The sequence below is a fragment of the Agromyces atrinae genome (assembly GCF_013407835.1).
GTDB classification, from domain to species: Bacteria; Actinomycetota; Actinomycetes; order Actinomycetales; family Microbacteriaceae; genus Agromyces; species Agromyces atrinae.
The window spans coordinates 2,913,291-2,970,517 of record NZ_JACCBI010000001.1 but is presented as its reverse complement, the minus strand read 5'-3'; the positions used below and the strand labels follow the sequence as shown (position 1 = coordinate 2,970,517).

Here is a 57,227-nt window from a genome sequence, read left to right as displayed (position 1 = left end):
CTCGACGCTGCCGCGGGAGTCGAGGGCGTGCACATCGCTCACGCCGCGACGAGCCAGTCGGAGGATTCCCTCGTCGCGACGGGCGGCCGCGTGCTGAACGTCGTCGCCGTCGGGCCCGACTTCGCCGGAGCGCGGGCGCGTGCCTACGAGGCACTCGAGCGCATCGAACTCGAGGGCGGGCAGTTCCGCACCGACATCGCGGCGCGCGTCGCCGACTGAGGCGCACAACGTCACGCCGATACGCCACGTCGTGCGGTTCGCGCCAGCCGCGCTGGCGCAATCGACACGAAACGGCGCATACCGCGCGCACGCGTCATCCGTAGACTGATGCCCGTGAGTGAATCCCTCGGCGGCTGGACCCACGTCTACTCGGGCAAGGTCCGCGACCTGTACGTTCCGACCGACTCGATGACCGACGACGACTCGTGGACGGGCGACCCGTTCCTCACGGCCCCCGCCGTGCTCGTCGTCGCGAGCGATCGCGTGAGCGCGTTCGACCACGTGCTCGAGCCCGGCATCCCCGGCAAGGGCGAACTGCTGACCGAGCTGAGCCTCTGGTGGTTCTCGCAGCTGTCGACCGTGCCGAACCACCTCGATCACGACGCCACCGGCGTGCCCGAGGTCCCGGCACCGTTCGTCGGCCGCTCGATGCTCGTGCGCCCCCTCGACATGTTCCCCGTCGAGTGTGTCGTGCGCGGCTACCTCACCGGATCGGGCTGGAAGGAGTACCGCCAGTCGCAGACCGTGTGCGGCATTCCGCTGCCCGCCGGCCTGCAGGACGGCGACCGCCTGCCCGAGCCGCTCTACACGCCCGCGTGGAAAGCGCCGATGGGCGAGCACGACGAGAACATCTCGTACGAGCGCACCGTGGAGCTCGTCGGAGAGGTCGTCGCCGAGCAGCTGCGCACCCTCTCGCTCGACATCTTCGCGCAGGCCTCGGCGATCGCTGCGGCGCGCGGCGTGATCCTCGCCGACACCAAGTTCGAGTTCGGCGCCGATCGCGAGACCGGCATCGTCACCCTCGGCGACGAGGTGCTCACGAGCGACTCGAGCCGCTTCTGGGATGCCCACGCCTACGCCGCGGGCGGCCCCGACCGGCTCGCGAGCTTCGACAAGCAGATCGTGCGCGACTGGCTCTCGGCCAACTGGGACGGCGACATCGAGCCGCCGACCCTGCCGAGCGAGATCGTCGAGAAGACGGCCGGCCGCTACCGCGAGCTCATCACGCGCCTCACGACGGGCGTCTGAGCCCGCGGGTCTCGCCCGCTCGCGTCATCCCCTCCCTTTCCCCCACGCAACCTCCCCTTTCGCGCGCCCTCTGTCCGCGCGCGACGGATAAGGAGAACGCGGGTGACGCGCCGCGTCGAGGCGTATGACACGCCGCAGGTGAGGCGGAATCTCCTTATCCGCCGACACGCCGGCGGGTGGCGAGTGGGGAAAAGGTGGGCGGATGACGCGGGCGCGGCGCACGGGAATATCGCGCGTCATCCGTGGTTATATTAGTTGTGACTACAACCAATGCGCCCCGTAACGACCTGCTGGCCGCCGACACCGGCATGGGTGCGGTGACCCTGCGCGTCGGCGACCTCGACCGCATGATCGCCTACTACCGCGACGGCGTCACCCTCGACGTGCTCAGCCACACCGGCCCCGTCGCAGTGCTCGGCCGCGGAACGACCCCCGTCGTCATCCTCGAGCACGCCCCCGAGCTGCGGAGCGCCGAACCGCGCAGCGCCGGGCTGTACCACACGGCCGTCCTGTTCCACTCGCAGGCCGCTCTCGCGACGGCGCTCTACTCGGTCGCGTCGCACTACCCCGGAACCTTCACGGGCAGCGCCGATCACCTCGTGAGCGAGGCGTTCTACTTCACCGACCCCGAGGGCAACGGCGTCGAGCTCTACGTCGACCGCGAGCGCTCGGCGTGGAGCTGGACCCACGGCCAGATCGACATGACGACGATCTTCCTCGACCCCAACGAGTACCTGCGCACGCACCTCGCGGGCGGAGCCGTGTCGGGCGATGCCGTCGTCGGTCACGTGCACCTCTCGGTGGGCGACATTGCGAGCGCGAAGCAGTTCTACGTCGATCGCCTCGGCTTCGAGACGACGTTCGCGATGGGCGACTCGGCGCTCTTCGTCTCGGCGGGCGGGTACCACCACCACATGGCGATGAACACGTGGGAGAGCCGGGGCGCCGGCCGCCGCGGACTCGCCCTCGGACTCGGCCGCGTCGAGATCGTCGTGCCGGGCAATGACGACCTCGGAGAACTCGGCGAGCGGATGACGCACTTCGGCGTTCCCGCCCGCGACGACGGCCGCACGCTCACGTTCGACGACCCGTGGGCCAACCAGGTGCTCGTCCGCGCAGCGGAGCAGGTGAGCACAGTCGCGTAGCGGAGCAGGCAGGCTCAGTCGCGTAGCGGAGTAGCCCCTACTCGGGCTGATGCACCATCGCGTGGTACCCGTCCATGTCCTGCCCGGGGCCGGGCAGTTCGGTCGCCCGCCCGGGCTCGGCGCGCAGTCCGTCGAGCACGATGCCGAGCTGGCGGCGCCAGAACGGCAGGTACGCCCCGCCGAACTGGGCGAGCGAGCCGATCATGCCGACGATGACGGTCAGGTCGACGCCGTCGACGTCGGTGCGCAGGGTGCCTTCGCGGTGGGCGCGCTCGACGAGTTCGGCGATCGGCTTCTCGAAGCGCGCCGCAGGACGGTAGTCGGGATCGATCTGCCCCATGCGCCGAAGGAGCGCGGGGATGCCGGGATCGGAGATCACCCACTGCGACAGTCGCTCGACGTAGACCTCGACTCCCCGCCATCCGCTGGGGGCGGCGAGGATCTCGTCGGCGAGGTCGTCGAGAGACTCGATCGCGCGGTCGTAGAGCTCGCGAACGAGATCGTCGCGGGAGGGAAAATGCCGGTACACGGTGCCGGCCCCGACGCCGGCACGAGTGGCAAGTTCATCGAGGGAGGCCTCGATGCCCTGTTCGGCGAAGAGAGTTTTCGCTTCGACGAGCAGTCGTTCATGATTTCGGCGGGCGTCGCGTCGGGTCGCGCCTCCTGCGGAGTGCATTCCCTTAGGGTACCTGACGGCGTATGATACGGACTGGCATCTCCGCTTTACCCGAAAGTACGGCGATGCTCGCATCGAGTCGCCCTGCCGTCCCATACGACCCCCAACCCGGGGGCGGCAGGGCGCCTCGCATTTCACAGGTGAAAGGTCAGACGCCCCGTAGGCTGAACGGGTGAGTGTCGATGAGAACACGCGGGATATCGAAGAGGGCGTCGTCACCGACCTGAGCGGTCGAATGAGTTACGGGGGCTACCTCGATCTCGACACGCTGCTGTCGGCTCAGAAGCCCGTCAGCGCGCCCGAGCACCATGACGAGCTGCTCTTCATCGTGCAGCACCAGACCACTGAGCTGTGGTTGAAGCTCGTGCTCCACGAGCTCGAGAGCGCGTGCGCTCTGCTGCGTTCCGATCAGCTCGCTCCCGCGCTCAAGCGCATCGCGCGGGTCAAGCACATCCAGCGCACGCTGACCGAGCAGTGGTCGGTGCTCGCGACCCTGACCCCCACCGAGTACGCCGAGTTCCGCGGTTACCTCGGCTCGTCGAGCGGCTTCCAGTCGTATCAGTACCGCGCCGTCGAGTTCCTCCTCGGCAACAAGAACGAGCGCATGCTGACGGTCTTCGAGAGCGAGCCCGGCGCGCACGAGCTGCTCTCGAATCTGCTCGCGGCCCCCACCATCTATGACGAGTTCCTGCGCTACCTCGCTCGCGCGGGCTACCCGATCCCGACCGAGGTGCTCGAGCGCGACGTCACGCGGGCCTGGACCTTCCGCGAGGACCTCGTGCCCGTCTTCACGGCGATCTACGCCGACGCCGACGCGAACTGGTCGGCGTACGAGACGTGCGAAGAGCTCGTCGACCTCGAGGACAACTTCCAGCTCTGGCGGTTCCGTCACCTGAAGACGGTCGCGCGCATCATCGGCCACAAGCCGGGCACGGGCGGCTCGAGCGGCGTGCCGTTCCTGCAGCGCGCCCTCGATCTCACGTTCTTCCCCGAGCTCTTCGCGGTGCGCACCGAGATCGGACGATGACGTCGTGAATCGGGTCGACCTCGGCGACGAAGCCCGGAGCGTGCGTCGTTCGCTCGCCGGTGAACACGCGGGCGAGACGGGCACCCGGTTGCCGCCGTTCATCGACCACCACGTGCACCTCGCGCTCGTCGATCCGTCGGGTCTCGGCGCGCACGGCATCGCGGGCGTCGTCGATCTCGGCGCGAACCCGGCGACGATCAGCCGCTTCGCGGAGTCCGCGGGGCGCGCTCGCGTCGCTTACGCGGGCGCCTTCCTCACCGCACCGGGCGGGTACCCCGTGGGGCGATCCTGGCTGCCCGAGGGAGCCGCCCGCGAGATCACGCCCACGACGTCATCCCCCGCCGACGCGCTTCCCGACGCGGCGCGCATCGCGGTCGACGAGCAGGCGGCCTTCGGGGCGAGCGTCATCAAGGTCACGCTGAACTCCGACGGGCCCGTCCTCGACCTCGACACGCTCCGAGCGATCGTCGCTGCGGCGCGCATCCACGACCTGCCGGTCGCCGCCCACGTCGAGGGCGAGGGGATGACGCGGCTCGCGCTCGACGCCGAGATCGACGCCCTCGTCCACACGCCGTGGACCGAACACGTGCCGTCGAGCCTCATCGCCCGCGCCGCCGCACGCCAGGTCTGGATCTCGACCCTCGCGATCCACGAGGGCGCAGGCCGCGACACCGCCCTCGACAATCTGAGCCGCTTCCGCGAGGCGGGCGGCCGCGTCGTCTACGGCACCGACCTCGGCAACGGCGACTTGCCCGTCGGCGTGAACGCCGTCGAGATCGCGGCGCTCCAGGATGCCGGTTTCGGCGCCCGCGGCATCCTCGCCGCCCTCGTCGACCCGTGGCCCGCCGCCGCCCAGCCCGACGACGGCATCGCCACGTTCGTACCCGGGCCGCGACCCACCGCACCCACCGATCTGCCCGCGTGGCTCGCGCGCTCCTGCGTCGTGCCCGTCGAAGACCTCGAGGAGATCCGATGACCGACACCTCTCGCGACCACGCCGCCCGACTCGATGCGGCCGACCCGCTCGCCTCGCACCGCTCGCGCTTCTTCGGCGCCGACGGCGCGGGCGCCGCGCTCGACGCACCTGCGGGCACCCCGCTCGCCTACTTCGACGGCAACTCCCTCGGGCGACCGCTCAGTGCGAGCATCACCCGCATCGAGCTCTTCCTCCGCGAGCAGTGGGGCACGCGCCTCATCCGCGGCTGGGACGAGCAGTGGATGGAGCTGCCGTTCGTCATCGGCGACGACCTGGGCCGCGCAGCCCTCGGTGCGGCCGCCGGTCAGACCGTCATCGGCGACTCGACGACGGTTCTGCTCTACAAGCTGTGCCGCGCGGCCGTCGACGCGGCCGGCCCCGATCGCCGCGTGATCGTCGTCGACCGCGACAACTTCCCGACCGATCGCTACGTGCTCGAGGGCATCGCGGCCGAGCGCGGCATGACGCTCCGCTGGATCGACGTCGACACGTCGGCCGGCGTCACGGCCGAGCAGGTCGAGGCCGCGGTGGGCGACGACACCGCCCTCGTCGTGCTGAGCCAGGTGGCGTACCGTTCGGGCCACCTCGCCGACGTGCCGCGCATCACCGAGATCGTGCACGCGGCCGGAGCCCTCGTGCTGTGGGACCTCTGCCACTCGGCCGGCGCCGTGCCGGTCGACCTCGATGCCTGGAACGTCGACCTCGCCGTCGGCTGCACCTACAAGTACCTCAACGGCGGCCCGGGCTCCCCCGCATTCGCCTACGTGCGCCGCGACCTGCAGCAGACGTTGGCCCAGCCGATCCAGGGCTGGATGGGCACCGCCGACGTGTTCGCCATGGGTCCCGAGTACACGCCCGCCGCCGGGATCCGTCGATTCATCAGCGGTACTCCGCCGGTCGTCGGCATGCTCGCCATGCGCGACACCATCGCGCTCATCGAGGAGGTCGGCATCACCGCGATCCGCGAGAAGTCGATCGCCCTCACCGAGTACGCGCTCGCCCTCTCGGCCGAGTGGCTCGCCCCGCTCGGCGTCGAGGTCGCGTCGCCGACGGATGCCGCCGAGCGCGGTGGTCACGTGACGCTGAGCCACCCGGCGATGCGCGAGGTGACCGCGCGGCTCTGGGCCGACGACGTCATCCCCGACTACCGCGACCCGCACGGGCTGCGCATCGGACTGTCGCCCCTGTCGACGAGTTTCGACGAGGTCTGGCTCGGCATGCGCGCCGTGCGCGACACGCTCACCGCGCTCTGAGCCCTACCCCTCGGCGGCGACCGGAGCCGCGGGCGTCGGGGCACCCCACGCGACGGTCTGCTTCGGCTTCGCGAAGAACAGCACGACGAGGGCTCCGACGACGAAGGCGATGATCGGCAGGATGAGCGACTGACCCATCGCGGCGCTGAAGCCCGCGGCGGCTTCGGCCGGGAGCGCCCCGCCCTGCTCGGCGGCACCCGTGTCGAAGCCGGGAAGCTCGGCGGCGAGGCGCGAGTTGAGGAGCGCGGCGATCGCGGCCGAGCCGAACACCGAACCGACCTGGCGGGTCATGTTGTAGACGCCGGAGCCGGCACCCGCGAGGGCGGGCGGCAGGTTGCGGGTCGCCGTCGTCGCGAGCGGCGCCCAGAGCCCCGACATCCCGAGACCGAGGAAGGCGGCCGGGATGAGGAGCAGCCAGAACGGCGAGTCGGGCGTGAGGAGCGTCGCCATCCACGAGAGGGATGCCGCGACGACGAGGAACCCCGTGAACGCGATCCAGCGCGGGTTGACGCGGTCGGCGAGCTTGCCGACGAGCGGCGAGGCGATACCGGTGACGACCGCCATCGGCGCGAGCATGAGGGCCGCCTGGGTCGGCTCGAGGCCACGGCCGACCTGGTAGTAGAACGCGAGCGGGAGCGGCATGGCGACGATCGCGAGGCCGAGCACCGTGATCGCGGCGTTCGAGAGGGCGAAGTTACGGTCACGGAAGAGGCCGAGCGGCAGGAGCGGCTCGGCGCGGTTGAAGCGCTGCCACACGACGAAGCCGACGAGCACGACGAGACCCGTGATGATGAGGCCCCACACCGAGATCGGGCCGACGATCGTGCCCCATTCGAACGTCTCGCCCTCCTGGATCCCGAAGATCACGAGGAAGAGGCCGACGGCGCTCAGCACGACGCCGAGCCAGTCGAAGCGGTGCGCGTGCGTCGTGAGGTTCGGCACGAGACGCACCGCGAGGATGAACGCGACGATGCCGACGGGCACGTTCACGAAGAAGATCCACTCCCACCCGAGCGAGTCGACGAGCAGTCCGCCGAGGATCGGGCCGACGAGCGTCGCGACACCCGCGACGGCACCCCAGAGACCCATCGCCGCGCCGCGCTTGTCGGGCGGGAAGATGCGCGTGATGACCGACATCGTCTGCGGCGTCATGAGCGCGGCGCCGAGGCCCTGCACGGCGCGAGCCGCGATGAGCATGCCGATGTCACCGGCGAAGCCGCACCACAGCGACGCGAGCGTGAAGATGACGAGGCCGACGAGGTACACGCGCTTCGGGCCGAAACGGTCGCCGAGACGGCCCGTGATGAGCAGCGGCACGGCGTAGGCGAGCAGGTACGCACTTGTCACCCAGATGACGGCCGTGATGTCGGTGTCGAGGTCGCGCAGGATCGCGGGGTTCGCGATCGACACGATCGTCGAGTCGACGAGGATCATGAAGAAGCCGATGACGAGCGCCCAGAGGGCGGGCCAGGGGCGGGTGACGTTCTCCATCGTTACTTCTCTCTTCCGGCGAGCAGGTCGCCGTCGGTACGCCACGGGATGTCGCCCGAGGAGATCTGGTCACGCGTCGTCCTGACCCACGCCGCTTCGGCGAGGAGCATGGTGCGCGTGTAGTCGACGTTGAGGATCCAGCGTCGTTCGACGCCGGACTCCTCGAGGGGGCCCGGAAGGTGCGCGTCGATGTACGACACGACCTCGTCGAGCGAACGGAGTCGCGCGGTGAGGAGATCGATGACCTCGGCGCGCGGCAGATTGTGGGCCTCGCCGATCGCGAGGGAGAACTGCGGGAACTCGTTGACGTGCTCGCCGAGCATCGCGGCGATCCTCGCCCGGAGCGCATCGTGACCCGCGGCGGTGATCGCGTAGAGCGTGCGTTCGGGACGGTTGCCCTCGCGCTCGGTGCCCTCGGCGACGATGAGACCGTCGGCATCGAGGCGCTCGATGGCGCGGTAGAGCGTGCCGGCGCTGAGCTTCACGACCTTGTCCTCGTGGCGCTTGATCAACAGTTGGTACATCTCGTAGGGGTGCATCGCGCGCTCGGCGAGGAGCGCGAGGGCTGCGACGGCGAGGGGGGCGATGGTACGAGGGGGCATGCGGCTTTCACGACGTGACGGGGAGGGTGTGGTTATTCCGGTCGGAATATTACGCCGGGAATACCTGGGATGCAAGGCGGTCGGGGCGGCGCCGCACCCGCGCGAACCGCGCGGGCTCCCGTGACCGGTAGAATCGGCGTCATCCCCTTGCCCCGTACCGGACGGAGAAACTCGGTGCCCACGATCACGGTCGACGTCATGCCCAAGGCCGAACTGCTCGACCCGCAGGGGAAGGCCGTCGCCGGCGCCCTCGCGCGCACCGGCCACACTGCCATCAGCGGCGTGCGTATCGGCAAGCGCTTCGAACTCACGGTCGACGGACCGATCGACGACGCCGTGCGCGCCGAGGTCGAGAAGCTCGCCGACGAGGTGCTGTCGAACTCCGTCATCGAAGACGTCGTGGGCATCCACTACGAGACCGCCGCAGGCGAGACCCACTGATGCGCATCGGCGTCATCACCTTCCCGGGCTCGCTCGACGATCGCGACGCCCAGCGCGCCGTTCGTCTCGCCGGCGCCGAGCCCGTCGCCCTGTGGCACGGCTCGCACGACCTCGAAGGCGTCGACGCCCTCGTGCTGCCCGGAGGGTTCAGCTACGGCGACTACCTCCGCGCGGGCGCGATCGCGAGCCTGTCGCCGATCATGACCGAGGTCGTGGATGCCGCGAACAAGGGCCTTCCCGTGCTCGGAATCTGCAACGGGTTCCAGATGCTCGCCGAAGCGCACCTTGTCGAGGGTGGCCTCGTGCGCAACGACCACGGCTCGTTCGTCTGCCGCGATCAGGTGCTGCGCGTCGAGAACACGTCGACCGACTGGACCAATGCGTTCGACGACGGCCAGGAGATCACGATCCCGCTGAAGAACGGCGAGGGCGGATTCATCGCGTCCGCCGAGACGCTCGATCGACTCGAGGGCGAGGGCCTCGTCGCCTTCCGCTACGTCGGCGTGAACCCGAACGGGTCGCTCCGCGACATCGCGGGCGTGACGAACGCGCGCGGAAACGTCGTGGGCCTCATGCCGCACCCCGAGCACGCGGTCGAGCCGGGCTTCGGCCCCGACACCGACGTCGCCATGCGTTCGGGCGTCGACGGCCTCGGGTTCTTCTCGAGCGTCATCCGCAGCTCGCTCGTCGAGGCGTAGGCGCAGCGAACCTCCGGGTCGCACCGAGGGTGCGCAGGGGTCGTTCATAGGTCGCGCAGAGGGTGCGCGTCGACCATCGTTCCGTGAGGCGGACGCCTCGAAGGAGGAACGATGACCACGACATCCGAGCACGCCACGACGCCGCTCCCCGCGGGGCCGACGGCTGCACCCGCGACAGCCCCGACGACGGCGTTCGCGGCGGCACCGGCGGCACCGGCACCGGCACGACGGATGACGGCAGCGGGTCGAACACGTAGGGGCCTCGGCCGCCCCGGACTCCCAGGGCTTCGTCAGCAGTCGCACGGTTAGCCTGGAGGCTCACGCCTGAGACCCCGCCGGAGCCCCATGACGCCCCAGATCTTCTTCCGTACTGTCGCGATCGCGGAGGCGATCACGTGGACCCTGCTCCTCACGGGCATGTTCCTCAAGTACATCGCCGAGGTCGGCGACTGGGGTGTCGCGATCGGCGGCGGGATCCACGGATTCGTGTTCCTCGTCTACGCCGTCTCGGTCGTCTTCGTGGGCGTCAACCAGCGCTGGAGGATCGGCACGATCATCGTCGGTCTGTTCTCGGCCGTCATCCCGTATGCGACGATCCCGTTCGACATCTGGGCCGACCGCACCGGGCGTCTCGCCGGCGGATGGCGCCGCGAGGCGACCGATCACCCGCGCGACGGATCGTTCGTCAACGTGACGCTGCGCTTCGTGCTGCGGCACCCGGTCATCGTCGGTGCGATCGTCGCGGTCGGCGTCGTGGTCGTGTTCTCGGCGCTGCTCGTCATCGGCCCGCCCGGCGGCAAGGCCTGACGACGGGGCGGCCCGGCTACGCGTTCAGCAGGCTGAAGACCTCGTAGTCGGAGAGCACCTGGCGGCCGGGGAGGTCGTTGAGTTCGAGCGCGAACGCCATGCCGGTGACGTGCCACCCGGCTCGTTCGACGAGCCGCGCCGCAGCACCCGCCGTGCCGCCCGTCGCGAGCAGGTCGTCGACGATGAGCACTCGAGACCCCGCGGGCAGCTGGCCGGCGTGCACCTCGAGGCGCGCCTCGCCGTACTCGAGCGCGTAGCTCTCGCCGATCGTGTTGCGCGGCAGCTTGCCGGCCTTCCGCACCGTGAGCACGCCCTTGCCGCAGACGGCGGAGGCCGCGCCCGCGAGGAGGAAGCCGCGGGCCTCGAGGCCGCCGATGTAGTCGAAGCGCCCCTCGAAGGGAGCGACGAGCGCTTCAGCGAGCGCCATGAGGGCCGGGCCGTCGGCGAAGACGGGCGTCAGGTCGCGGAAGAGGATGCCCGGCGACGGGAAGTCGGGGATGAGCTCGATGAGGTCGTGCACGCGCTCAGCGGCGCTCGGAGTGTTCACCGATACAGGCTACGCGCCTCCGTGCCGCGGACGGCTCGTGAGGGGTCAGTAGATGCGCCTCCGGGCGTTCGTTTCGTCCAACTACTGACTCCTCACCAGCACCCCGCGATGGATTGGCACTCTCCGGCGAGAGTGCTAATATCTTCATAGTTGAGTCACATCGACTCAACTACACGCACTCAGAGATAACGACAGGAAAGGACACCGACGATGACCCGCACCTACGACCCCTTCCGTGACCTCGCCTCCGCTCTCGTCGAGGGTCGCCGAGGCCCGCGCAGCATTGCCATGGACCTCTACCGCGACGGCGACCACTACGTGCTGACGGCCGACCTTCCCGGCATCGATCCGGGATCGGTCGACATCGACGTCGACGGCCAGCTCCTCACGATCCGCGCCGAGCGCACGCTCGCCGCAGGAGACGGGGTGAAGTGGCTCACGCGCGAGCGCGAGGCCGGAACGTTCCTCCGTCAGTTGAGCCTCGGCCAGGGCATCGACACGGAGAAGATCTCGGCCAACTACACGAACGGCGTCCTGAGCGTGACGATCCCCGTCAGCGAGAAGGCCAAGCCGCGCAAGATCGAGATCTCGACCGATCAGCCGCAGCCGATCACCGTCTGATCGGCCCGTAGGGCAGGATGCCGCGTGCGCTCGTCGCACGCGGCATCCACTGTCTCCGGCCCCGGTAGACTCGGTGGGTCAGGCATCCGCTCGAGCACTCGTCTCGTCGCCACTCTGGAGCATTCGTGACCACCCCTCCCGCAGCGCAGACCGTACCCGTCCCCGACACCGTCGAGAACGCGAAGGCGACACCCGAGAAGGAGCAGCCCTACGGCGCCCTCGGGTTGAAGCCCGACGAGTACGAGCAGATCAAGAAGATCCTCGGCCGTCGCCCCACGTCGGGCGAGCTCGCCATGTACTCGGTGATGTGGAGCGAGCACTGCTCGTACAAGTCGTCGAAGCGCTACCTCCGCCAGTTCGGCGAGAAGGTCTCGCCCGACATGAAGAAGAACCTCATGGTCGGCATGGGCGAGAACGCGGGCGTCATCGATGTCGGCGAGGGCTGGGCCGTGACCTTCAAGATCGAGTCGCACAACCACCCGAGCTACATCGAGCCCTTCCAGGGCGCCGCGACCGGCGTCGGCGGCATCGTGCGCGACATCATCTCGATGGGCGCCCGCCCCGTCGCCGTCATGGACGCGCTGCGCTTCGGCGCCATCGACGACCCCGACACCGCACGCGTCGTGCACGGCGTCGTCTCGGGCATCTCGTTCTACGGCAACTGCCTCGGCCTGCCGAACATCGGCGGCGAGACCTGGTTCGACTCGGTCTACCAGGCCAACCCGCTCGTCAACGCCCTCGCGGTCGGCGTGCTGCGCCACGAAGACCTGCACCTCGCCAACGCCCGCGGCGTCGGCAACAAGGTCGTGCTCTTCGGCGCCCGCACGGGTGGCGACGGCATCGGCGGAGCATCGATCCTGGCCTCCGACTCGTTCGACGAGGGCGGCCCCACGAAGCGTCCCGCCGTCCAGGTCGGCGACCCGTTCGCCGAGAAGGTGCTCATCGAGTGCTGCCTCGAGCTCTACCGCGGCGACCTCGTCGAGGGCATCCAAGACCTCGGCGCGGCCGGCATCTCGTGCGCGACGTCGGAGCTCGCCTCCAACGGCGACGGCGGCATGAAGATCACGCTCGACAACGTGCTGCTGCGCGACCCGTCGCTCACCGCCGAAGAGATCCTGATGTCGGAGAGCCAGGAGCGCATGATGGCGATCGTGCACCCCGACAAGCTCGAGGGCTTCCTCGCCGTCACCGCCAAGTGGGACGTCGAGACGAGCGTGCTCGGCGAGGTCACCGACACCGGCCGCCTCGTCATCGACTGGCACGGCCAGGAGATCGTGAACGTCGACCCGCGCACCGTCGCCGTCGACGGCCCGGTCTACGACCGCCCCGTCGCCTACCCCGCGTGGATCGACGCACTGCAGGCCGACTCGGCCTCAGCTCTCCCCCGGGATGCCGCTGAGCTGCGTTCGCAGTTCCTCGCACTGCTCGGTTCGCCGAACCTCGCTGACGCCTCGTGGGTGACGAGCCAGTACGACAAATACGTGCTCGGCAACACGGCGCTCTCGTACCCCGACGACGCGGGCATGATCCGTGTCGACGAGGAGTCGGGTCTCGGCGTCTCGATCGCGACCGACGCGAACGGCCGCTACTGCCAGCTCGACCCCAAGGCCGGCGCGCAGCTCGCCCTCGCCGAGGCGTACCGCAACGTCGCCGCGACCGGTGCGGTTCCCGCCGCCGTCTCCGACTGCCTGAACTTCGGCAGCCCCGAGAACCCCGAGGTCATGTGGCAGTTCGCCCAGGCCGTCGAGGGTCTCGCCGACGCGTGCCTCGAGCTCGAGATCCCCGTCACGGGCGGCAACGTGTCGTTCTACAACCAGACCGGCGACGTGCCGATCCACCCGACGCCCGTCGTCGCCGTGCTCGGTGTCATCGACGACGTCGCCCGCCGCGTGCCCTCGGGCTGGCAGGACGACGGACACAACATCTACCTGCTCGGCACCACCGCGCTCGAGCTCGACGGTTCGGCCTGGGCCGGCGTCGTCCACGACCACCTCGGCGGTCGCCCGCCGGCGGTCGATCTCGCGGGAGAGAAGAAGCTCGCGGAACTGCTGCACGCGGCATCCATCGAGGGTCTCATCGACTCGGCGCACGACCTCTCCGACGGCGGCCTCGCGGCCGCCCTCGCCGAGAGCGTCTCGCGCTTCGGCGTGGGCGCACGCGTCTTCCTCGGCGAGGTGCTCGAGCGCGACGGCATCGACGCGACGACGGCGCTCTTCTCGGAGTCGCAGGGGCGCGTCATCGTCTCGGTTCCCCGCGAGGACGACGTCAAGTTCCGTGGCCTCTGCGACGGACGCGGCTACACGGTCGCCCGCATCGGCGTCACGGATGCCGCGAGCGAGTCGCTCGAGGTGCAGGACCTGTTCACGGTATCGATCGACGAGCTGCGCGGCGTGAACCGCGCGCCCCTCGCCGACGCGTTCGGTCCTGTCGTCGGGTACTGAGTCGTGCCACGCACGTTCGGCCCGAGCATCGCGGGGCGGATCGGCGTGTTCGTCGTGGGGTCGCTCGTGTCGGCGGCACTCATCATCTGGCTCGTGTTCCCGCTGCTCGACGATCTCGTGCGCCTGCGCGGTGACGCACGTCCGCTGACCGCGATCGCGCTCATCACCGTGACGACGGCGTTCTTCGCCGCCCAGGCGTTCTGGTTCGGATACCTCCGCGTCGTCGTGACCGACGACCTCGTCGAGGTGCGCCGGGGCGGGAAGGCCGTGCACACGTGGCCGCGCGCATCGACGACATTCGGCTCGTACGTCGTGCGGCAGTCGACCAACGGCATCCCCTCGGGTGCGACGCGCACACTCATCGCGGCGAACGAGGGCGGCGAGACGCGGATTCCGCTCGGCGGGTACTCGGCGGCGACGTTCTCGGCCCTCATCGCGCTCCTCCGCCCGATCGAGACCGACACCGCGCCGACCGACGCCGATGAGGCGAGGATCGCCGCGGGCAGCAGCACGTCGACCCAGTTCCGTCCTGATTCGTCGAAGCTGCGGAAGCGCGGCGCCATCCTGCTCTGGGTGCTCGTCGCCGCCGTCGTCGTCACGGCGCTCGTCGCGTTCGCGCTCATCGAGAGCGACCCGATCACCGCGATCGTCGTGGGGTCGGCCGTGCCGCTCATCCTCATCGTCGGTCTCGTCGTCGTCGGCATCTCGCAGAGCCGCATCAACCGCCGGGTGCCGAACCTCATCACGGTCGGCTCGACGGCGATCATCGTCGACGAGCACACCTTCCCGTACGACTCGGTGCGGAGCATCCGCCTCACGCCCCCGACGTACACGAACAGCGCGCGGCGCCTCGAGGTCGTCGAGGAGTCGGGCCGTCGTCACCGTTACCTCCTCGGCATGAACAGCTCGTCGCCCGTCGCCGACTTCCTGCCGACCTACCCCGATCTCGTGCGTGCGGTCGCCTCCGCGGCATCCCGTCGCCCCGGACTCGTCGCGTACGACCTCGCGTAGGGGTCGACCGCGACGGTGCATTGCGGCGGATGACGCGGGCCGGTGCGATCTCGGCATGGCGGCGCTAGCGTGCTCGGCATGACCCTTACTGACGCTCCCACCATTCCCGCTTCGACCGCCGACGAGCGGGCCCGCCGACTCACCGAGGCCGGAGCCGCCTGGGGTGAACGCATCGCCGCGAACCCCTCCACCGCCGACCTCACCTACACAGTGACGGGTCGGGGCGCTGGCTCCGTCGCGAGCGAGATCCGTGCGGGCAAGCACCGTTTCATCGTCGACGAGCCCGCCGCCCTCGCCGGTGACGACGTCGCCGCGAGCCCCGTGGAGTTCGCGCTCGGCGCCCTCATCTCGTGCCAGATCGTCGTCTACCGTCTGTACGCGCAGGCGCTCGGCATCGTCGTCGACGACATCTCGATCGAGGCACAGGGCGACCTCAACGTGACGAAGCTCTTCGGCATCGACGAGTCGGGTCGCGCCGGCTTCTCGGGCGTGCGACTCGTCGTCTCGCTCACGGGCCCCGAGTCGGCCGAACGCTACGACGAGTTGCGCGCCGCGGTCGACGAGCACTGCCCCGTCCTCGATCTGTTCGCGAACCCCGTGCCGGTGAGCGTCTCACTCGCCTGACTCTCCACCCCGCGAGTTGCCGCGAACGCACCGTGCGGGGCGCCCGCGACGGGGCATTCGTGGCAACTCGCAGGGTTCGGCACCCGGGCGGCTCCGAATCGGGGCAAGCTTGAGGGATGACCCGCGCCATCTATGTCGAGATCGAGATCGCCGCCGACATCGATCGCGTCTGGGAGCTCACGCAGACCCCTGACCTGCACACCCGGTGGGACCTCCGCTTCTCGCGCATCGCCCCGAGCGGCGAGCTCGACGGCGGCGGGTACCGCTTCGACTACGAACGGCGGATGCCGGGCCACACGCTCCGCGGCACGGGAACGTCGCTCGGCGAACGCGTCCGCCCCGACGGCACCCGCACCTCGGCGCTGCGGTTCACGACGCGCGACCGGCTGTCTCCGCTCGGCGACGGCCGCGGGTACTGGCGCTACGTTCCGACGGAGTCGGGCACGCGCTTCATCACCGGCTTCGACTACACCCCAGGGTGGGGCCGGTTCGCCGACGCCCTCGTCGTGCGACGACTCATCGGCTGGATGACGGCGTGGAGTTTCGACCGCCTGCGCATCTGGGCCGAGACCGGGGCCGAACCGGAACGCTCGCCGCTGTCATCCGTCGTCGCGTTCTGGCGGGCCGATCGACCCCGCGCCGCGCGCACCCGACGCGCCCCGAGGCGGGGCCGGGCGATGGATGACGCGCCGGCGACGCTCGACCGATTGGCGGCACCGTGACCTCGATCTTCGCGACGGCCCTCGGCGACGACTTCGCGCGCCTGCACCCGATGATGCAGAAGCGATTCGGTGTCGGCCTCGACTCGGGCTACGCGTGCATCGGCAGAGGAACGATGGCGAGCGTGCGGCGCGGGCCGTGGTGGACGGTGCCGTTCCTGCAGTTCGGGCGGTTGCGCAACATCCTCGTTCCGGATGTCGGTCAGGACGTGCCGTTCCGCATCGAGAACTATCCCTACCGGGACCCGTTCGGTCGCGAGACGGTCACGTTCGTGCGCGAGTACCAAGTCGGGCGACGACCGAGCCGATTCGACGCGACCATGGTGCTCGCCGAGGGGGGCGTGCTCGACTACCTCGGCACCCATCAGCATCTCGCCGTCGACCTCGACCTGCGGGTCGGGGATGACGGTTCGCTGCTGCTGCGCTCGGAGGCGCAGCGCTTCTACGCGGGGCCGCTCGCCTTCCGCTTCCCGATGCTGTTCAGCGGGTACGCCGATCTGCGCGAGTGGTACGACGACGAGGCCGAGTGTTTCCGCGTGCGCCTCGAGGTGACCAACCGGCGCTTCGGCTTCCTCTTCGGCTACACCGGCTCGTTCACGTGCGAGTTCGTCGAGGCCCACGATGCTCCGGCGAGACTGAAGCCCCGGCGACACGAACGCCGGGAGTAGCCGGGTCAGGGCTGCGCGACCGTCCAGGGGTCGATGAGCTCGAGATCGAGGTGCTCGAAGTCGCGCGTGTTGCGGGTCGCGAGAACGCCGCGCTGAGAGTGTGCGATCGCTGCGATCTGCGCATCCGCCCCGGAGATCGGGCGGCCTCGCGCATCGCGCGTCGTCACGACGTCGGCGTAAGTCGTCGCGGCTCGCTCGTCGAAGGGAAGGATGCGACCGCGGAAGAGGTCGAGGGCCTGATCGACTCCGCGTCGGATCTCGCGGCGCCGCGCTCCGTCGGGGAGTCGCATCACTCCGAGCCGGAGCTCCGCCACCGTGATGGCCGTCGTCGTCACATCGATCGCCGTCTGCGCGTCGAGCCACTCGCGAACCGCCCGCGAGGGTTCCGGCCGGAGGAACTCGGAGATCACGTTCGTGTCGAGGACGATCATGCGAGGTCAGCGCTGCGCGGACGCTCGGCGCGCGCGGGGATCTCGAGCGGTTCGAGGCCGCCGAGTATGGCTTCGAGTCTGCTTCCGAGCGCATTCCTGCCGGAGTCGGACGCCACGGCGGCGTCGAGGATCGCACGCACTTCGGCCTCCGTCGATCGGCCGTTCTCGGCAGCACGGACACGCAGCCGCGCCTTCGTGACCTCGTCGAGCCCGCGAACCGTGATTGTCGCCATCATCACCACCTGACAGCAATGCTATCAGTGCTCTCAGACGAGAACGGATGCCGCGGGGAGACATCACCCGCGGCATCCGTGGTTCTCGTGCCGGATGCGGCCGTGCCGAACTCAGCCGGCGAGCGCGCCGACGTGCAGGGCGACAGCACCCTCGCTCGGCACGGTCAGCGTGACCTGACCACCGGAGACGGTCACGGTGTCGCCCGTCCACGCGCCGCCGGCGTTCTCACCGGTGATGACGTTGACGTACTCGCCGTCGGGGAGGCTCGTCGAGAAGGTCTCGGTGAACTCGCCGCCGGTGTTGATCGCGACGAAGCCGGCGTCTCCGCGTCCGAAGGCGATGGCACTGCCCCCGTTCGTCCAGGCGTCGGTGATCTCGGTGCCGTACGTCTCGACGCGGAAGCCGACCATGTTGGCGATGTCGCGCTTCGCGTGCGTGAAGGTCCAGTTGCCCTGGCCCTGAACGGGGTCGACGACGCGGCCCGATCCATCGGTCACGGGGCCTTCGTCCTTGCCGCCGAACTCGTAGCCGGAGTGAACCGAGGGCGATCCGTAGTTCCATGCGAGTGTGAAGATCTGGGCGAGGTCGTAGCGCGCGCCGTCCTTGTAGCTCAGCGTCTCGCCGTTGCGCTCGGTGTCATGGTTGTCGACGAAGACCGCGGCGTGCGAGTTGTCGAGGAACCCATTCCATCCGGCACCGATGCCGCCGCCCTCGACGAGACCGGCGATGTCGCCGGAGCCGAAGCGATCCTTGAGGGTGCGGGCGAACGAGAACTCGTGGATGTCGCCGTAGGCGAGGTACTCCTCGGGCTGGATCGGCTCGTTCGCGCGGATGACCTCCTGCACGATGTAGAGGGAGTCACGGTTCTCGACCTTCGAGAGGATGCCCGACATGTCCTCCGACGAGATGTGCTTCACCGCATCGAAGCGGAACCCGGCGACGCCGAGCCCGATGAGCGTGTTGAGGTATCCGGCGATCTGGCCTTGAACGTAATCGGAGCCCGTGTCGAGGTCGGCGAGGTTCACGAGGTTGCAGTTCTGCACGTCGCCGCGATCCTGGTAGTTCGTGATGTCCTTCCGGCAGTCGTGGAAGTCGTTCGAGCCGTAGAGTCCCGGGTAGTCGTAGTGGCCGAACGAGGTTCCCGCCCACCCGACACCGCCGGCCGACTGGCCCGACATGTGGTTGATGACGGCATCGACGATGACGCCGACTCCGGCCTGCCGGCACGTCTCGACCATGCTCGCGAACTCGGCCTCGGTGCCCATGCGGCTCTCGAGGTCGTAGCTCACCGGCTGGTAGTAGGTCCACCACTGCGGGCCCTGCACGTGCTCCTGCGGTGGCGAGGTCTGAACGAAACCGTATCCGGCGGGACCGAGCGTGTTCGTGCACTCGTCGGCGATCGCGTTCCAGGTGTACGAGAAGAGCACGGCGATCGTGTCCTTCGGGCCGGGCGCCGCGGCGTGCGCCGGGGTGGCGGGCGCGGTCGTCGCGGCTGCGGCGACGAGGATGCCGGCGGCGAGTGCCGCGCACCCGGCAAGGAAGCGCCGCCGCGGAGGTCGCTCGGCGGGAGTGGTGTCGATGGTCGCCGTGTCGGCGGAATGTGCGGTGGTCATGGGGCGCTCCTTCGCGTCGATGAATGCACGATCCGGGCGGCGCCATGGGCGCCAGCCGTCGATCGAGGGCCACGGTAGGCGCGTCGAGCGAGCGTCGCAAGCGCTTGCAGATCAGGCGATGCGGGTCGTCGATGCGTCGTTCATCGCCGCATGCTCGGCTCGGAGCGCAGCAGGAGAGGGATGAGAGCGGTTGCACGATTACCCCCGAACGGGGGTGAACCGCTTTCCTGGCAATCGGCTCCGAGCCAGGTCATTGAAGCGTGCTATCGCGTGCTCCCGACGAGGTCGACGACGGAGCCGACGACGCTCGATGTCGGCTCGCTCAGCGCGTGCCGATGGCCGTGAGGACGACGGTAACGATCGTTCCCGCGAAGACGAGCGCTCCCGCGGCGATGCCGATGCCGAGCCAGACGCCCCACGGCAGACGGGTCTTGAGGCGTGCTCCGTCCGCTCCCACGTCGCCCGGCGCCGCGACCGAGCCGAGCGGCTGCGCCGCCCGTTCGTCGACGTACCGATCGGTGCGGGTCAGGGCCTTCGCGCCGAGCGTCTCGCGAATGCGCTCGAACCGCTGCCACGTCGCGGGATTCGACAGGTCGAAGCCGCCGGGGCGGAAGACGATGAGGCGATCGTCGCGCACCTCGACATCCATGTCGCCGGTCTCGTCGATGAGCAGCGCCATGAGGTCGGGGGTGAACACGTAGAGCGCGTCGCGCTCGTAGCCCTTCGGCACGAAGAGCCGGAAGTGCGAGTTGAAGTCGCCCTCGAGGTCGAGTCGTTGGTCTCGTCTTGGGCGCACGAGCATGCCGCGGCCGTTCGACCGCCCATCGAGCACCATGTGCGGCAGGCGGCGCGGGAGCGTGATCGCCAGATAGCCGAGGTTGACGCTCCGCTGAGGTGTGCTGATGCTCACGCGCTTGGTCACGGTCACGCGACCCCGCTGTTCGACCGTCTCGACGCGACGATCTCCGCCCGTGATGCGGCCGGCCTCCCAGCCGATGCCGCTCACCCGATCGCGCACGACGCCGTGTGCGACCTTCTCCCACATGCCCTCGCGGGCGGGCAGCTCGGTGGTCGCGGCATACGACCAGCCCTGGGCGGCAGCGAATTCGGGCAGTGATCGGATGTCGTCGATGATGTTCCCCCTGCTGCGCGCGGTGCGTCTCCGGCCGTCATCCCCGGGCGGTCGGTCGCAGCCCCAGCCTATCGAGCGCTCTGTTACGGCCGTGGGCGGCGATGACGGTGGCGTCGACTATCGTCGCAAGTCCCCGCCCACGCGAGAGAGGCACCGCCATGAGCACCGACCGCACCGCTGAGATCCTCATCTCCCCCGACGCCCTCGCCGCGGCGATCGGCAGCGACGACGCTCCCGTCGTGCTCGATGTGCGCTGGCGACTCGACAAGCCCGACGGTCGTGACGACCACGCCGCCGGCCACATTCCCGGCGCGGTATACGTCGACCTCGACGGCGAGCTCGCCGAGCACGGAGAGCCGACCGACGGACGTCATCCGCTGCCGTCGACCGAGCACCTGCAGGCGGCGGCCCGTCGCTGGGGCGTCTCGCAGGGCAACTCCGTCGTCGTGACGGACGACCTCAACGCCATGTCGGCCGCCCGCGCGTGGTGGCTGCTGCGCGCCGCGGGCGTCGCCGACGTCCGCATCCTCGACGGCGGCTTGCGCGCGTGGCGTGCCGCGGGGCTTCCGCTCGAGGAGGGCGCCGTCGAACCCGTCGAGGGAGACGTCGTGCTCCGATCGGGCGGGCTGCCGACCGTCGACATCGACGGCGCTGCGGTGTTCCCCGAGACCGGCGTCCTCATCGACGCTCGCGCGGGCGAACGCTACCGCGGAGAGGTCGAGCCGATCGATCCGCGAGCCGGTCACATCCCCGGAGCGGTCAACCGCCCGACGGGCGCCAACCTCGTCTCGGGCGGCGGCTTCAAGGCCGCCGACGACCTGCGCGCGGAGTTCGAAGCCCTCGGCGTGACCGACGACACCCCGGTCGCGGTCTACTGCGGCTCGGGCGTCACCGCGGCGCACCAGATCGCCGCGCTCGCCATCGCCGGTTTCGACGCGACCCTCTACCCGGGCTCGTGGAGCCAGTGGTCGAACCACCCCGACCGACCGGTCGCGACGACCGACTGAGCTCACGCGCCGCCGGGCGGGTGCGCGAGCAGGTCGACGCGGTCGGCGAGGTACGCCTCGAGCGGCACGAGAGCGGACGACGCGCTCCAGCGCACCATCACGGCCGACGCCTCGACCGTGAGCGGACCGGCCGTGCCGCTCGTGGCGAGCTCACCGAGGTCGATCGGTACGGCGTCGAAGTCGACCGACTCGCCCTCGGCGAACGGCCCGCGTGCAGCGGCCGCGCTCAGGGCGCGGCGCTGCTCGGCCGAGAGCGACGGCACGTTGATGCGCTTCGGCATGACTGCGCGCGTCACTGCACCCGCTTCGTAGAGCGTTCCGTCGACGGCGAGCAGCAGCACACCGAGGCGCCACACCCGACCGAGTGCACGCATGCGCGGCGGCCGCGTGATGCCGAGCACGCGACGCTCGGGCAGCAGCTCGCCGAGCGCCTCATCGCGGGCACCCGCCGCCGAGAGTTCGGCGACGGCGCGGGCGATGCTCGCGCGTGCAGCAGCGACCGCATCACTGTGGGCGCGGGCCTCGCTGCCGTCATCCGCTTCGGTCACGAGACGAGCCTACGCGGCGCCCTGCGCTGCCGTTATGGCGGAAGAAAGCACGACACCCCGCCGACGGATGCCGGGTGAGCGGCGTGTCGGCGGGGTGTCCGTCACAACGGTCGGGCCCCAACCCGAACCGGATGACACGTGGTGCTGCGGGGCCGGGCGGCGAACGCCCGACCCCGCAGGGTCATTCAGCCTTCGATGCGACGACGGCTGCGAGCGATCACGAGCCCGAGGCCACCGAGGGCGAGGAGCACGGCGAGGCCGGCTGCTCCTGCTCCCGCGAAGCCGGTGCCCGCGAGACCGGCGCCGGGCGAGGCCGCGGTGACGGTGATCTCGGCCGAAGCCGAGGCTCCCGTCGCGACGTCGACGACGACGATCGTGTGCGTGCCGGCCGGCGTCGAGGCCGGGATCGTCACGGTCGAGCTCAGCGAGCCTTCGGCGTTCGCCGTGGGCATCGCGAGCACGATCGGCTCGGAGTGCAGCTCGATGCGCGTCGAACCGTTGGCCGTGAAACCGTCGGCCTTCACCGAGAGCGTGCCACCCGCGACGACGCTCGTCGAGCCGAGCACGACAGCGAGGTCGCCGGTGCCGGGCAGACCGGGCTCGCCGGGTTCACCGGGTTCACCAGGCTCACCAGGCTCACCAGGCTCTCCAGGCTCTCCGGGTTCGCCGGGTTCTCCGGGCTCGCCAGGCTCACCGGGCTCACCGGGCTCGACCGGCTTCGCCAGCACGACCGACGAGACCGTCGTCGATGCCTCGGTGAATCCGTCGGCGGTCGCCGTGACGGCGACAGCGAGCGACTTGCCCTCGTCATCGGCCGTCGGGGTGTAGGAGTCGCCCGTGACATCCGTCAGCGTCTCGCCGTCGAGCGACCAGACGTACGACAGCTCGGTCTCGGTCGGGTCGGTGACGACCACGACGCTCACCGGCGCATCGACGGTCGGCTTGCCCGTGAAGTCCGCCGAGGCGATGGCGATGCCGCGCGAGACGGTCACCGTGTAGGTGCGCTCCGAGCCGGCAGCGGCCGTGACGGTGATCGTCGCGACGCCTCCGTTCTCGTCGCTCGCCTGCTCGATCGAGACGCGGGCGGCCGTGTCGGTCGCGAACGCCGAGATCGTCGGGTAGGCCGAACCCACGACCGAGGTCTCGTAGTCGAGAACATCGGCCTCGAGCGCGATCGGCTCGCCGTTGACGCGCAGCGACTGCAGCGAGTCGACGTTCGACGCCGACGCGGTCACGCCGTAGATCTCGACCTCGGAGACGACCTGGTGCGTGTTCGCGTACGCGTTCAGCACCGTGCGGAGCCCCGTCGCACGAACGGCGGGCCAGCTGGCCTCGACGACGGGAGCACCCGCCGACGGAACCGGCACGGCGACGTCGTTCTCGTAGCCCGGGGCCGTGACCCACTGGCCGGTCACCGCGTCACGGTACTCGAAACGCAGCGACTGAGCCCAGCTCGTCGTGTTGCCGTCCGCGAAGAAGTAGATCGCAGAGCCCGCGATGTCCGACGCCGGGAACGAGTACGTGAGAGTCGACTGGGCCGGCTTGTTCGACGAGACCCAGTTCGACCATCCCTTGTCGAACCGGTCGCCGTTGCGGGTGCGGTCGACGCCGAAGCCCGACTCGGACGAGGTCGCCGTCGCCGTGGTCGTCGAACGCGTCGCGATGTTCTCGACGGTCGCCTCGGTCACGATGATCGACAGTTCGGCAGCCAGTTCGGCGCCATCGGCGGTCGCCGTTCCCGGCACCGTCACGACACCCAGTTCGGCGAGGTCGGAGTCGGCGAGGCCGCTCCAGTCCCACGTCACCGGCACGTCGAAGCTCAGCGAGGACGCACCCGCACGAGCGGGAACCGTGGCCGGAGCCGAGGCCGTCGCGATGGCGAGCGAAGCACCCTGGTACAGCGTGATCGACACCGGGTCGGTCGCCGTGAGACCCGCGACCTCGACGGTCGCCGTCACGGTGAACTCCTGGCCGTAGACATCCGTTGCGGTGCCGGCGACGGTGAAGGATCCCGCCTGCTGCCAGCCGTCTTCCGCGACATCCGCCCACGCCACGGGCACTGCCCCAGCAGCGCCCCAGGCGTACCGCGGCGCGACCGTCTCGGGAAGGACGGGAGCGACGCCCGGAACCGTGCGCACGGCGAGGTCGACCGGCAGCGCGGTCAGGTCGCGGAAGGTCCACGACTGGTTCGATCCGCCGTTCGACGACCACACACCGACCGTCGTGCCGTCGGCCGTGCCCTGTCCGTTGACGTCGAGCGACGTCGCGGTCGAGGAGTTCACGAGCGTGTAGCGCGCACCGTCGGTCGTGTTGAGGATCCAGACGGATGACGGCGACTGGGCCGCCTGCTCGACCGAGACGTTCGAGTAGCTGATGCCGCTGCTCGACGCCGAGAGCGCACGACCGGTGGAGTCGGTCACGACGTACTTCTTCGTCGCCGACTGCTCGCCCGCGGGCAGCTCGTGGAAGGTCCACGCCTGACGCTCGGCGAGACCGGCCGTCGTCGACGCCGTGGTGATCGTCACGTTCGACGTGCCCGACGTGAGCGCCTTGCTGCTCTGCGTTCCGATGAGCTGGTACGAGTGACCGTCGACGACAGCTGCTGCGGAGTCGGCGACACCCGAAACGCCGTCGACGACGAGGGTCGTCACCGACTGAGCGGGAACCGTGACCGTGGCGGTCTTCGCGGCGACGTCGACGGCGACGGGCGCCTGCTCGACGAGGGCGTTGCCCGACGGGTCATCGACGGAGTCGGCCTGAGTGGTGACGTAGGCCGTGACATCCGCCCCCGCCTCGATCGCACCGAACTTCGACAGGTCGATGACGACCTGCTGCTCGGTCGTCGCCGCGTTGCTGTGCACGAGGGTCGCGGTGCGGCCGTCGGCGCCGAGAGCGGCGGTCGTCGCCGTGCTCGTCGTCGGCACGATGTGGTCGCCCGGACGGATGAAGTGCGTGTAGTTGCGGAGGGTGTTGTACTTCGAGTTGACCTCGACGGTGCACTCCTCGACCGACGCCGAGTTGCCGCCCGCCGCGTTCACGCGACGCTCGGACTTCCAGACGGTCGCGCCGCCCTCGGTGTACGGCTTGCAGTCGAGGTCGATGAAGACCGAACCCCAGTTGAGGTTCTCGCCCTGCGGCTGCATGTTGTAGAGGTCCTCGACGGGCTGCCACAGCACCCAGGCGCCGGGCTCGAGCTCGCGGAGGTCGTCGTTGATGCGCGACGCGATGCCGAGACCGTTGAGCATCGAGTTCGGGTTCCAGCCGTTGACCCAGCTGCCCTCGATCTCGCTCATCCAGAGGTTCGTGTCGGCCTGCTTCGCGAGGTCGCGCACGTTGAGGCGGCCGCTCGTGCCGTAGGTGTGCACGTTCATCTGCTCGACCTTGGCGCGCTGCGCGGGGCTGTACGCGTTCCAGTTCGTGACGAAGGTGCCGGGGTTCGTCTCGTCCATCGCGGCGATGACCGCGTCGGTCGTGGTGCCCGGCTTCTGCAGCTCGGCGTAGAGCGCGTCGACGATCTGCGTCTGACGCACGGGGCCGACGTGCATGCCCTCCTGGCGTCCGCCGACGGGCTTGCCGTTCTGGAGCGTCGTGCCCCAGTAGTTCGTGTTCGGCTCGTTGAACGGGTCGATCGTCGTGAAGTCGATGCCGTACTCGTCCTCGATGTGCTCGGTGACGCGCGTCAGGTACTCGACGAACTTCTGGTCGGCGGCGGGCTTCAACTGCTCGGATGACGCGTTGAACCCACCCGAGACGTAGCCGCTCTCGGTCATGAAGTAGGGGGCCGAGTTGGCGAAGGCCTCCCAGTGGGTGATGCGCTCGTCCTCGACGAGGCGCTCGATCCACCAGCGCTGGGTCTCGTCGGCCGACCAGTCGTAGTGCGACTCATCGGACGGGTCCCACGCGGCGAGGAGAGCGTTGCGGTCGGCGTACTTCGTCGAGACGCCGTCGTAGGTTCCGGCTTCACCGTTCGGGTCGGCGGCCCACCAGCCCTCGACTGCACCGCCGGCACGGAGGTAGTCGGTCACGTCGGAGGCGTTGCCGCCGCCGATGTTGTAGCGGGCGATGTTCAGGTCGAGACCCTCATCGCCGAAGACCGCCTGGTACAGCTCTTCGCGGAGCTCGGCGGGGTATCCGCCGGTCGCGTTCGCGAACCAGACGAGGCTCGTGCCCCAGCCCTGGAACGACTCGCTCGCGTACCAGGGGTTGGGTGTGACGGTGACCGTGTTCACCGGGGCGGCCTGAGCCGGTGCCGCGAAGGCTCCCGCTCCGATCGCCGCAGCCGCTACAGCAGTGACGGCCGCTTGCGCGACCGTTCTCCCTGCTCTGCCGAATCTCTTCATCGAGGTTCCTTCCCCGCGACGCCGCGGACGATGTTTACGTAAACATGTTTGCGCTAACACTAGGGGGGTTCGCGGGCGGCCGTCAACCACATGACACGCCGAGAGACGGATGCCCCAGCCCGCCGCATCCCCCACCCCACCCTGCGAATTGCCACGAATGCCCCGTGCGCGAGCGCTGGAACGGGGCATTCGTGGCAACTCGCAGGGCAGTCGGGCACGGAGACGGGTCGTGTTGCCAGTTTCGGCCCGTGCGGGGCGCCCACGACGGGCCGAAAGTGGCAATACGGCGGGCTTGAGCGCGGCGGCGGGCGGGCAGACGGCGGCACGGTCGGGATGTTGCCAACGGTGGTGAGTGCGCAGGGCCCAGCACCCACCACGAGTGGCAACACCCGAGCCGGACGGGACCCGACCGCGAGTGCGGCGACTGCGCCGACGGATGACGCGAGCGCGCGTCATCCGCCACCCACCCCCGCGAATTGCCACGAAAGCACCGTGCGCGAGCACCACGACGGGGCATTCGTGGCAACTCGCAGGGCAGTCGGGCACGGAGACGGGTCGTGTTGCCAGTTTCGGCCCGTGCGAGGCGCCCGCGACGGGCCGAAAGTGGCAACACACGAGCCGGACGGGACCCGACCGCGAGTGCGGCGACGGCGCCGCCGGATGACGCGAGCGCGCGTCATCCGCCACCCGCCCCTGCGAATTGCCACGAAAGCACCGTGCGCGAGCGCTGGAACGGGGCATTCGTGGCAACTCGCAGGTCGACCTGGCGCGTATGTTGCCCATGGTGGCGGGTGCGCGGGGCTCAGCACCCACCACGAGTGGCAACACAACGGACGGGGCAGGGGAACGGGCCGCGGGGGCGGCGGCAGGCACGCCCCGCCACGGCGGCGGCCGTGAGGCAGCGACCGGTAGACCCCCGACCCCTCAGATCGCGATGTCGACGTCGTCGGCGGGAGGAGCCTCGGTGTAGCGCGCCGTCACGCGGATCGGCATGTGGTCGGACGACCCGCGCGGCAGCGTCTCGACGGCGTCGATGTCGAGGCCGGCGCTCGTCGCGAAGTCGTAGTGGCCGCGGAAGAACTTGTAGCGCGTGTACGTGCGGCTGTCGCTGAGTGTGAGCTCGTACCCGGCATCCCGGACCTTCTCGGTGAGGTTCTCCTTGAAGACCGGGTAGTTGTAGTCGCCGACCATGAGCGTCGGCAGGCCCGGTCCGAGGAACTGCAGCTCGCCGAGCGCCGACTTGATCTGGTGACGCCGCAGCGAGTTGAGCGCGGTGAGCGGGGCGGCGTGGAACGACGCGACGATGAGCTCGCGGCTCGCAGCCCGGTCGAGCAGCCGCACGCCGATGAGGCGTTCGTGCGCGGGGCGGAGCACCCGGTCGTGCAGCGACTTCTTGAGCGCGAACGCCCGCACGCCGCGGTTCTCGTACCGGTCGGCGCGGTAGTAGACCGCGAGTCCGAGGCGATTGCCGGTCGTCGAATCGGCGAGTTCGAGCGAGCCGATGCGCTCGGGCAGGGCCTTCGTGTCGCACTCCTGCAGGCACACCAGGTCGGGCGAGTGCTTCTCTTCGAGCGCCGCGAGTTCGCCGATGGCGCGGTGCTTTCGGAGGTTGTAGCTGATCACGATCACAGCCCGCAGCCTACGCTCCGTACGTGGACGGCGCCCCCAGGATTCACCCAGGGACGCCGTCGGAAACGAGCGGATGTCAGTTGACGACGGCGATCTCGTTGGGCGCCGCGTCGAGGGTGGCAGAGGTGAGGATCTCACCCGTCGCGACGTCGATCGCGTGGATCTTCTTCGCGGCCGGTTCGGTCACGTAGGCGACTCCGTCGACGACCGAGAGGGCCGGGTGGGCGTCCTGCCATTCGACGGGGCTCTCCCACGCCTCGATGACGGGGTACGAGTCGGTCACCGCTCCGGTCTCGTCGAGCACGTAGAGCGAGCCGTCGGCCGAGAGCACGAGGATCTCGTCGGAGGGTCCGCGCGCGACATCCCGCCAGGTGTACTCGACACCCTCGGGGAGGTCGACGACCTGCATGGTTTTCGTCTCGGTGTCGACGAGGGCGAGCTTCGAGAGGAGGTAGCCCTCCGAGTCGGGGTTCGAGTTGTAGTCGCCGACCATGAGGCTCGAGGTGTCGGTCACGTACGCGTTGCCCGTGCGGCCGTAGGCGTCGGGGGCGGCGACCTTCGTGAACTCGCCGTCGGCGTACACGAGCACGCCGTCGCTGCAGCCGAAGACGGCGACCTCGCCCTTCACGGTTCCCTCACCGTGAACGGAGGGGCACTCCTCGTTGCGAGCGGTCTCGGTGCGCGACTCGTCGAGCACGCGCACACCCGTGCGGGCCTCGCTCGTGCCGATCGTCGACAGCAGCGTGCCGTCGGCGAGCTCGATCGCGACGCCGTGGTGCGCCGCTTCGGACGCGACCGTCTCCGACTCGGGCAGGCCCTCGTTCGTCACCGCGTCGGTGTCGAAGATCGTGATGTCGCCCGTTCCGTCGGCGAAGAGCACGGTCTTGCCCTCGTGCTTGACGACGTGGCCGGCCTCGACCGCGGGGAACAGCACGTCGGTGAGTTCGGGCTCGCCCGCGCCAGCTCCGGTGTCGAGCACCTGGAACCCGTCGGTCGTCGTGACGAAGACGTGACGGCCGTCGCCCGCGGTGTTCACTCGGTTGAAGCCCTCGAGGGGGATGTCGGCGAGCACGTCGAGCGTCTCGCCGTCGAGCACGTAGAGGCCTCCGTCGTAGGTGAGGGTGACGCGCGTATCGGAGGCCGCGGCGGCGTCGGGCGTCGCGGTCGACTCGGTGGTCGCGCCGGGTGACGAGGCGCAGCCGGCGAGCAGGAGCGTCGCGGCGATCGCGGCTCCTCCGGCGAGACGGTAGTGGGTGGTGCGGGGCATGGTGGTTCTCTCTTTCCGTGGTGCGTGGTGCGGGTGCGTGGGCAGGAACAGCTCAGGGCGCGAGGCCGTCGACGAGCAGGTCGGTGTTGGCGCGCATCATCTCGAGGTACGTCGCGGCCCCCTCGCCGGGTGCGGTGAGCGATTCGGTGAAGAGCGGGATGACGCGGACGTCGCGCCCGGCCTCCTCGGCGATCACCTGGGCGAGCCGGTCGGGCTGCGACGAGTCGGCGAAGATCGCGGTGACGCCGGTCTCGCGGAGCGCGGCGCTCAGCGACGCGAGGTCGGAGGCGCTCGGCGCAGCGAGGGTCGTGCCGCTCGGGATGACCGCGCCCACGACCGTGAAGTCGAAGCGTTCGGCGAGGTAGCCGAAGACGTGGTGGTTGGTGACGAGGGCGCGGCGCTCGCGCGGGATCGCCGCGAACGCGTCGGCCATGGATGTCTCGAGCTGCTCGATCTCGCCCCGGTACGCCGCCGTGTTCGCCTCGACCGTGTCCGCGTCGATGCCGTCGATCGCGGCGAGACGCTCCCCCAGTCCGTCGACGACGTCGAGCATGCGCGCGGGGTCGGTCCAGAAGTGCGGGTCGGGCGCGCCGCTCCCGCTCTCGTCGTCGTACGCGATGACGTCGACGAGGTCTCCCGCCGCGATCGTGTCCACACCGTCGGAGACCGCCGCGTCGACGTGCGACTGCAGCCCCTCTTCGAGACCGAGGCCGTTCGTGACGAGCAGGTCGGCGCGGCCGATGCGCGCGGCCTCCTGCGCCGAGATCTCGAACGAGTGCGGGTCGGCGTTCGGCGGCATGAGCACGAGCACGTCGGCCTCGTCTCCGACGAGTTCGGAGACGACGTCGCCGAGGATGTTCGTCGTCACGACGACGCTCGGTCGGTCGTTCGCGGCGGACGAGCATCCGCTCAGCACGAGGGCCGAGGCGGCGAGCAGGGCGAGGGCGATGCGGCGCGTCATCCGGCGAGCTCCAGGCCGATCGGCGCGACCGGGGTCGCGAACGACCTCGCCACTCGCGCACCGTCGCGGTAGTCAATCTCGAGGATCACGCTCTCGGCGGGCCCCGAGACGTACGCGCGGGACGCGTCGACGACGAGGCCGATCTCGGCGGGGCGCTCGGCGGCGGATGACGCGAGCAGCGGTTCACTCGCGGCGATGACGGCCGCGTCGGGGGCGCTCAGCACGAGCACGCGTCCGGTGGAGTCGACCGCGACGAGGAGGTGCTCGTCGTCGCCGACGGCGCTCACGGCGACGAGGGGCGTGTCGGTCGCGATGAAGGTCCACTCCCGAGCGCGCGAGTCGAACTGCCAGGCACCCGCGTCTCCCGCGACGGCCCCGACGGCCGGTCGACCGGCGCGGTTGTCGAGGGCTCCGGCTCGTGTCGCCGCTCCCTCGGGGTAGGCGACGTGCTCGAAGGCGACCTCGCCGTCGGTCTCGGTCGCGAGCAGCGCGCCGTCCGCGCACGAGAACACGACGCCGACGCGCGTCTGGCGCTCACCGCCGACGGCCGGGCACGCCGCCCCGACTCCGTCGACGGGTGCGCCATCGGCGTCGAGCAGCGCGACACGATCGGCGATGCCGTCGGCACCGGGCATCGTCGCGAGGAAGCCGTCGGCGAAGGGAACCACGACACCGGCGTGCGGTGCGGTCTCGAAGCGGGTGAGTTCGGCGACGTCATCCGTGCCGAGGGCGTCGCGGTCGAGGATGACGGCCTCACCGTCATCCGCGAAGAAGACGGCCGTGCGGGTCGCGGAGGAGGCGACCGCCGCCGCGGCCGCGCCGTCGACGGTGCCGACGCTGCGCGCCTCGGCGAGGTAGTAGTGCATGTGGTCGCCGTGGTCGACGGTCCAGGCACCCGCGTCGATGACACTGACGCCGTCGGCGCCGGCGGCGAAGGTGAAGCGGCCGTCGCTCGACGTGCCGGTGATCGGGCCGACGCTCGCGAGCGGCTCGTCGGCCTCGCTCAGCAGGTCGAGCAGACGCACGTCGCCGGCGGCATCGGAGTAGACGAGGCGCGATTGCGGCTCGGGCATCTCGCTCGCGCCCTCGACGTAGCCGTGCGGCTTCGCGGTGTCGGCGTCGCCTGCGGGTTCGGCGGGGCTCGTCGCGCAAGCGGCGAGGGCGGTCGTGGCGAGAACGGCGAAGAGAAGGGGGGTGGCGCGCCAAGGCGCTGAGAGGTGGGGCACGGTGTCACTTTCCGGGTGGCGTGACTCCGACCTTATTGATAACTGTTCTCATTCTCAAATCGGCGCGGACGGTCACACCGCACGGCGGACGAGCGCCGAGACCGCGAAGAACGCGATGGCACTCGCGGCGATCGTGGCCCCCGCGGCGCTGCCGAGGTGCCACGAGACGAGCAGGCCGACGACGGTCGCGAGCACTCCGAACCCGACCGCGAGCGCCATGATCGACGGCAGGCGACGCACCCAGAGGGCGGCCGTCGCGGGCGGAGCGATGAGGAATCCGACGACGAGCAGCGTACCGACGGCCTGATACGACGCGACGACGGCGAGCGCGACGGCTCCGAGTAGCGCGTAGTGCGCGAACGCGGGACGGAGCCCGAGCGTCGCGGCCTTCCGCTGATCGAACGCGAGTGCGACGAACGCGCGGTGCATGAGTGCGCAGAAGACGACGGCGACGACTGCGGCGACGGCGAGCCAGCCGACATCGGCCCACGTGATCGCGAGGATGTCTCCGAACAGCACCGCCGTGAGGTCGACCGCGAAGCCGCGTGACGCCGACACGATGATGACACCGAGGGCGAGCATGCCGACGAAGAGCAGGCCGATCGAGGTGTCCTGGGCGAGCTTCGCGCGACGCGAGACGGCCGTGACGCCGACGGCCATGGCGACCGCGGCGACGCCGGCACCGAGCGCGGCGGGCGCGCCGAGCAGAGCCGCGGTCGCGACGCCGGGCAGCATGCCGTGCGCCATCGCCTCGCCGAGGAAGGCCAGGCCGCGCACCACGACCCATGTGCCGACGACGGCGCAGACGAGCGACACGAGCGCGCCGCCGAGGAGGGCGCGCACCATGAATTCGGTCGCGAAGGGTTCGAGGAGCCAGGTCACGAGGGGCTAGTCTAAATGGTAATGATTATGGTTCTCAGCGCGTCGGTCCGCGGCGCCGTCGTCTCGTACGGGCGCGTGCGCGCGCTCGACGGTGTGGACCTCGACCTCGCGCCCGGCACCCACACCGCGCTTCTCGGCCCGAACGGCTCGGGCAAGTCGACACTGCTCTCGGTGATCGCCGGCGTCGAGCGACCGAGCGCCGGTCACGTCGAGCTCGCGGCCCCCGGCGTCGCGTTCGTCGTGCAGCGGAGCGAGGCCTCCGACCGGCTGCCGGTCACCGTGCGCGACACGGTCGCGATGGGCCGCTGGGCCGAGCGCGGCCTCTGGCGACGGATGACGCGCGCCGACCACACCCTCATCGACGCGTGCATCGACCGCCTCGGTCTCACCGACCTCGCCGACCGACGGCTCGGGGAGCTCTCGGGCGGGCAACGGCAACGAGCCCTCGTCGCGCAGGGCCTCGCGCAACGGGCTCCTCTGCTGCTGCTCGACGAACCCGCGACGGGCCTCGATTCCGAGGCTCAGCAGATCATCGACGACGTCATCGCCGACGAGGTCTCTCGCGGGACGACGGTCGTCACGGCGACGCACCACCTCGAGAGCGCACGACGGGCCGACCGCTGCGTGCTCATGGCGCGCGGGCGCATCGCCTTCGAGGGCTCACCGGCCGAGGCGCTCGATGAGGCGCGGCTCAGCGAGGCATTCCTTCCGGCGCACTGATCGGTCGGCGCTCCCGATTCGCGGCGCTCTTCCGACATCCGCCGCTCGGCGCCCGTCCGCCGCTCAGTGCCTTCGCTGGGGTGCGACCCCGACGCGCACGTGCAGCCCGGACGCCGCAGCGCGCAGCGCCTGGTCGAGCTCGTCGAGCGTGACCGTTCCTCCGACGAGTTCGTCGAAGGGCCGCAGCAGGCTCGCGTGACGCAGGTAGTCGACGGCGTCGACGAGGTGACGCGGCGCGTAGTTGTGCACGCCCGTGAGGGTCACCATGCGGCGGACGAGGTCCTCCGGGTCGATGCGCACCTCGCTGCCGGGGGTCACGCTGCCGACGAGGACGACGACACCGCCGACCCCCACGGCTCCGATCGCCGTGCGCACTGCGCGAGCCGACCCCGACGCCTCGATCGCGACGAGCGGTTCGGCGGCGCCGCGTCGCATGACGCTCTCGAGCACTCCGCCGACGCCCTCGCTCGCCGAACTCGCGACCCGCGAGTCGGCGACCGCGGTCGCGCCGAACCGCAGGGCGAGAGCACGTCGTGCGGGGTCGGGCTCCGAGACGACGACCGTCGCACCGGCATCCGTCGCCATCGCGGTCGCCGTGAGTCCGATCATGCCCGCACCGGTGATGAGCACTGTCGCGCCCTCGAGCGCGATGTGGGATGCCGCGTCGAGAGCGGCGACCGCAGTCGCCGTCGCGCACGACGCCGGAGCCGCGACCGTTGCGGGCAGCGTCTCGCCGACGGGCACGATCGCCGTTCCGGCGCGCAACTGCACGTGGGTCGCGAAGCCGCCGCTCAGCTCCCAGCCGCGGTGCACGCGCTCGTGGCCGTACTTCGCGAGGGAACGGCAGCGTTGCGGGATGCCCCGCGTGCACCGATCGCACGCACCGCACGAGACCGACACCGACCAGACGACCCGGTCGCCGAGTTCGAGCGGCGAGCCGTCGGCGCGAACAGCCTCGGGGCCGAGCGCGACGACGCGACCGACCTGTTCGTGGCCGAGCACCAGCGGAGTCGGCGCCGGACGCTCACCGCGCACCGTGTGCACGTCCGAACCGCACACCGTCGCGAGTTCGACCTCGACGAGCGCTTCGCCGCGACCGAGAGTGACTCCCGGAGTCGCGATCGCGTCATGCGGACGGCCGGGTTCGTTCCAGACCATCGCCACGGGCGCCGGTGTCACCATGATCTCGCGCTCTCGCGCGCGCACGACAGTGTGCGGCATCGGGCTCCCCTCCCCGTCGCCGCGACCGCGGCGCTCTTGTCGGGTCACCGTAGGCCGCGGTCGCCAACGGCGGGTTACCTCGAGGTGAACGGCCCTGTTTGCGAACGGCCCTGTTTGCGAACGGCCCTGTTTGCGAACGGCCCTGTTTGCGAGGTGCGCGCGCCCGCGTCATCCGCTCGCGCGCGCCCTCCCCCACCGAAAGGTCAATCCATACGGGTGCCCGGGGCCCACCACCCCGAGCGATCGCCCACTGCATCGATTCACCCGGAGAAGGAGAGCCGACGGATGACGCGTGCACGCGCACCTCCCTCACCGAAAGGTCAATCCACACCGGTGCCGAGAGCTCACCACCCCGAGCGATTGACCTCTGGATCGATTCACCCGAGAAAGAGGAGCCGAGGGATGACGCGTGCACGCCCACCTCGCCCTGCCCACCCCACCTCACCCTGCCCGCTCACCTCACCCGTTTCGGCCACCGCGCCGACCGAAAGGTCAATCCATACGGGTGTTGTGGGCCCGCCACCCTGGGGGATTGACCTCTGGATCGATTCACCCGGGGAAACGTGAAGGGGAAAGGAACGAGGGCGGGGGCGCAGCACGAGGGGCGGCGGGGCGGCGGGCGGCGCGGGATGACGGGAGCGGGCGCCACGGGCGCGGCGCGCGTCACCAGCCGGGGTAGGGGGTGCCGCCTCCGACGGTGAGCGGGAACGCGGCGGGCTGCAGCCGCGCGAGGCCGGGAACGAGAACGCGGGCGGCGTGCATCCCGGCGCGACGCACCCGATCGGTCGTGACGTCGACCGTGACGACGCGGTGCCCCGTGTCGCGGAGCGCCCTCCGAGCCGAGGTCGCCGCCGAAGTCGCCGCCGCAGCCGAGGTTGAGCCCGCAGGAACCCCCGCACCCACCACACGCCGCCGCGTCTCGGCCACGACGCGCGGGTCGAGGCCGAACTGCACGTGCGCCATGGGGTCGATGAGTCCGCGGTGATCGTCACCGAAGGCGTCGGCGTAGTCGCGCGCGGGCGAGTGCTCCCGCAGCCCCGCGACTCCCCCGTTGCCGAGCTTCCCGGCATCGCGGATGAGACTGTCGGGCCGATCGAGATCCCGCGCCGACGCGTGCTGGATGAGCGCCTCGACGACGGCGAGCACCCCGGCCTCGTCGGCGTCGGCGTGCCCCGCGAAGCCGAGCGAGACGATGTTCGCGTGCCCGTCGTCGACAACCGCGAGCCGAACGGGCAACCCGCCGACCGCCGGCACGGCGAGCACGCGCAGCGCGAGGTCGGAGCCGCCCCACGCGTCCGCGACGACCGACGGCACCGGCACCTCGCCCAGTGCGTCACCCGAATCCCACCATCGCGCGACGGCATCATGAGCGACGACGTGGGCGCACGCCCGCTCGACGGCCTCGGCGAGACTCGCTCCGGCCTGCAGCCCGCCGAGGTTGTGTCCGTTCGTCGCGCGCATGCCCGGCAGCGCGGCCTGCAGGTATCCCGCGTGCACGAGGCTCAGCGGTGTGACGCACGGCCCGTCGTCGTCGCTGCCGCGCAGCCACCACAGCCGCTCGTCCGGCGCGACGGGCGCGAACGGAAACCCAGGCTCCCGATCGAGCACGGGGTCGTGCGGGCGCCACTGCGCGATCGTCAGCACACGCTCGCCCGCGAGCTCCGCCTCGGACGCGTAGACGCGCGCACCCTGCCCGAGGTACGCGCCGCAGTAGTGCGCGACCCCCGACCGGATCGCGGCCTCTCGCCCCGACTCGACCGCGCCGATGAACGCCCCCGCGGGCGCGAGCGGATCGGGCAGCCACCGCGCGTCGATGCTCGACAGGAACGGCAGCTCGGCATGCCAGTGCTCGAATCCGGGCGGCAGCGCGAGGTCGACCGGGCGCTTCCGTACCCGGTGGAGGATGCCGGTGAGCGCGTCGACGAGTGGAGCCGGATCGATCGCGTGATCGCCCCAGCCTCCGTCATCCGCGCACTGCAGCACCCCCGGCGTAGGAGCGTCGAGCCGCCCGGTGCGCGCGAGCACGACGTCGTCCACGAGCGGATGACGCGCGAAGGCCCGAGCCATCTCGGCATCGTCGACCGTCGAGAGCAGCGCGTCGCGCGCGTCGAGCGCATTCCGATGCCGGCCACGCCCGTCGAGGAGCATCCGCACGTGCCGCGAGCCGTAGCGCCACACGACGACACTCGCCCCCGCATCGGCGTCACGCGCACCGAGTTCGACGACGTCCGCGAGCGAACCGACGATCGCATCGTGCTCCCCGCACACGGGCGAGACCGCATCGGGCCCCGACGCGCGCAGCCCGTCGAGCACCTGCACGACCGCGGGCTCACCCAGCCGCTCCGCACCGACGTCGAGCACCCAGCGCTCGCCCGCGTCGCCGCAGACGACGAGCCGGTCGGCACCGAGCGCGTACACGGCGATCCGCGTCATGCGTGCGGCAGCGGGAAGTGGTTGAGTTCCGATTCGTCGAGTCGCGTCTCGCGCCAGCCGAGTTCGACGGCGAGGTCCTGCACCCGGCCGTGACCGAGGAACGGGAACGCCGCGGGAGCGTTGCCGACGGTTCCCGGCACGATCACGCGCACCGCGGCCATACCCGTCGAGGCGATGTCGGGCGACGTGATGTCGACGACGATGACCTCGTGACCGGCATCCTCGATCGCCCGCTGGTAGGCGGCGGGCGTGCGTGCGGGCAGAGAGGAGATGTCGGCGAAGGTGCGCGTCACCGGTCGGTCGAGGAGCGGTGCGACGCGACGCACGGCTCGCGGATCGAGCAACACCTGCTGCTGCACCATGAGGTCGTCGCAGTCGCGCATGTCGTCGCGATACGAGTCGAGGTAGCGGCGATCGGCACGCCACGGCTTGAAGGAGCGGCTGTTGAGTTCGCCGCGGGCCATGGCATCCCAGTGCGCTCCGTCGGCACGCAGCAGATCGCGACTGCCCTCCTGCAGGGTGCACGCCTCGGTCCACGCCTTCGAGGCCGCGGCCTCGGCGGTGTGCCGGCTCGCGAAGCCCACGTTGACGAGGTCGTCGACGTCGTTGTGCAGGACGCCGGCCGCGACCGGCACCCCGAACTCGTTGTCGAGCATGATGATCGAGGGGCGCTGGCCCGCGTCATCCGGCACGCCCCGCCACACCTCGGCGAGCGCGCCCGGGTCGACGGCGTCGAACGGGTGCGCGTTCAGCCACCACACCATCGTGACGTGGCGCTCGATGATCTCCTCGAGCGCCGACGTGATCGCGTAGTCGAGGTTCGGGCCTGCGGCGATGCCCGCGAAGGGGCAGAAGTTCGTCACCGGGGCGCTCGAGTATCCGGCGGTGAACCAGTTGACGTAGACCATGCTCGCGGGCACGAGCAGCTCCTCGCCCGTCGTGAGCGAACGGCCGGGCACCCAGTGCACGGGCAGGTCGTGGGTGAGCCGCACGAAGGGGAAGCCGGGGGTGTCGTACTGGGTGTCGGAGTACAGAACGAGAGAGTCGGGGTCGAGCACGCGCACGGGGCCTCGACTGAGCTCGGCAAAGGAGCCGTAGGTCACGGGCAGCGTGTCGAGCAGGTTGCCGCAGTACCGTTCGACGGCCTCGCCCACGGCGCTGTCGCGCGCCTGCGTCACATCGCCGAACGCTGAGCCCTGGCACGAGGTGTTGTTGGCCCAGCGCGAGACGCGGCGCATGTTGCAGACGTCGCTCTGCGCCGTCGCGAGCGCGGTCGGGATCGACGGGTGGTGCACGACGTCGCGCGTGCGCTGCACGAGGCCCGTCACCCGGTCGACGAGATCGGCCGGCGAGTGGGCGACGACGTGCTCGGTCACGCTGCCCGGGAGCGGCAGCACGGGGTGCCGCGACATTCCGCCCGCGGCGTCGATCTCGATGACGAGGTCGGCCGGGTGGGCGCCCGCGAGCACGTCCGCAGCGCTCGCGAACGCGGCCCCGAGAGCCGCGGGTACTGAGCCGCAGTCACCGCCGACGGCGGGCGTGCGGAGTGCCCGGTGCGCGACGGCGTCGAAGGCCGCGGCCGTGCGGCGCGCCGCGAAGTCCTCGTAGTTCGCGCCACGACCGGGATCGACGAACGGCCCGAGCCACAGGGTCGATCGCGTCAGTTCGAGCGCGACCCACGGCGTACGCGCGTCGGAGCACAGCCGGTCGAAGGCGATGAGCGTCGCGTCGTCGCCGCCGCGCACGGCGTGCACGAGCAGCTCGCCCGTGCGGAAGGCGCGGTGGATGACGCGCTGCCAGTCATCCGCCGGCACGGTGCGCACGGCGGGGCCGTCGATCGCTCGAAGCGCGGCGTGCACCGCCGCGACGATGTCGGGGTCTCCGATGACGAGCAGATCACCCGCGGTGACGCCCGCACCGTCATCCGTGTCCGCGGCGAGCGGCGGAAGGTCGGGGATCTCGGCGGGTGCGGCGAACGCGCCATCGCGTTCGAGCACGTCGAGCAGGACGGCGGCGCTCTCACGCCATCCGTCGGGGAGGAGTTCGGAGTCCGCGAGGCCGCTCCACGCGTCGAGCATGCGGAGCACCTGGTCGGGGGCGACGTCGACGGCGAACGACGAGTCGGCCGGTGTGGTGACGAGGGTGCGCCCACCGGGGAGGGCGCGGACCTCGGCGGCGGTGGCGAGTGAGGTGCGGAGGGTCATGGTCGATTCGCATTCTGAGACGGGGCGGCGGGATGTACGGGTGCCCCGCCCGCGGAGGAGCGGGGCACCCGAGGGTGGGCTTACGCCCAGGCGAACGCGGTGGACACGTGGCCGTGGTTGTTCGCGTTGGGCGCGAGGATCTGCTCCTCGGAACGCTCGGTCGCGATCTGCGTGACGGTGATGTTCTGCATTGATGTCACCTCCTCTCCTCATCGGTGGGGTCGGGGCGGGCGCCTGCCGCGCCCACCCGTTCCCCGTGGTCCTCGCGCGCGAGCAGGGCGCGGTAGCGCGGCTCGCTCGCGAGGAGGTCGTCGTGGCTGCCGTCGGCGACGACGCGGCCGTCGCCGAGCATGACGACCCGCGCGGAGCGGCGGATCGTCGAGATGCGGTGCGCGATGACGATCGTCGTGCGCCCCGCGCGCACGCGGTCGATCGTGTCGGCGAGGTCGTTCTCGCGAAGCGCATCGAGGTGGGCCGAGGCTTCGTCGAGCACGAGCACGGCGGGATCGCGGAGGAAGGCGCGGGCGATCGCGAGGCGCTGTCGCTGCCCGCCCGACAGGGTCGCGCCGCGTTCGCCGATGGGCTGGTCGAGACCGAGCGGCCACGACTCGACCGTCTCGGCGAGGCCCGCGTCGGCGAGGGCTCCGCGCAACGCGTCGTCGTCGGCATCCGGGCGGGCGATCAGCAGGTTCGAGCGCACGGTGCCGCGGAAGACGAACGGATGCTGCGCGACGAGGGCGATCTCGCGACGCACGCGCACGGGGTCGACGGATGTCAGTGGGCGGCCGTCGAGCACGATGCGACCGTCATCCGGGTCCCAGAAGCGCACGAGCAAGCGTGCGATCGTCGATTTGCCCGCGCCCGACGCGCCGACGAGTGCGACCGACTCGCCCGGCCGGATGACGAGGTCGAGGCCGTCGAGCACGCGCGGGCCCGGCGCGTAGCCGAAGCCGACGCCCTCGAAGCGCAGCTCGCCGCGGCCGTCGCCGGGGGCGTCGTCGCCGCCGGGCGGCACGGGGTCGGTCTCGTCGAGCAGGTCGAGCACGCGGCTCGCGGCGGCCGACATCTCGCCGAGTCGCTGCACCATCGCGAAGGCCCCGGCCGCGGGTGCGATGGCCGCCCCGACGAGCACCATCGCGGCGGGAACGAGAACGGGGTCGACCTCGCCCGCGGCGACACGCGCCACGAGCGCGGTGAGGAAGCCGAGCGTCGTCACGGCGACGACGACGTCGGCGAGCGCACTCTCACCCGCGGCGCGCAGGGCGAACGCGCGCTTGGCGCGGTGCACACGGCCCGTCGCGGCGAGCACCTCGGCACGGTGGTGGCCGACGAGCCCGAGCGCGTGGATCTCGCGCTGCGCCTCGGCACCCTCGAACGCCGTCGCCCGGAGCGACCCGAGCTCCTCACGGATGCGCGCACCCTGACGCGCCTGCAGCGAGCCGAGCACCGCGGGGATGACGAGGAGGAGCGCGACTCCGGCCGGCACGAGCAGGCCGACGGGGCCGACGAGCACGACGAGCACGACGCCGACGAGCGCCGGCGAGACGATCGCGTTGATCGCCGAACCGAGGGTGTGGGCGTAGAACCACTCGAGCGTCTCGACGTCGCCGAGCGCTGTTCCGGCGACGGCTCCCGCACGTCGGCGACCCGAGCGCGCGGGCGTGATCGCCTCGAGCGCGTCGTACACGCGCACCCTCAGGCCGTCGATGACGCGGTAGGCGAGCACGTGGCTCAGCCACGATTCGATCCAGGTGAAGAGGGCGACCGCGACGACCGCGGCCACGAGACCGGCGATGAGCAGGGCGACCACGGGGTCGGCGCCGCGCCCCGACGCGACGGCCGCGGCGATCGCGGCACTCGTGCCCGAGGCCGCCGCGGCGGCGAGCTGATACGCCGTCATCGAGAGCGTCGAGCGCACGAAGAGCGCCCGCTCCGACCCGACGACGCCGAGCAGACGGATGACGGGGCCGAGCGCTGCCCGGGGAGCACTCACGCGTCGACTCGATCCGTCTGCGCGTCGAGGAGGCGAGCGAACAGCCCGTCACCCGCGGCGAGCTCGTCGAAACCGCCGCGCTCGACGACGCGCCCGTCGTCGACGACGATGACCTCGTCGACGTGCCGGAGAGCCGCGAGGCGGTGCGCGATGACGAGCACCGTGACCCCGCTCCCGTCGGGCAGCGTCGCGGCGCGGAGGTCGCCCAGCACGTGGCGCTCGGCGCGCGCGTCGAGAGCACTCGATGCTTCGTCGAGCACGATGATCGGGGCGTTCATGAGCAGCGCGCGGGCGATCGCGACGCGTTGACGCTCGCCGCCCGAGAGCAGCGCTCCCCCGTCGCCGACGGGTGAGTCGAGGCCGTGGGCCACGAGGTCGGCGGCATGGGCACGCTCGAGGGCGGCGGCGAGGTCGTCATCACTCGCCCCGGGCGCGACGAGGCGGAGGTTCTCACGGATCGTGCCCGAGAAGAGCACGGGGTCCTGCGAGACGAGTGCGACGGTTCCGGGTGCCGCATCGCGCGCGGCATGTCCGAGCACGCTGACGCGGCCCTCCTCGGGGTCGCCGAAGCCGAGCACGAGGTTGACGAGGGTCGACTTGCCCGCGCCCGACGGGCCGACGACGGCGACGACCGACCCCCGCGCGATGCGGAGGTCGAACCCGTGAAGGCTCGCCTGCTCGGCGCCGGGGTAGCGGAACGTCACGTCGTCGAACACGATCGCCTCGTCGTCGGGGATGACGCTCGGCGCGTCATCCGTCGTCTGCACCGACCGCGCGCGACCGGGCTCGCCGTCGAGTGCCGCGAGCACCCGACCGCCCGCCGAGACTCCGAGGTAGCCGGCGTGCCAGTGGTTGGCGAGCTCGCGGAACGGGCGGAACGCCTCGAAGGCGAGAAGGGTCACCGTGAACACGCTCGCCGCGGCGAGGTCCCCCGATGCGATGCGTACGACGGCGGCGAGGAGCGCGGCAGCCGGACCGGCGATGAGGAGGAAGCCGGTCAGACCGGATTCGAGGAGCGAGAGTCGCAGCTGCCCGAGCGTCGCGTGCAGCAGCCGCGCGCTCGACTCGGTGAGGGTGCGACGGCGATCGGTCGTCGCGCCGAGGAGCTTGAGGGTCTCCATGCCGCGGAGGCTGTCGGCGACGTCGGCGTTCATGTCGGAGTAGGCCGACCAGTGGTCGTCACCGCGGGCCTGGAGCGCGCGGTCCCAGAGGCGCGGAACGAACGGCACCGTCGCGGCGATGATCGCGGTCACGAGGCCGACGACGGGGTCGAGGGCAATGAGGATCGTGACGACGGCGACGACCGTCACGGCGGTCACGACGACCTGGGGCACGTAGCGACCGAAGTACGGTTCGAGCCCGTCGACGCCGTCGGTGAGGAGCGACTGCCGGGTGCCCGTGCGGGCGTCGGGCCGAGCGAGGGGGCCGGCGGCGGCCTCGGCGTCGAGGAGTCGGCCGCGCACGGAGCGGGTGACGGCGCCGGCGACGGAGTGTACGGCGAGTTCGCGGAGCGCGACGAACACGGGGCGCACGAGGAGTGCGACGGCGACGACCACCAGGGCGGGAGCGAGGGCGTCGATGGGGGTGCCCGCGACGATGCAGCTGAAGACCGTGGCGAGCGCGAACGCCTGGATGACCGCGAGGGCGCTCAGCACGAGGCCGAGGACCGTGACGACGACGAGCGGTTGACGGGCGCCGCGGCCCAGTCGGATGAGGCGTGAATGGATCACGAGACTCCATGCTAATTTGATATTGATAACCGTTATCAACAAGGTGTAGTCAGTTGTACACCACATCGACCGAGAGGCGCCACCCGTGACGACACTCGCCGCGAGGCCCGCTTCGCTCGCCCGGGCGCGCACCCGACGGGGCACGCTCATCGTCGTGCTCGTCGTCGGGCTCGTGACATCCGTCGTCGTCACCGTCGGGATCGGGCCGGTCTCGATCGCCCCCGACGTCGTCGCTCGCATCATCGCCTTCCACCTCGGCGCACCCGTCGACGTCACGTGGTCGCCGGCCGACGACAACATCGTGTGGCTCATCCGCGTGCCGCGCGTGCTGCTCGGCGTGCTCGTGGGCTCGGCCCTCGCCATGACGGGCGTCGCCGTGCAGTCGCTCGTGCGCAACCCGCTCGCCGACCCCTACCTGCTCGGCATCTCATCGGGCGCATCGGCGGGCGCCGCGGCGAGCATCCTCTTCGGATTCGGCGTCGGCGCGGGAGCGGTCGGGCTCACCGGAAGCGCCTTCCTCGGGGCATCCCTCGCGATCGTGCTCGTCTTCTCGATCGCGCGCATCGGCGGGCGGCTCGTGCCCTCGCGTCTGGTCTTCGCGGGCATCGCCGTGAGCTTCGCGCTCACCGCCCTCACCAACTTCCTCGTCGTCGCGAGCGAATCGCGCGACGGAACCCGCGCCGTGCTGTTCTGGATGCTCGGCTCGCTCGGGCAGGCCCGCTGGGCCTCGGTGCCGATCGCCGCGGGAGCCGTCGCCCTCGCCGCGATCGTGCTCTTCGCCTGGTCGCGGCGCTTCGACGCCATCGCGATCGGCGACGACACGGCACGCGCCCTCGGCACCGACCCGACACGGTTCCGCACCGTCGCGGCCCTGCTCGTGAGCGTCACGATCGCCGCGGCCGTCGCCGTCTCGGGGTCGATCGGCTTCGTCGGGCTCGTCGTGCCCCACATCGCGCGGCGCATGGTCGGCTCGAGCCACCGCCTCACGTTCCCCGTCTCGGCGCTGCTCGGCGGGCTGCTGCTCGTCTGGGCCGATGCCCTCGCCCGCACCGCCTTCGCCCCGCGCGAACTGCCCCTCGGCGTGCTCACCGCGCTCATCGGCACGCCGATGCTCATCGTGCTCGTGCGCCGCATGTTCGCCCGCTGACCTGCCACCCCGTCACACCGCACCACCCATCAGAAGAGAGAAGAACCATGACCACAGCACCCACCCGTCTCGCGTTCGCGGCCGTCGCCGCGGTCGCCGCGATCGGCCTCGCCGGCTGCTCGACGCCCGGCGACGCCTCGGCGGAGAGCGCCGGCGCCTACCCGCTCACGATCGACAACTGCGGCACCGAGCTCACGATCGAGAGCGAGCCCGAGACGATCCTCACGATCGGCACGTCGGCGGTCTCGCTGCTCGACGCCGCGGGCGCCTCCGACCGCATCATCGCGCGCTCGGGCGAGTTCGGCGCCGAGCTTCCCGACGGCCTCGAGAACCCGCCGACCGACGCCGAGATCGTCGACCCGTCCGACCCGACGACCGAGAAGATCGTCGGTGCGGGCGCCGACATCGTCGTGGGCTACGGCCTCTTCAACTCGACCGACGACGACCTCGCCGCGGCGGGCATCACGAACATCGTCATCGACGGCGAGTGCAGCCACGACGCCGCGCTCAGCGACCCGACCGACTTCGACGCGATCTTCGCCGACGTCGAGCGTCTCGCGACGGTCTTCGGCACGACGGATGCCGCCGACGCGCGTCTCACCGAGCTCCGAGCCGAACTCACCGAGCTCGAGTCATCCGTTCCCGCCGATGCCGAGCGTGAGACGGCCGCCGTCGTCTACTACTTCTCGTCGTCGTCGACCCTCTCGGCCCGTGGCGGCCAGGGCATCGCGAACGACATCCTCGATCGCGCCGGCTTCGACAACGTCTACGGCGACGAGCCGTCGGTGTACCTCGAGGCGAACATCGAGACGCTGCTCGCGGCCGACCCCGACACGATCGTGATCGCCTACGGCCTCTACGGCGAGACGTTCGACGAGGCGAAGGCGCACTTCCTCAGCGAGCCCGGTGCGGCCGAACTGAGTGCCGTCGTCAACGACCGCGTCGTCGGCGTGCTCGGCGGCGACCTCTCGCCCGACCCCGACGCCGTGCGCGGATTCCGCGCCGTGCTCGAGGCCACCGGCAGAATCTCGGAATGATCCGCGTCGATGACCTGGCCGTGCGCTACGGCCAGGTCCTCGCCGCGTCCGACGTGGCGCTCACCGCCGAGGACGGCACGACGCTCGGTCTCATCGGGCCGAACGGCTCGGGCAAGTCGTCGGTGCTGCGCTCGGTGCTCGGCGCGATCCGGCGCGCGGGCGGCACCGTGCTCATCGACGGTGACGACGCCGACGGCCTGCACGACACCGAGCGGGCGAAGCGGCTGGCATCCGTCGCGCAGGAGGAGCCGAGCGGACTACCGCTCACCGCGTGGGAATCGGTACTGCTCGGGCGGAGCGTGCACGTCTCGGGCTGGAGCCGCTATCGCCCCGGCGACGAGTCGATCGCCGAGGAGGCGCTCGAACTCGCCGGCGTGCTGCATCTCGCCGATCGCTCGGTCGACGACCTCTCGGGCGGCGAACGGCAGCGGGTGCTCATCGCGCGGGCGCTCGCCCAACAGGCCCGTCACGTGCTGCTCGACGAACCGACGAACCACCTCGACGTGCGGTACCAGCATGAGATCCTGACGCTCGTGCGCTCGCTGCCGTTCACGACGATCGTCGTGCTGCACGACCTCAACCTCGCCGCGCGCTACTGCGACGACCTCGTGCTGCTCGAGGCGGGGCGCGTCGTGGCCCGCGGCACGCCGTCGGAGGTCCTCGAACCGTCGATCATCGAACGGGTCTACGGCATCGGCGTCGAGCGCACCGAACTCGACGGGCTACCCCAGCTGCTCTTCACGCCTCTCGGGGCGCGGCGGGCGTAGGGCGATCACCGAGAGGTCGATTCACGGGGGTGCCGTGTGCCCTCCTCCCGCCGAAAGGTCAATCCACCCTGGTGCAGGGCACTCCACACCCCGCGCGATCGACCTCTGGATCGATTCACCCGACCGTGCAGCCGCACGGAGGGTAAGGTTCGGGGCGGCGCGAGAAGAGCGCGCGCGAGCGGCACGGGGAAAGAAACGCGCGAGGGGCGCCCTAGACGGATGCCTCGATGAGCGCGAGCGCGGCCTGGCCGTAGGCCTCGGCGGGTTCGGGGTGCTCGAAGACGCGCGTCTCGCCCGCGATGACGACCTCGACCTCGAAGGCGTCGTCGAGGCGGCGGAGCGCCCGGAAGGTCGCGCGCAGGAGCTCACGCAGCTGGTCCTCACGCGGCAGCCACACGGCGTCGCTCTGCGCGACCGAGTCGAGCGCCCACTCGGTCGTGCCGTTGAACGCGAGGATCGTTCCCGTCGCGTACTGCTTCGGCTCGATCGTCATCTCGCTCACCGTGAAGACGTCGGCGTCGAGGTCGGGCAGGTCGATCTGGAAGCGGTCGCCCGACGAGGGATGCCAGACGAGACCGGCATCACGCAGGGCGGCGGCCAACTCGCGGGAGATCACGGTGCACCCCCGCTGCCGTCGAGCTCCGCGAAACGCGCGCCCGCGGCATCCGTCAATTCGCGCCACACGCGGCGCGCGATGACCGGGTCGGTCGAGGTGCGCGTCGGCGTGAGCCGAGCGGGCCGACCGCGCGTGAAGAAGCGCGGGCCCCAGTACTCGCCGCCTTCGATGCTCGGGTCGAGCGTCGCGCGCACCTGCGACCACGCGCCCGACTCCTTGCCCTGGGCGAGGAAGAACAGGGCGTTGTCGCCGATGCGCTTCGTCCACGACGGCTCGTTGACCCCCTCGACGCGGCGCGTGCGCCCGCCGATCGAGTACCCGGGCTCGGCGACGATCGACGCGACGGGCGAACCGATCGCGCGCAGACGCCGGTCGAGTTCGAAGCCGAAGACCTGCATCGCGATCTTCGACTGCGAGTACGCCGTCGCGAAATCGTACGAGCGCTCGAGCTGCAGATCGGTGAGGTCGGAGTCGCGGAGCCGCGTCACGATACTGCCGAGCCACACGAATCGCGCGGCTCCGTGCTCGGCGGCGGTGCGTTCGAGGAGCGGCAGCGTGAGGTCGGCGAGGGCGACGTGACCGATGACGTTCGTCGCGAGCACGAGTTCGTGGCCGTCGACGCTCAGGGTGCGGTCGCGCGGCGGGTGCACGATGCCGGCGTTCAGCACGACCGCGTCGAGGCGGCCGCCGAGCGTCGCCGCACCGGCGCGCACCGAGTCGAGGTCGGCGACGTCGATGACGAGCGTGTCGATATCGGCGCTCGGCACCGCGCGGCGCACGGCGGTGGCCGCCGCGGCGAGCTTCGCCGGGTTCCGACCCGACAGGATGACACGGGCGCCCGCACGAGCGAGCTGTTCGCTCGTGAAGTAACCGAGACCCGCGTTCGCGCCCGTCACCAGCACGGTCGTGCCGCGCTGTGCGGGGAGGAGCTGCGGGTTCCAGGTCATGCGTCGCCCGCGGCGAGCACCTCGTGGTGGTGGATGACCTCGGCGACGACGAAGTTGAACCACTTCTCGGCGAACGCGGGGTCGAGGTTCGCGTCGATCGCGAGGGCACGGAGGCGGTCGATCTGGCGCGCCTCGCGGGCCGGGTCGGATGCCGGCAGACCGTGCGTGGCCTTCAGATGGCCGACCTGCTGGGTGAACTTGAAACGTTCGGCGAGCAGGTGCACGAGGGCGGCGTCGATGTTGTCGATCGATCCGCGGATCGCGATGAGCTGGTCGAGAGCGTCACGGTCTTCTGCCATTCCTCGACCCTAACCGCCCGCGCCTGCGTGTTGCCCCCTTCTCCGCCCCAAAAGTCTCGGCGTCACGACACGCTGGCTAAAACCCTCTTACCCAGCGTGTCGTGACGCCGAAACGGACGAGCGTTTCGGCGTCACGTTTGTGCTGTTCGGAGGGGTCGAAGAGCACATTCGTGACGCCGAGACGGGTGGGGGGGTGCGGGCGGGTGGGGTGGGTGCGGGTCAGGCTTGGGCGACGCGGGTGAGCACGGGGCGGGTCGCGCGGAGGCCGAGCCAGACGAGGGCGAGGCCCGCGGCGAGCACGCCGGCGATGACGGCGAGCGAGAGCGGAGCGATGATGAGCGCGAGACCCGTGAGCGGGAACACCACGACCGCGGCGCACACCGCCGAACCGAGCGCCGTGATGCGCAGCGGCGACATGACGGAACGCCGGCGAGCGGCATCCATCGTCTCGATCGCCATGCCGAAGCGCGACAGGCTCGCGTACAGGTCGCGCCGGTCGAGGATCTCGGCCGACTGGTTGACCCCGACCGAGCACGCGACCATGAGGAACGACGCGACGACCGTGATGAGCACGCCCGTGCGGATGTCGGCGAAGAGGTACGCCGTCTCGGAGTCGAGATCCTCGGAGCCCGCGACATCCGTCAGCGCGATGCCGACCCCGGCGAAGACGGCCATGAAGCTCGTCATCGCCACCCCCGAGACCTGCCGCCACGCGGCCTTCGGCGACTCGGCCGTCGCCCGCGCCGCGAGGAGCCGCACGGCCGTCTTCGCCCGGCGCGCCTGCGAGCGCGCGACGAGCCCGATCACCCACGGACCGACGAGACCGAGCAGGGCGAGGGTCGCGCCGAACGCGACGCCGATGACAGCGATGATCGCGATGAGCGAGCCCGCGACCTGCAGCATGTTGAGGAGGCCCACCGCAGCCGCGAAGCCGACGACCGCGACGACGACGCGCAGCCAGTGCATCCGGGGCGCGTTCTGCCGCGTGCGCACTCCGAGCGGCGAGATCACGACCGAGCGCAGGCCGAGGAGAGCTGAGATCGCGGCGAGCAGGACGATCCCAGCCGCGACACCCGCGACAAGCGCGGGCTGCAGCAGCACGGCACCGGCGCCGAGCGCCTCGCCGCGGAACGGGATGAGGCCCACGAGCGGCACGAGCGCGAGATAGCCGAGGATGCCGGTGATGACGCCGACCAGGGCGAGAACGACCGACTCGAGCACGGTGACGCCCGTGACCGTCGCGGTCGTCGCCCCGAGCAAGCGCAGCGTCGCGAGTCGGTCGTCGCGGCGCCGGGCCGAGAGCCGCGCGGCCGATCCGCCGAGGCTCGTGAGCGGAACGACGAGCAGCACGAGGGCGACGACCGCGAGGAACTGATACGCCCCGGCGATGTCGCCGCGCCACGACCAGAACGACTGCGCGCCGCCGAGCACCGTGAGGAGCAGTGCCGTGACGACGCCGAACGCGATGATCGGCAGCACGAGGGCGGCGACGCCCGTCGTGCCCGGTCGGGCGAGGAGCCACGCGATGCGGAACGTCATGCGGCCACCTGCGTCTCGATGATGCGACCGTCGCGCATGCGCAGGGTGCGCGAGCAGCGGGCGGCGACCTCGGCGTCGTGCGTGACGACGATGAGGGTGCGGCCCTGACCGACGGTCGAGCCGAGCAGCGCATCCATGACCTCGCTCGACGTGTGCGAGTCGAGAGCGCCCGTCGGCTCGTCGGCGAACACGACCGCGGCACCCGTGACCTGCGCCCGGGCGATCGCGACTCGTTGGGCCTGGCCGCCCGAAAGCTGACCGATGCGCCGCGACTCGAGTCCCGCGAGACCGAGCGAGGCGAGCCATCCCGCCGCGCGCTCCTCGGCGAGCGCACGCGGCGCACCCGTGAGCATGAGGGCGAGGGCGACGTTCTCGATCGCCGTGAGCTCGGGGATCAGGAGGCCCTGCTGGAACACGAAGCCGAACGCCTCGCGGCGGAGCCTCGCACGCTCGCGGTCGCTCAGCTCCGACACGGAGACAGGGCCGCCCGGCCCGCGGAAGACGACGCTCCCGGCATCCGGCGCGACGACGCCCGACAGCACGTGCAGCAGGGTCGTCTTGCCCGACCCCGACGCGCCCATGATCGCGAGCGACTCCCCCGCGCGCACCGCGAGATCGACTCCCGCGAGGGCGTGCGTCGGGCCGAACGACTTCTGCAGACCGGTGGATTCGATGATGAAAGACGACATGATTCCAGCGTCGTCGGGGGATGCCGCGGGCGCATCGACCTCGCGGATGACGGACGCCCGCCCGAGTCATCCGCTCGGTGTATTTCGGGCGCGACCCTCGATTGCCGAATCGGCACGGAGGTTTGCGGCCCCGGCGACCGAGCGGCAGGGTGGCGTCATGACTACTGAAGGACCGACAGCAGCCGAGTACTGGGAAAACCGGTACCGCGAGGGCGGACGCTCGTGGAGCGGGGACGTCAACGCCGCACTGGCACGTGAGGTCGACGGCCTCGCGCCCGGCACCGCGCTCGACCTGGGCAGCGGCGAGGGCGGCGACGCGCTGTGGCTCGCCCGACACGGCTGGCGGGTCACGGCCGTCGACATCTCTCCGACCGCGCTCGCCGTGGGGGCCGCAGCCCAACTTCCCGGCGATGACATCACGTGGGTCGCCGCCGACCTCTCCGACTGGCAGCCGCCCACGTCGTACGACCTCGTCAGCTCGTGCTTCCTGCACTCGCTCGTCGAGCTCCCCCGCGAGCGCATCTTGCGTCGAGCCGCGACGGCGGTCGCGCCCGGCGGCACGCTCGTCATCGTCGGGCACTTCGGAGTGCCGCACTGGGCGACGCCGGCGGAGCACGCCCACGCCCACGATGCGCTCCCGGGCCCCGACGAGATGCGCGCCGCGCTCTTCGCCGACAACCCCGACCTGATCGAGGCCGAGTGGGAGGTCGTGACGAGCGCGCTCATCGAGCGGCCGTTCACCGCTCCCGACGGGTCGGCCGGCACGATCAGCGACAGCGTCCTCCGCATGCGCCGGCTCGCCTGACCCCTCGCCCGCGCCCGCGTCATCCCCTCGCCCTCGCACCCCGCACCCCGCCCCTTCCGTCTCGGCGTCACGTTTGTGCTGCTTGCGAGCCGCGAGCAGCACAAACATGACGCCGAAACCGGTTGAGAGACCTGGGCGGGTGACGCGGGGGTGAGTGCGCGAGGCCCCGGGGATGATTTCGCGGGGGATTTGCCACCCCATCAGGACCACTCTGAGACCGCCGTCAGTAGCGTGACCAGGGTCGAAGCACGTCAATGGGGAGAGGTGGATTCAGTGCATTACAGCAGTGGAAACTACGAGGCATTCGCGCGGCCACGGAAGCCTGAGGGGGTGGATGAGAAGTCGGCGTGGCTCGTCGGAGCGGGGCTCGCGAGCATGGCGGCGGCGATCTTCCTCATCCGAGATGGACAGATGAGCGGTGATCGCATCACGATCCTGGAGGAGCTCACCCTGCCCGGCGGTGCCCTCGACGGCATCAAGTACCCCGAGAAGGGGTTCGTCATTCGCGGCGGACGCGAACTCGAAGACCACATGGAATGCCTGTGGGATCTCATGCGCACGGTGCCGTCGCTCGAGATCGAGGGCGCGAGCGTGCTCGACGAGTTCTACTGGCTCAACAAGGACGACCCCAACTTCTCGAAGCGTCGCGTCACCGAGAAGCAGGGTCAGGATGCCGGTACCAACTTCACGTTCGGACTGAGCGAGAAGACCCAGAAAGAGATCGTGCACGTCTTCCTCGCGAGCCGCGAGGACATGGAGAACAAGCGGATCGACGAGGTCTTCAGCCCGGAGTTCCTCGCGACCAACTTCTGGCTGTACTGGCGCACGATGTTCGCCTTCGAGGAGTGGCACTCCGCCCTCGAGATGAAGCTGTACCTGCACCGTTTCGTGCACCAGCTCGGCGGGTTCCCCGACATGTCGTCCCTCAAGTTCACGAAGTACAACCAGTACGAGTCGTTCGTGCTGCCGATGTACACCTACCTGCTCGAACAGGGCGTGAAGTTCGAATTCAGCACGACGGTGACGGACGTGCAGTTCGACATCACCGACGGCGCGAAGCGCGCCACGCGCATCGAGTGGGAGCGGAAGGGCGAGCGCGGAGGCGTCGACCTGAGCGACAACGACCTGGCGTTCATGACGATCGGCTCGCTGACCGAGAATTCCGACGACGGCGACCAGCACACGGCCGCGCGCCTCCTCGACGGCCCCGCACCCGCGTGGGATCTGTGGAAGCGCATCGCCCGCCGCTCGCCGAGCTTCGGTCGGCCCGAGGTCTTCTGCGGTGACATCGAGAAGACGAAGTGGGAGTCGGCGACGATCACGACGCTCGACGAGCGCATCCCGGCGTACATCGAGAAGATCGCCGAGCGCGACCCGTTCGCCGGGAAGGTCGTCACCGGCGGAATCGTGACGGCGCGCGACTCGCCCTGGCTCATGAGCTGGACGGTCAACCGCCAGCCGCACTTCACAGCGCAGAAGCCGACGGAGATCGTCGTCTGGGTCTACAGCCTCTTCGTCGACGTGCCCGGCGCATACGTGAAGAAGGCCATGCAGGACTGCACGGGCGAGGAAATCACGCAGGAATGGCTCTACCAGATGGGTGTGCCCGAAGCCGACATCCCCGAGCTCGCCGCGACCGCTGCGAAGACGGTGCCCGTCATGATGCCGTACGTCACGGCGTTCTTCATGCCGCGCCAGGCCGGCGACCGCCCCGCGGTCGTGCCGGAGGAAAGCGTGAACTTCGCGTTCCTCGGCCAGTTCGCCGAGACGACGCGCGACTGCATCTTCACGACGGAGTACTCGGTGCGGACGGCCATGGAGTCGACGTACCAACTGCTCGGAATCGAACGCGGTGTGCCGGAGGTTTTCAACTCGACCTACGACATCCGGTTCTTGCTGCACGCGACCAACATCCTGCGCGACAAGGAGCCGGTGAAGGTTCCCGGCGGGCACTTCGCCGAGAAGCACCTCGTGCACCGCTTCCTGAACAACGAACTCGGGCAGCTCGTCACCGACTTCGGCCTCATTCCCGCCGTCGGAGACCTGCGCGCCCACCCGCGCACCGACGACGCGATCCCCTGATCGGGTAGACCTCACCGTCTCGGCGTCACGACACGCTGGCTATCGCACCGATGGCCAGCGTGTCGTGACGCCGAGACCGGGTTAAGCGGCGGGAGCGGGGCGGCGGCGGCGCAGGCGATTCTGGGCGAGCAGGATGCCGACGACGACGAGGATCGCACCGAGCGGCTCGTGCCACGAGAAGCGTTCGTGCAGCAGGACGACCCCGAGGATGACGCCGACGACGGGTGTCACATAGGTCACCGTCGACGTGTTCGTCGGCCCCCAGGCGCGCAGCACGTTGATGTTCCAGATGTAGCAGAGGCCCGTTCCGACCGTGCCGAGCACGAGCAGCGACCCGACGATCAGTGGGTCGAGTTCGAGCGCACCGAGCGCGACGACCGGTGTCAGCACGAGCATGACGAGGGCGCCCGTGCCGATGTTGAGGAACGCGAACGTCACGCCGTGGATCGGCCGGCCGCTCAGGAACTTCCGCGTGTACCCGAACATCACGCCGTAGCAGAGCGGGGCCGCGACGCACGCGATCTGCCCCGCGAGCGAACCGGTCAGCGCCGCGTACTGCCAGGGGCCGATGATGACGAGCACGCCGAGGATTCCGACGACGACGCCCGCCCACTGCATTCGACCGAGCTTCTCGACGCGGAAGGCGAGGGTCGCGAGCAGGGCGGTCGCGATGGGCGTCGTCGCGTTGTAGATCGACGCGAGGCTCGACGAGACGTACTGCTCGGCCCACGCGTAGAGCAGGAACGGCACGACGCATCCGCTGAGCGTGACGACGAGGAAGTGCAGGTAGACGATCGGCTCCCGCGGCAGGATCGGGCCGAGCACCCCGCCCGGGCCGGCGACGCGGGGCCGCATCACGAGCATGATGACCGCGAGGGTGAGGGCGCCGAGCACGAGCCGCGACCAGGCCACCTGCCCGAAGGCGACGCCCTCGAGGGCGACCTTCATGAAGAGGAAGCTCGCTCCCCACACGACGCCCATCGCGATGAACTGCGCCCAGATCGAGAGGCGCCCGGGCGTCGCGGTCGGGGTGGGGGCGGATGTCGTGGAGCTCGTCACTCGAGAACCGTATGCCCCGCGCGTGCACTGCGCCGACCATTCCGACGACGCTGTCCGTTTCCCGCCGAACGTCGGCAGGAGTCATCCCCTCTGCCCGCGCCCCTCCTACCCCGCCCGCCCTCCCGTCTCGGCGTCACGACACGCTGGCCAAAGCTCACTAAGCCAGCGTGTCGTGACGCCGAGACAAAAAGAGGAGGCAGAGGAAGAAGGGAGAGAGGGGGTACTTCGACGGGGCCCGGGCAGGCGATGCCGGCCCCGTCGAAGTTGTGCACCGGCGGCGGACCCAGTTCCGCCGCCGGTGGTCTAGTGGTCGACGGCCTTCTCGGCGCCGATGCCGGTGAGCGAGCGCACCTCCATCTCGGCCTGCTTCACCGGGTCTTCCTTTCGGGTGTCGACGAGCGTCACGATCCAGCCGAGCAGGAACGCGAGCGGGATCGACACGATGCCGGGGTTCGAGAGCGGGAAGATCGCGAAGTCGACGCCCTTGATCATGGCCGTCTCGCTTCCCGACACGACGGGCGAGAGCGCGATGAGCACGATCGCCGAGATGAGCCCGCCGTACATGCTCCAGAGCGCGCCGCGCGTCGTGAACCGCTTCCAGAACAGCGAGTAGATGATCGTCGGCAGGTTCGCCGACGCGGCGACGGCGAAGGCGAGTGCGACGAGGAACGCGACGTTCTGACCGTTCGCCCCGATACCGCCGACGATCGCCACGAGGCCGATGACGACGACCGTGCGGCGCGCGACCTTCACCTCGGCGCCCGCCTCGGGCTTGCCCTTCTTGACGACCGACGCGTAGATGTCGTGCGCGAACGAGGCCGCGGCCGTGATCGTGAGGCCGGCGACGACCGCGAGGATCGTCGCGAACGCGATCGCCGCGATGAGTCCGAGCAGCACGGGCCCGCCGAGTTCGAACGCGAGCAGCGGTGCCGCCGAGTTCGCCCCGCCGGGAGCGGCGGCGATGACCTCGGGGCCGATGAGCGCCGCGGCGCCGAAGCCGAGCACGAGGGTGAAGACGTAGAAGATGCCGATGAGCCAGATCGCCCAGACGACCGACTTCCGCGCCTCCTTCGCCGTCGGCACCGTGTAGAAGCGCATGAGAACGTGCGGCAGGGCCGCCGTTCCGAGCACGAGGGCGAGGCCGAGCGAGAGGAAGTCGATCTTCGAGATGTCGTTGACGCCGTACTTGAGGCCCGGGTCGAGGATCGCGGGGTTGTTCGCCGTCGCGACCGCCTGGTCGAGCAGCGCCGAGAAGTCGAAGCCGTGGATCGCGAGCACCCACACGGTCATCACGCCGGCGCCCGCGATGAGCAGCACGGCCTTGATGATCTGCACCCACGTCGTGCCCTTCATGCCGCCGACGAGCACGTAGAGGATCATGAGCGCACCGACGACGGTGATGACGACCGACTGGCCGACGGCGTCGCCGATGCCGAGCAGCAGCGACACGAGTCCGCCCGCTCCGGCCATCTGCGCGAGCAGGTAGAAGAAGCACACGACGAGGGTCGTCGTCGCGGCGGCGATGCGCACGGGCTTCTGCTTCAGCCGGAACGACAGCACGTCGGCCATCGTGTACTTGCCGGTGTTGCGCAGCAGCTCGGCGACGAGCAGCAGGGCGACGAGCCACGCGACGAGGAAGCCGATCGAGTACAGGAACCCGTCATAGCCCGTGATCGCGATCGCCCCGACGATGCCGAGGAACGACGCCGCCGAGAGGTAGTCGCCGGCGATCGCCGATCCGTTCTGGCCTCCCGTGAAGGAGCGCCCGGCCGCGTAGTAGTCGGCCGCGGTCTTGTTGTTCCGGCTCGCGCGGAACACGATGATCATCGTGATGGCGACGAACGCGCCGAAGATCGCGATGTTGAGCCAGGGGTCACCCGGCGACGACGAACTCTCTGCGAAGCGCAGCATCAGCTGTTCCCCCGTTCGGTCGCCGCGTCATCCGCTCGGAAGTCGCCCGCCTCGATCTCGCCGCGGATGTCGGCGGCGATCGGGTCGAGCCGGCGGTTCGCGAAGCTCACGTACCAGGTCGTGACGGCGAACGTCGTGACGACCTGCGCGAGGCCGAGCAAGATCGCGACGTTGATCGATCCGAAGACGGGCGTCGACATGAAGTCGTGCGCGTAGCCGGCGAGCAGCACGTAGGCGAGGTACCAGACGAGACACGCCCCCAGCACGGGGAAGACGAATCTGCGGTGGCGGGATCGGAGGGTCTGGAACTCCTCCGACCGTTGGACGGCGGGGAAGTCGATCGTGTCGGTTCCTGCACTTCGGGCGTCGTTGCCCATGGCGTCTCCTCGGGGGTGGCGGGCATCGTCGCCCGGCTCGATTCGGTGGGGCAACTCTGACAAAACGGATGCCGGTGCGGGGCGTTCGACCGCTTACCGTCGGTGAGCGGCGCGGATCGTGCGTCGAGCGGCACGCCGAGCGGGTGTCGGGCGGTCGGTCTAGGGTGAACGCGTGTCCGAATCGGTGGTGATCGCGATCGTCGCGGGCGTCGTCGTGGGTCTCGCGAGCGTCGCCGTGCTGCTCGTCGCGCGCCGGCTCGTGCTCGGTTCGCGCGAACTCGGCACGGATGCCGAACAGGCGACGTACACGACGCTGCACCTCGCCTCGCGCGCTGCGACGCACCTGCGCGGCGGGCTCGACTCCCCCGAGGTCGCGCGCGCCGCGAAGCACCTCCGCGCCCTGCTCGGCTGCACGACCCTCGCGATCGCCGACGAGAACGGTGTCGTCGCGATCGACGGCGGAACCGAGGAGCACGCGGCGACCGCCGAGCGCTGCGCCGCCGCGGCCCTCGTCGCCTCACGCCCCGAGATCATGCGCTCGCCCGACGGCTTCGACGCCGTCGTCGCGCCGATCCGCTCGGGCGGCCGCCCCGTCGGCGCGATCGTCGCGTTCGAGTCGCCCGTGCGCGCGGGCCTCGTGCGCGCGACGGGCGAGGTCGCCGAGTGGGTCGCCGCCCAGGTCGACCTCGGCGAACTGGATGCCTCGCGCGCCGCCCTCGCGGAGGCCGAGGTGCGAGCACTCCGCGCGCAGATCAGCCCGCACTTCATCTACAACGCGCTCAACGCGATCGCGTCGTTCATCAACACCGACCCTGCGAAGGCGCGCGAGCTCGTGCTCGAGTTCGCCGACTTCACGCGGTACTCGTTCCGCCGCCACGGCGACTTCACGACCGTCGCGGAAGAGCTGCGCTCGATCCACTCGTACCTGCAGCTCGAGCACGCGCGCTTCGGCGAGCGCCTCACCGTCACGTTGCAGGTCGCCCCTGAGGTGCTGTCGACCGTCATCCCGTTCCTCAGCGTGCAGCCGCTCGTCGAGAACGCCGTGCGCCACGGGCTCGAGGCGCGCGAGAACGGCGGCACGATCACGATCATCGCGCGCGACCTCGGCAGCATCACCGAGATCTCGGTCGAGGACGACGGCGTCGGCATCGACCCCGAGGTGGCCAGGTCGATCCTCGCGGGGGCCCCGAACGCCGAGCACGTGGGTCTCAGGAACGTCGACGCGCGCCTGCGTCAGGTCTACGGCGAAGGTCACGGCCTCGTCGTCGAGACGAACGTCGGGTCGGGAACCCTCGTGCGTCTCCGCGTGCCGAAGTCGCAACCCCGGCCGGTGTGAGTGCTCCGTGGAAGACTGTCGGCATGATCTCCGTACTCATCGCCGACGAT

The 57,227-nt window shown here is 70.5% G+C and carries 53 protein-coding genes (2 of these 53 cut by a window edge); 25 read left to right on the top strand and 28 right to left on the bottom strand.

Translation table 11 applies throughout. From position 1 onward, the window contains the following. The 3 genes from purD to BJ972_RS13820 all read left to right on the top strand — a co-directional run. On the top strand, positions 1–219 hold the final stretch of the coding sequence (purD, locus tag BJ972_RS13830; protein ID WP_129171877.1) for a phosphoribosylamine--glycine ligase. The gene continues 1,050 nt to the left of window position 1, outside the view; 219 of the gene's 1,269 nt are visible here — the last part of the coding sequence; its start codon lies off the left edge, out of view; it ends in the stop codon at positions 217–219. 108 nt (positions 220–327) lie between these two features. Then, a complete protein-coding gene (locus BJ972_RS13825; protein WP_129171879.1) occupies positions 328–1,248 on the top strand; it encodes a phosphoribosylaminoimidazolesuccinocarboxamide synthase in 921 nt (306 codons plus the stop codon). Positions 1,249–1,556: 308 nt separating this feature from the next. Beyond that, on the top strand, positions 1,557–2,393 hold the full coding sequence (locus BJ972_RS13820; protein ID WP_129172612.1) for a VOC family protein: 837 nt from the start codon (positions 1,557–1,559) through the stop codon (positions 2,391–2,393). Positions 2,394–2,430: 37 nt separating this feature from the next. Here BJ972_RS13820 and BJ972_RS13815 read toward each other — a convergent pair whose 3' ends face one another. After that, positions 2,431–3,069, bottom strand: a complete 639-nt coding sequence (locus BJ972_RS13815; protein ID WP_164989827.1) for a TetR/AcrR family transcriptional regulator — start codon at positions 3,067–3,069, stop codon at positions 2,431–2,433. A 172-nt stretch (positions 3,070–3,241) separates the two neighbouring features. On the opposite strand from BJ972_RS13815, the gene kynA reads away from it, so the two are divergent. Genes kynA through BJ972_RS13800 form a run of 3 tightly spaced genes read left to right on the top strand, consistent with a single transcriptional unit; the run spans position 3,242 to position 6,325 of the window. Further along, positions 3,242–4,096: a tryptophan 2,3-dioxygenase gene (gene kynA, locus BJ972_RS13810; protein WP_129171883.1), complete on the top strand. Its 855-nt coding sequence runs from the start codon at positions 3,242–3,244 to the stop codon at positions 4,094–4,096. A gap of 4 nt (positions 4,097–4,100) precedes the next feature. After that, a complete protein-coding gene (locus BJ972_RS13805; RefSeq protein WP_129171885.1) occupies positions 4,101–5,072 on the top strand; it encodes an amidohydrolase family protein in 972 nt (323 codons plus the stop codon). Then, positions 5,069–6,325, top strand: coding sequence for a kynureninase (locus BJ972_RS13800; RefSeq protein ID WP_129171887.1), 1,257 nt, complete (start codon positions 5,069–5,071; stop codon positions 6,323–6,325). Before BJ972_RS13805 ends, BJ972_RS13800 begins: the two co-directional genes overlap by 4 nt. Before the next feature lie 3 nt (positions 6,326–6,328). On the opposite strand, the gene BJ972_RS13795 is transcribed toward BJ972_RS13800, so the two are convergent. Together BJ972_RS13795 and BJ972_RS13790 are read right to left on the bottom strand one after the other, a co-directional pair. Then, positions 6,329–7,816: a DHA2 family efflux MFS transporter permease subunit gene (locus BJ972_RS13795; protein WP_129171889.1), complete on the bottom strand. Its 1,488-nt coding sequence runs from the start codon at positions 7,814–7,816 to the stop codon at positions 6,329–6,331. Positions 7,817–7,818: 2 nt separating this feature from the next. Beyond that, on the bottom strand, positions 7,819–8,418 hold the full coding sequence (locus tag BJ972_RS13790) for a PadR family transcriptional regulator (RefSeq protein ID WP_129171892.1): 600 nt from the start codon (positions 8,416–8,418) through the stop codon (positions 7,819–7,821). Positions 8,419–8,592: 174 nt separating this feature from the next. On the opposite strand from BJ972_RS13790, the gene purS reads away from it, so the two are divergent. From purS to BJ972_RS13770, 4 genes are all read left to right on the top strand, one after another. After that, the gene (gene purS, locus BJ972_RS13785) at positions 8,593–8,859 is read left to right on the top strand and encodes a phosphoribosylformylglycinamidine synthase subunit PurS (protein WP_179419951.1); all 267 of its coding nucleotides are present in this window, start codon (positions 8,593–8,595) and stop codon (positions 8,857–8,859) included. Continuing rightward, the gene (gene purQ / locus BJ972_RS13780; RefSeq protein ID WP_129171894.1) at positions 8,859–9,557 is read left to right on the top strand and encodes a phosphoribosylformylglycinamidine synthase subunit PurQ; all 699 of its coding nucleotides are present in this window, start codon (positions 8,859–8,861) and stop codon (positions 9,555–9,557) included. Before purS ends, purQ begins: the two co-directional genes overlap by 1 nt. 83 nt (positions 9,558–9,640) lie before the next feature. Next, positions 9,641–9,814 (top strand): hypothetical protein, encoded by a 174-nt coding sequence (locus tag BJ972_RS13775; protein ID WP_164989828.1) that lies wholly within the window; start codon positions 9,641–9,643, stop codon positions 9,812–9,814. An 88-nt stretch (positions 9,815–9,902) separates the two neighbouring features. Continuing rightward, complete coding sequence (locus BJ972_RS13770) at positions 9,903–10,364, top strand: DUF3817 domain-containing protein (protein WP_129171896.1); 462 nt, start codon at positions 9,903–9,905, stop codon at positions 10,362–10,364. Between the two features lie 16 nt (positions 10,365–10,380). Here BJ972_RS13770 and BJ972_RS13765 read toward each other — a convergent pair whose 3' ends face one another. Then, positions 10,381–10,911 (bottom strand): adenine phosphoribosyltransferase, encoded by a 531-nt coding sequence (locus tag BJ972_RS13765; RefSeq protein ID WP_129171898.1) that lies wholly within the window; start codon positions 10,909–10,911, stop codon positions 10,381–10,383. A 210-nt stretch (positions 10,912–11,121) separates the two neighbouring features. Between BJ972_RS13765 and BJ972_RS13760 the strand changes: the two genes are divergently transcribed. The 6 genes from BJ972_RS13760 to BJ972_RS13735 all read left to right on the top strand — a co-directional run bounded on the left by BJ972_RS13760 (position 11,122) and on the right by BJ972_RS13735 (position 16,995). Continuing rightward, the gene (locus tag BJ972_RS13760; RefSeq protein ID WP_129171900.1) at positions 11,122–11,532 is read left to right on the top strand and encodes an Hsp20/alpha crystallin family protein; all 411 of its coding nucleotides are present in this window, start codon (positions 11,122–11,124) and stop codon (positions 11,530–11,532) included. Positions 11,533–11,657: 125 nt separating this feature from the next. Continuing rightward, positions 11,658–13,973, top strand: coding sequence for a phosphoribosylformylglycinamidine synthase subunit PurL (purL, locus tag BJ972_RS13755; protein ID WP_129171902.1), 2,316 nt, complete (start codon positions 11,658–11,660; stop codon positions 13,971–13,973). Positions 13,974–13,976: 3 nt separating this feature from the next. Continuing rightward, positions 13,977–14,984: a hypothetical protein gene (locus BJ972_RS13750; RefSeq protein ID WP_129171904.1), complete on the top strand. Its 1,008-nt coding sequence runs from the start codon at positions 13,977–13,979 to the stop codon at positions 14,982–14,984. A gap of 78 nt (positions 14,985–15,062) precedes the next feature. Then, the gene (locus BJ972_RS13745) at positions 15,063–15,608 is read left to right on the top strand and encodes an OsmC family protein (protein ID WP_129171906.1); all 546 of its coding nucleotides are present in this window, start codon (positions 15,063–15,065) and stop codon (positions 15,606–15,608) included. A 116-nt stretch (positions 15,609–15,724) separates the two neighbouring features. Beyond that, positions 15,725–16,330: an SRPBCC family protein gene (locus tag BJ972_RS13740; RefSeq protein WP_129171908.1), complete on the top strand. Its 606-nt coding sequence runs from the start codon at positions 15,725–15,727 to the stop codon at positions 16,328–16,330. Next, positions 16,327–16,995 carry a DUF4166 domain-containing protein gene (locus tag BJ972_RS13735; protein ID WP_129171910.1) on the top strand — a complete coding sequence of 223 codons (669 nt, stop codon included), beginning with the start codon at positions 16,327–16,329 and terminating at the stop codon, positions 16,993–16,995. Before BJ972_RS13740 ends, BJ972_RS13735 begins: the two co-directional genes overlap by 4 nt. A gap of 5 nt (positions 16,996–17,000) precedes the next feature. On the opposite strand, the gene BJ972_RS13730 is transcribed toward BJ972_RS13735, so the two are convergent. From BJ972_RS13730 to BJ972_RS13715, 4 genes are all read right to left on the bottom strand, one after another. Next, a complete protein-coding gene (locus BJ972_RS13730; protein ID WP_129171911.1) occupies positions 17,001–17,426 on the bottom strand; it encodes a type II toxin-antitoxin system VapC family toxin in 426 nt (141 codons plus the stop codon). Next, a complete protein-coding gene (locus tag BJ972_RS13725; protein ID WP_129171913.1) occupies positions 17,423–17,659 on the bottom strand; it encodes a FitA-like ribbon-helix-helix domain-containing protein in 237 nt (78 codons plus the stop codon). Before BJ972_RS13725 ends, BJ972_RS13730 begins: the two co-directional genes overlap by 4 nt. A 111-nt stretch (positions 17,660–17,770) precedes the next feature. Then, entirely contained in the window at positions 17,771–19,273 is a 1,503-nt protein-coding gene (locus tag BJ972_RS13720) for an alpha-amylase (RefSeq protein WP_129171915.1), read from the bottom strand. 322 nt (positions 19,274–19,595) lie between these two features. Further along, the gene (locus tag BJ972_RS13715; RefSeq protein WP_129171917.1) at positions 19,596–20,318 is read right to left on the bottom strand and encodes a hypothetical protein; all 723 of its coding nucleotides are present in this window, start codon (positions 20,316–20,318) and stop codon (positions 19,596–19,598) included. Between the two features lie 245 nt (positions 20,319–20,563). On the opposite strand from BJ972_RS13715, the gene BJ972_RS13710 reads away from it, so the two are divergent. Beyond that, positions 20,564–21,412 (top strand): sulfurtransferase, encoded by an 849-nt coding sequence (locus BJ972_RS13710; protein ID WP_129171919.1) that lies wholly within the window; start codon positions 20,564–20,566, stop codon positions 21,410–21,412. Positions 21,413–21,414: 2 nt separating this feature from the next. Here the strand turns inward: BJ972_RS13710 and BJ972_RS13705 are convergent, their stop codons facing one another. The 7 genes from BJ972_RS13705 to aztB form a co-directional block, all read right to left on the bottom strand. Beyond that, positions 21,415–21,960 carry a hypothetical protein gene (locus tag BJ972_RS13705; protein WP_129171921.1) on the bottom strand — a complete coding sequence of 182 codons (546 nt, stop codon included), beginning with the start codon at positions 21,958–21,960 and terminating at the stop codon, positions 21,415–21,417. A 185-nt stretch (positions 21,961–22,145) separates the two neighbouring features. Continuing rightward, complete coding sequence (locus BJ972_RS13700; protein ID WP_164989829.1) at positions 22,146–26,300, bottom strand: RICIN domain-containing protein; 4,155 nt, start codon at positions 26,298–26,300, stop codon at positions 22,146–22,148. 924 nt (positions 26,301–27,224) lie between these two features. Beyond that, the gene (locus tag BJ972_RS13695; protein WP_129171925.1) at positions 27,225–27,929 is read right to left on the bottom strand and encodes an endonuclease/exonuclease/phosphatase family protein; all 705 of its coding nucleotides are present in this window, start codon (positions 27,927–27,929) and stop codon (positions 27,225–27,227) included. A gap of 76 nt (positions 27,930–28,005) precedes the next feature. Then, on the bottom strand, positions 28,006–29,196 hold the full coding sequence (aztD, locus tag BJ972_RS13690; RefSeq protein ID WP_129171926.1) for a zinc metallochaperone AztD: 1,191 nt from the start codon (positions 29,194–29,196) through the stop codon (positions 28,006–28,008). 52 nt (positions 29,197–29,248) lie between these two features. Next, positions 29,249–30,157 carry a zinc ABC transporter substrate-binding protein AztC gene (gene aztC / locus BJ972_RS13685; RefSeq protein ID WP_129171927.1) on the bottom strand — a complete coding sequence of 303 codons (909 nt, stop codon included), beginning with the start codon at positions 30,155–30,157 and terminating at the stop codon, positions 29,249–29,251. Next, entirely contained in the window at positions 30,154–31,383 is a 1,230-nt protein-coding gene (locus BJ972_RS13680; RefSeq protein ID WP_129171928.1) for an ABC transporter, read from the bottom strand. The genes aztC and BJ972_RS13680 overlap by 4 nt, the downstream gene beginning before the upstream one ends. 72 nt (positions 31,384–31,455) lie before the next feature. Beyond that, positions 31,456–32,265, bottom strand: a complete 810-nt coding sequence (aztB, locus tag BJ972_RS13675) for a zinc ABC transporter permease AztB (protein ID WP_129171929.1) — start codon at positions 32,263–32,265, stop codon at positions 31,456–31,458. A gap of 21 nt (positions 32,266–32,286) precedes the next feature. Between aztB and aztA the strand changes: the two genes are divergently transcribed. Beyond that, entirely contained in the window at positions 32,287–32,985 is a 699-nt protein-coding gene (aztA, locus tag BJ972_RS13670) for a zinc ABC transporter ATP-binding protein AztA (protein ID WP_129171930.1), read from the top strand. 63 nt (positions 32,986–33,048) lie between these two features. On the opposite strand, the gene BJ972_RS13665 is transcribed toward aztA, so the two are convergent. The 5 genes from BJ972_RS13665 to BJ972_RS13645 form a co-directional block, all read right to left on the bottom strand. Continuing rightward, on the bottom strand, positions 33,049–34,206 hold the full coding sequence (locus BJ972_RS13665) for a zinc-binding dehydrogenase (RefSeq protein WP_129171931.1): 1,158 nt from the start codon (positions 34,204–34,206) through the stop codon (positions 33,049–33,051). Positions 34,207–34,869: 663 nt separating this feature from the next. Beyond that, complete coding sequence (locus tag BJ972_RS13660) at positions 34,870–36,639, bottom strand: YcaO-like family protein (RefSeq protein ID WP_129171932.1); 1,770 nt, start codon at positions 36,637–36,639, stop codon at positions 34,870–34,872. Next, the gene (locus BJ972_RS13655) at positions 36,636–38,843 is read right to left on the bottom strand and encodes a YcaO-like family protein (protein WP_129171933.1); all 2,208 of its coding nucleotides are present in this window, start codon (positions 38,841–38,843) and stop codon (positions 36,636–36,638) included. The genes BJ972_RS13660 and BJ972_RS13655 overlap by 4 nt, the downstream gene beginning before the upstream one ends. 196 nt (positions 38,844–39,039) lie before the next feature. Further along, a complete protein-coding gene (locus tag BJ972_RS13650; RefSeq protein WP_129171934.1) occupies positions 39,040–40,836 on the bottom strand; it encodes an ABC transporter ATP-binding protein in 1,797 nt (598 codons plus the stop codon). Next, entirely contained in the window at positions 40,833–42,566 is a 1,734-nt protein-coding gene (locus tag BJ972_RS13645) for an ABC transporter ATP-binding protein/permease (protein ID WP_164989830.1), read from the bottom strand. The genes BJ972_RS13650 and BJ972_RS13645 overlap by 4 nt, the downstream gene beginning before the upstream one ends. 85 nt (positions 42,567–42,651) lie before the next feature. Here BJ972_RS13645 and BJ972_RS13640 point away from each other — a divergent pair, with 85 nt between their 5' ends. From BJ972_RS13640 to BJ972_RS13630, 3 genes are read left to right on the top strand one after another with little or no spacing between them, the layout of a single operon-like run. Next, positions 42,652–43,713: a FecCD family ABC transporter permease gene (locus BJ972_RS13640; RefSeq protein ID WP_206736447.1), complete on the top strand. Its 1,062-nt coding sequence runs from the start codon at positions 42,652–42,654 to the stop codon at positions 43,711–43,713. Between the two features lie 47 nt (positions 43,714–43,760). Continuing rightward, the gene (locus tag BJ972_RS13635; RefSeq protein WP_129171937.1) at positions 43,761–44,750 is read left to right on the top strand and encodes an ABC transporter substrate-binding protein; all 990 of its coding nucleotides are present in this window, start codon (positions 43,761–43,763) and stop codon (positions 44,748–44,750) included. Next, positions 44,747–45,517, top strand: coding sequence for an ABC transporter ATP-binding protein (locus tag BJ972_RS13630; RefSeq protein ID WP_129171938.1), 771 nt, complete (start codon positions 44,747–44,749; stop codon positions 45,515–45,517). Before BJ972_RS13635 ends, BJ972_RS13630 begins: the two co-directional genes overlap by 4 nt. A 211-nt stretch (positions 45,518–45,728) precedes the next feature. Here the strand turns inward: BJ972_RS13630 and BJ972_RS13625 are convergent, their stop codons facing one another. From BJ972_RS13625 to BJ972_RS13605, 5 genes are all read right to left on the bottom strand, one after another. Beyond that, positions 45,729–46,133, bottom strand: a complete 405-nt coding sequence (locus tag BJ972_RS13625; protein ID WP_129171939.1) for a pilus assembly protein CpaE — start codon at positions 46,131–46,133, stop codon at positions 45,729–45,731. Then, the gene (locus tag BJ972_RS13620) at positions 46,130–47,080 is read right to left on the bottom strand and encodes an SDR family NAD(P)-dependent oxidoreductase (RefSeq protein WP_129171940.1); all 951 of its coding nucleotides are present in this window, start codon (positions 47,078–47,080) and stop codon (positions 46,130–46,132) included. The genes BJ972_RS13625 and BJ972_RS13620 overlap by 4 nt, the downstream gene beginning before the upstream one ends. Further along, a complete protein-coding gene (locus BJ972_RS13615; protein WP_129171941.1) occupies positions 47,077–47,379 on the bottom strand; it encodes a chorismate mutase in 303 nt (100 codons plus the stop codon). The genes BJ972_RS13620 and BJ972_RS13615 overlap by 4 nt, the downstream gene beginning before the upstream one ends. A 219-nt stretch (positions 47,380–47,598) precedes the next feature. Then, complete coding sequence (locus BJ972_RS13610) at positions 47,599–48,918, bottom strand: ABC transporter permease family protein (protein WP_129171942.1); 1,320 nt, start codon at positions 48,916–48,918, stop codon at positions 47,599–47,601. Continuing rightward, positions 48,915–49,607: an ABC transporter ATP-binding protein gene (locus BJ972_RS13605; protein WP_129171943.1), complete on the bottom strand. Its 693-nt coding sequence runs from the start codon at positions 49,605–49,607 to the stop codon at positions 48,915–48,917. Before BJ972_RS13605 ends, BJ972_RS13610 begins: the two co-directional genes overlap by 4 nt. A gap of 157 nt (positions 49,608–49,764) precedes the next feature. Between BJ972_RS13605 and BJ972_RS13600 the strand changes: the two genes are divergently transcribed. Further along, on the top strand, positions 49,765–50,412 hold the full coding sequence (locus BJ972_RS13600) for a class I SAM-dependent methyltransferase (RefSeq protein WP_129171944.1): 648 nt from the start codon (positions 49,765–49,767) through the stop codon (positions 50,410–50,412). A gap of 273 nt (positions 50,413–50,685) precedes the next feature. After that, positions 50,686–52,494, top strand: coding sequence for an oleate hydratase (locus BJ972_RS13595; RefSeq protein ID WP_129171945.1), 1,809 nt, complete (start codon positions 50,686–50,688; stop codon positions 52,492–52,494). Positions 52,495–52,575: 81 nt separating this feature from the next. Here BJ972_RS13595 and BJ972_RS13590 read toward each other — a convergent pair whose 3' ends face one another. The 3 genes from BJ972_RS13590 to BJ972_RS13580 all read right to left on the bottom strand — a co-directional run bounded on the left by BJ972_RS13590 (position 52,576) and on the right by BJ972_RS13580 (position 55,841). Then, the gene (locus tag BJ972_RS13590; RefSeq protein ID WP_308790479.1) at positions 52,576–53,553 is read right to left on the bottom strand and encodes a DMT family transporter; all 978 of its coding nucleotides are present in this window, start codon (positions 53,551–53,553) and stop codon (positions 52,576–52,578) included. A 303-nt stretch (positions 53,554–53,856) separates the two neighbouring features. Then, positions 53,857–55,464 carry a monocarboxylic acid transporter gene (locus BJ972_RS13585; protein WP_129171946.1) on the bottom strand — a complete coding sequence of 536 codons (1,608 nt, stop codon included), beginning with the start codon at positions 55,462–55,464 and terminating at the stop codon, positions 53,857–53,859. Next, entirely contained in the window at positions 55,464–55,841 is a 378-nt protein-coding gene (locus tag BJ972_RS13580; protein WP_129171947.1) for a DUF485 domain-containing protein, read from the bottom strand. The genes BJ972_RS13585 and BJ972_RS13580 overlap by 1 nt, the downstream gene beginning before the upstream one ends. A 172-nt stretch (positions 55,842–56,013) precedes the next feature. Here BJ972_RS13580 and BJ972_RS13575 point away from each other — a divergent pair, with 172 nt between their 5' ends. Together BJ972_RS13575 and BJ972_RS13570 are read left to right on the top strand one after the other, a co-directional pair. Beyond that, the gene (locus tag BJ972_RS13575) at positions 56,014–57,177 is read left to right on the top strand and encodes a sensor histidine kinase (RefSeq protein WP_129171948.1); all 1,164 of its coding nucleotides are present in this window, start codon (positions 56,014–56,016) and stop codon (positions 57,175–57,177) included. Positions 57,178–57,200: 23 nt separating this feature from the next. Then, positions 57,201–57,227, top strand: the 5' end (the start) of a protein-coding gene (locus tag BJ972_RS13570) for a LytR/AlgR family response regulator transcription factor (RefSeq protein WP_129171949.1). The gene runs 708 nt beyond the window's last position; 27 of the gene's 735 nt are visible here — the first part of the coding sequence; the start codon lies at positions 57,201–57,203; its stop codon lies off the right edge, out of view.

Coding starts and splice junctions, on each gene's coding strand:
- BJ972_RS13725 (WP_129171913.1), bottom strand. CDS start 17,659: ATGGCGACAATCACGGTTCGCGGGCTCGACGAGGTCACGAAGGCGCGG.
- BJ972_RS13660 (WP_129171932.1), bottom strand. CDS start 36,639: ATGACGCGGATCGCCGTGTACGCGCTCGGTGCCGACCGGCTCGTCGTC.
- BJ972_RS13820 (WP_129172612.1), top strand. CDS start 1,557: ATGGGTGCGGTGACCCTGCGCGTCGGCGACCTCGACCGCATGATCGCC.
- aztD (WP_129171926.1), bottom strand. CDS start 29,196: ATGCCCCGCACCACCCACTACCGTCTCGCCGGAGGAGCCGCGATCGCC.
- BJ972_RS13825 (WP_129171879.1), top strand. CDS start 328: ATGCCCGTGAGTGAATCCCTCGGCGGCTGGACCCACGTCTACTCGGGC.
- BJ972_RS13795 (WP_129171889.1), bottom strand. CDS start 7,816: ATGGAGAACGTCACCCGCCCCTGGCCCGCCCTCTGGGCGCTCGTCATC.
- BJ972_RS13630 (WP_129171938.1), top strand. CDS start 44,747: ATGATCCGCGTCGATGACCTGGCCGTGCGCTACGGCCAGGTCCTCGCC.
- purQ (WP_129171894.1), top strand. CDS start 8,859: ATGCGCATCGGCGTCATCACCTTCCCGGGCTCGCTCGACGATCGCGAC.
- BJ972_RS13585 (WP_129171946.1), bottom strand. CDS start 55,464: ATGCTGCGCTTCGCAGAGAGTTCGTCGTCGCCGGGTGACCCCTGGCTC.
- BJ972_RS13800 (WP_129171887.1), top strand. CDS start 5,069: ATGACCGACACCTCTCGCGACCACGCCGCCCGACTCGATGCGGCCGAC.
- BJ972_RS13615 (WP_129171941.1), bottom strand. CDS start 47,379: ATGGCAGAAGACCGTGACGCTCTCGACCAGCTCATCGCGATCCGCGGA.
- BJ972_RS13600 (WP_129171944.1), top strand. CDS start 49,765: ATGACTACTGAAGGACCGACAGCAGCCGAGTACTGGGAAAACCGGTAC.
- BJ972_RS13710 (WP_129171919.1), top strand. CDS start 20,564: ATGAGCACCGACCGCACCGCTGAGATCCTCATCTCCCCCGACGCCCTC.
- BJ972_RS13665 (WP_129171931.1), bottom strand. CDS start 34,206: ATGCCGCACACTGTCGTGCGCGCGCGAGAGCGCGAGATCATGGTGACA.
- aztA (WP_129171930.1), top strand. CDS start 32,287: ATGATTATGGTTCTCAGCGCGTCGGTCCGCGGCGCCGTCGTCTCGTAC.
- BJ972_RS13745 (WP_129171906.1), top strand. CDS start 15,063: ATGACCCTTACTGACGCTCCCACCATTCCCGCTTCGACCGCCGACGAG.
- aztC (WP_129171927.1), bottom strand. CDS start 30,157: ATGACGCGCCGCATCGCCCTCGCCCTGCTCGCCGCCTCGGCCCTCGTG.
- BJ972_RS13605 (WP_129171943.1), bottom strand. CDS start 49,607: ATGTCGTCTTTCATCATCGAATCCACCGGTCTGCAGAAGTCGTTCGGC.
- BJ972_RS13815 (WP_164989827.1), bottom strand. CDS start 3,069: ATGCACTCCGCAGGAGGCGCGACCCGACGCGACGCCCGCCGAAATCAT.
- BJ972_RS13580 (WP_129171947.1), bottom strand. CDS start 55,841: ATGGGCAACGACGCCCGAAGTGCAGGAACCGACACGATCGACTTCCCC.
- BJ972_RS13610 (WP_129171942.1), bottom strand. CDS start 48,918: ATGACGTTCCGCATCGCGTGGCTCCTCGCCCGACCGGGCACGACGGGC.
- BJ972_RS13720 (WP_129171915.1), bottom strand. CDS start 19,273: ATGACCACCGCACATTCCGCCGACACGGCGACCATCGACACCACTCCC.
- BJ972_RS13700 (WP_164989829.1), bottom strand. CDS start 26,300: ATGAAGAGATTCGGCAGAGCAGGGAGAACGGTCGCGCAAGCGGCCGTC.
- BJ972_RS13655 (WP_129171933.1), bottom strand. CDS start 38,843: ATGACCCTCCGCACCTCACTCGCCACCGCCGCCGAGGTCCGCGCCCTC.
- BJ972_RS13730 (WP_129171911.1), bottom strand. CDS start 17,426: ATGATCGTCCTCGACACGAACGTGATCTCCGAGTTCCTCCGGCCGGAA.
- BJ972_RS13715 (WP_129171917.1), bottom strand. CDS start 20,318: ATGTGGGAGAAGGTCGCACACGGCGTCGTGCGCGATCGGGTGAGCGGC.
- BJ972_RS13620 (WP_129171940.1), bottom strand. CDS start 47,080: ATGACCTGGAACCCGCAGCTCCTCCCCGCACAGCGCGGCACGACCGTG.
- BJ972_RS13760 (WP_129171900.1), top strand. CDS start 11,122: ATGACCCGCACCTACGACCCCTTCCGTGACCTCGCCTCCGCTCTCGTC.
- BJ972_RS13635 (WP_129171937.1), top strand. CDS start 43,761: ATGACCACAGCACCCACCCGTCTCGCGTTCGCGGCCGTCGCCGCGGTC.
- BJ972_RS13740 (WP_129171908.1), top strand. CDS start 15,725: ATGACCCGCGCCATCTATGTCGAGATCGAGATCGCCGCCGACATCGAT.
- BJ972_RS13770 (WP_129171896.1), top strand. CDS start 9,903: ATGACGCCCCAGATCTTCTTCCGTACTGTCGCGATCGCGGAGGCGATC.
- BJ972_RS13790 (WP_129171892.1), bottom strand. CDS start 8,418: ATGCCCCCTCGTACCATCGCCCCCCTCGCCGTCGCAGCCCTCGCGCTC.